We start from the raw sequence: 57,671 nt of genomic DNA on the forward strand, positions 1-57,671 counted from the left end.
CTCAGAACATGATTCCGAAAAGCGCAAATCGGATTTTGGGACGAGATCATGTTCAACTACAGCTTCTGTTCAAGCAGCCTCATCATGGAATCCCATGCCTCCGCGGCCGGATCAAGGGCCGTCTGCAGCGGCTCGAATTTCTTGCGCGTTATGGCGCGGGCAAGCTGGAACTGCACCGATTTCGCCACTTCCGAAATTCGCCGGGCCTCACCGGCAGCCTCGGAAAAATCCGCCGACAGCCAGTCGAGATGACTGCCCGCCAGCTCGAAATTGGCGCCGAGCTGACGCAGCGTATTGAAGGCATACTTATGAAAGAAGCCGAAGGGCCGCTCGGCCACTGCTTCCACCTGCGCCGGAAAAACCGCTGCGAAGGCACGGATCGGATTGGCCGTAGGACGACGGCGGAAATGGAAGGCCAGAAGTTGCCTGGATGTCTGGCGGATGGCAGCTTCGCCTGGCACGCTCTCCGGAAACTTCGCGAATTCCGTATAGGGCAGGAAGGGCAGATCCTCGTCCGTCAGATGCAGTTGGAACAGCCCGTCGAAATCCTCGCCCGACAGCCGGAAGAAGCCGCCATTGTGGAAATAGTCGACCTCGCGGGCCGCCATGTCCAACCTGTTGATGGCGACGGTCGTCTTGCCGTGCTCGCGGCGATAGCCGACACCCTGCGTATCGGGCATGTAGAAGGAATCCATCTCGACCAGGCAGAGCCGGCCACGGCCGATCTGCTCGGCGACATGGTGCTGGACCTTGTCGTAGATCGCCAGCTCGGTGCAGCGGACGCCGTAGAGCGCTTCGAGATCCTCTAGCGGCGCTTTGAAGAAGGTGAACTGATCGCCCTCGAAATCCTGACCCAGCGTGAAGCCGAGCATGGCTTCCGGCGGCAGCTTCAGGCTTGCCAGCACTTCGATCCAGAGATCGATGTAGCAATTGGTTTCCGGCCACATGCGCTCGCTATTGTGCAGCGCATGTGGCTTGTATGCGGTGGGATCGAGTCCCGCGAAGACGGAGGCCATGGAAACGATCAGCCCCACAGCGCCTTGCGCACGCTCTCGGGCCATTCCTTGGTATCGAGACCGTGATGGTGGAACAGTGCCAGCGCGATGCGCTCCAGGCCGAAGCCGACGCAGGCGGTATGCGCGACGCTGCCATCCTCGAAGTTCAGGCCCCATTTCGCGCCGAAGGCGTCCTGATGATAGTTGAAGCTCATGCAGGCGGTCGGATTGGCGGACGAGGTGATCGGGATCAGCAGCTCGAACTTCAGGTTCTGGTCGCGCTGGTTATTGGCGAGCATCTTGCCGGCGCGGCCGAAGAACGGATCGTTGGCAACGTCGATGGTCACCTCGAGGCCGACGGCCTTCATCATCTCGACGCCGCGATCCATCCAGCTTTGGCGAAAGTCAGTGACGTGCTTGTCGGTGCCCATGCAGACATATTCGCGCATGCGGAACAGTTGCTGGCGAGCCGGGTCCTTGGAAGGCTCGTGGCGGAAGCAATAGGACTGCAGGTCGAAGAGCGCGCCGTTCTCCGGCAGATGGCCGCGCTTGGCGACCGTCGGATAGAGCGGATAGCAGGCCGCCGGCGTCAGCACGATGTCGGTCGCTTCCTGATCCTTCGTCCAGTCCTCGCCGACTTCCATGCACTTCAGGAGGCTCAGGTGGTCGAGCTCGCTGCCGCAGAAGCTATGCACGGTACCCGCAAGCTGCGGAAAGCTCTTCATGTAGCCGCTCTTTTCAAAGAAGGCGCGGTTCATGCCGGGCGGAAAACGGATGGCCTCGGCGCCGTCGGCGCCGCCGAACTTGTCGATCAGGCGTTCGAAGGCGGCGATGACGTCTTCGAACTGGCCACTACGGCCATAAAGACCATCAACGCCGGTGTCGATCAGAAGACCGGATTCAAAAAGGCGGTCGAGAAACGAGGTCTGCATATCCATGACGGTTATCCCAATAGGCTGGTATCTTGTTTGTGGACGAGCAGCATGGTCGACGTATTGCCGAGGATGCGGTCGTTCGAGATCATCAGTTGAGCGGAATGGGCGTCGCGCAGATGGCGACCGAGGCTATAAGGTGTTCCATTCTTGTAGCCCATGATGCCGCAGATCAGCATGGCGTGGTTGATAATCGGCAGGATCATCTCCGACGACGCGATTTTGACGTTGTTCATGGCGACGGCAAACGCCATCGAGGAGAGCCGGTCGGCATCGACCTTGGCCTCTTCATAGACTTTCAGGCCGGCAACGACGTTCGATTTGACCATCTGCAGCAGGCTGGAGACCTCCGCCAGCCGCAACGCACCGGGTGGCTGCGTACCGGGCGACTTGCGGGCCGCAGCGCGCACGAAAGCCTGGGCGCGGGCGACCGCATCCGCCGCGATCCCATACCAGACGCCGCTCCAGAGCAGATGCGAGCTTGCCAGCATCGATTGCGCAGCGATCTCGGCAAACGGTTTCGGCAGGATCTGCACCGCCGGTGCTTCGCCTTTAAAGAGGAAGCCGTCGGAGCAGGTGCCGCGCATGCCGAGCGTGTTCCACTCGACGGTGCGCCCAAGCGTGTATTGATCCTTCAAGAAGACGGTCAGCACCTGGTCGGACGAAGCCGCCTCGGCATGGCTGCGCGAGGTGATAAGGATCGCGTCGGCGTGGGCGCCGTAGGAGATGACAGTCGCGTCCTTCTCCAGGAAGCAACGATCGCCTTCCACCTTGATGGCGCAGATGCTGTTGCGGAGATTACCGCCGATGCCGCCTTCCGTCGTCGCCGAAGCCAGCAGAAGCTGTTCCTTGGCGATACGGCGCATGAACTCGCGGTGCCAGTCGCTGCCGGCGCCGTGCTCGACCAGGCTCGACAGCTTGATCTGATGCATGGCGAAAACCATGGCGCTGGCCGCACAGGCCTGACCGAGGATCGAGCAGAGTTCAGCTATTTCAGTGATCGATGCACCCTCGCCGCCAAGATCGGCGGGGATCTGGATCGACAGCAGCCTTTCGGCGCGCATCGCATCCACGGCCTCGCGCGGGAACCGGCTCTCGGCGTCGACTGCATCAGCATATTTGCCGGCGACTACCGCGACACGTGCGGCGCGCACCGCCGCCGTGTCTCCGGCTCCGGCTTCAACCAAAGCGACCGCGACGTTCATCAGGCAACCTTTCGGCTATCCAGGATCATGCCGACCGTCTTTTCGATAGCAACGATGCTGGCAAAGGATTTGCGGTTCAGCAGATTGTCGGGAAACTCGATGTCAAAGGCCTCTTCGATGCCAAGCATGAGTTGCACCGATGCAAAAGAAGACAGTCCCGCCGCATAGAGATCGGCATCATCGGCAATCTGATCCATCGTGACGGGGAGCGCACCAAACTTGGCCAGCAAATCGCGAATCGTCTCATTCATCCTGTAGTCCCTCCAGGCAACCGCAAACACGACGGCAGCAACGCCGTCTTATCCTGAGCCGAGAAGTAACAGGTAAAATAGAACATTCCGCTAAGCGACGTGGTAAATATAACCACGCTATACTTAGCAAGAAAATCTTGTATTTAAGTTTTATCTAAATGAAATTTACGATATTTAAGCCATATAAGGTGTCGTTTATAGGGAAATATTTTATAGTTCTAAAATTTGTACGGAATGATGTGCGGAAGAATGGTACTTGGCTGCAAGGTTAATGTGTCAAATTTTCTGGCAAAATTCATTTACAAACGCGGCGCTGCGGACATCCTGAAGTAGCAGAAGCGGGCAAAAAACAGACCCTATCCCTCCGGCGGATAGACATGTTCGCCGCCGCGGTAGTCCGAGATGGAATAGCAGCCTTCACCGAGCTCACGGACGGCGGTCATGCCGATGTCTGCCTTGCCGTGGCCTCCCGGGATATCGAGGATGTAGGTGGGCTGGCAGAGGCCGGAAACGCGGCCGCGCAATGCCGCGACGATCTTTTGTCCCTCCGCAATCGTCAGGCGGAAATGGCTGGTGCCGGGAGCAAGATCGGGGTGATGCAGGTAATAGGGCTTGATCCGCGTTTCGACGAAAGCCTTCATCAGCGCCGTCAGCACATCCGGATCGTCATTGACGCCCTTCAGCAACACGGATTGGCTGACCAAAACGATACCGGCATCGACAAGCCGGGCGCAGGCAGCGCGCGCCTCCGGGGTCAGCTCGCGCGGATGGTTGGCATGCAGCGCCACATAGGTGGTCTTGCCACTCGCCTTTAGCGCTGCAATCAGCGCCTCATCGATCTTCAGGGGATCGACAACGGGCACGCGGGTGTGGAACCGGACGATCTTCACATGTTCGATATCGGCGAGCGCTTTCAGCATCTCTTCCAGCCGGCGCGGAGAGAGCACCAGCGGATCACCGCCAGTCAGGATGACTTCCCAGATCTCCCGGTGATCGCGAATATAAGCAAAGGCGGTATCAAGTGCCGCCGCATCCAGCGTCCCAAGTCCCTGGGGCCCAACCATCTCACGGCGGAAACAGAAGCGGCAATAGACGGGGCAGATATGCACGGCCTTCAACAGCACGCGATCGGGATAGCGATGGACGATCCCTTCGACAGGACTATGGGCATTATCGCCGATCGGATCGGCCCGTTCTTCCGGCGTGACGACGAGTTCGGCCATGTCAGGCACGAATTGCCGGGCAATGGGATCGGCGGGATCGGTGCGGTCGATCAGCCTTGCCACGGCAGGCGTCAGGGCGATGGCATAACGCTCGGCCACCGCTCCCAGCGAAAGAGCCTCGCCGGCATCGATCAGACCGGCCTGCTCGAGGTCGTCGACATTCCTGATCGGTCGCATCACATTCATGAACCAAACTCCGAAACCGGCGCCCAGAGCACCTGTTCGATCCGCGAGGCGCCGGTCGCCAGCATCACCAGCCTGTCGAAACCGAGCGCTATACCGCTTGCCTCTGGCATGACGGCAAGAGCTTCAAGAAATTCCTCGTCCAGCGGATAGGTCTCGCCATAGATGCGCGCTTTTTCGGCCATCTCGATCTCGAACCGGCGTCGCTGCTCGTCGGCATTGGTGAGTTCGCCGAAAGCATTGGCGAGCTCGACGCCGCAGGCATAGAGCTCGAAGCGTTCGGCCACCCGATGATCCCTAGCCGAAGGCCGGGCAAGGGCCGCTTCAGAGACCGGATATTCGTCGAGGATCGTCGCCCGGCCGAAGCCGAGATAGGGCTCCACCTTTTCGACCAGCACGCGGCTGAAAAGATCGGGCCAGTGATCGTCGTTTGCAACACGCATGCCGACACGCCGCATCTCGGCCGCCAGGTGCTCGCGATCCGTCGATCCGTCGAGACCGACCGAACCAAGCAGATCGATCCCGGCGTAACGTTCGAAGGCTGCAGCGACGCTGATGCGCTCCGGCTGAAGGAACGGATCGGTTTCGGCGCCGCGATAGCTGAGTTTCTTCGCGCCCACCGTCTTCGCCGCCAGCGCCAGCAGCGCGGCACAATCGGCCATCAGCGCCTCATAGTTCTCCCCCGCCCGATACCATTCCAGCATGGTGAATTCCGGATGGTGCAGCGGCCCCCGCTCGCGGTTGCGATAGACATGGGCGAAACAGGCGATGCGCTCTTCGCCGGCGGCCAGCAACTTCTTGCAGGCGAACTCCGGCGAGGTGTGGAGATAGAAAGGCGCCTTCTGACCGTCGGTCGTCAGCGCCTCGGTGGCGAAGGCATGAAGATGCGCCTCGTTGCCCGGCGACACCTGTAGCGTCGGCGTATCGACTTCGATGAAATCGTTGCGGATGAAGAATTCTCGCAGCGCCGCCTGGATGGCATTGCGGCCAATGAGGAACGGCCGCCGGTCCGCGTGGACACTGCGGGTCCACCAGGGGGACGCTTTGCTGCTCGTTGGCTCCATTGCACGCTTTCTTCTCGGGATCGCCAGGGATGGGGGTGGCTATTTCCGCTGATTTAGGGTAGTTGCGCCCCCAAGCAAACAATAGCTGCGTCTCGAGGTGTATTTCGACAGTCCTCTACGACGCGACAGGCAGAGTTACAAGGAAGTCTTATGGTCAAGGTCATCGCCTCTTCCGTCCGCAAGGGCAACGTTCTCGACGTGGACGGCAAGCTCTACGTCGTTCTCACGGCTCAGAACTTTCATCCGGGCAAGGGCACGCCAGTCACTCAGGTTGACATGCGCCGCATCGTCGACGGCGTGAAGGTATCCGAACGTTGGCGCACCACTGAACAGGTCGAGCGCGCTTTCGTTGAAGACGTAAACTTCCAATACCTCTACGAAGACGGCGAAGGCTTCCACTTCATGAACCCGTCCAACTACGATCAGGTCGTTGTCGATGTCGAAACCATGGGCGACCAGAAGGCTTACCTTCAGGAAGGCATGACCTGCGTCCTGTCGATCCACGAAGGCATTCCGCTGGCGCTCGAGCTGCCGCGCCACGTCACGCTGGAAATCACCGAAACGGAACCGGTCGTGAAGGGCCAGACGGCATCGTCCTCCTACAAGCCCGCTATGCTGTCGAACGGCGTGCGCACCATGGTGCCGCCGCATATCAATGCCGGCACCCGCGTCGTCATCGCCACTGAAGACAACTCCTACGTCGAACGCGCCAAGGACTGAGCGATCGGCCCATCGTTTCACGAAAAACGCCCTATCCTCGCGGATAGGGCGTTTTTGTTTTGGGTATGATCTTGCGTGCCAGGGCGAATTCGGAGCCCAAACTACCGCGATGGAGCATTTGCCTTCTTGGGGCTCGCGTCCGGTGCCGCTGCCGCCGGCGGCACGACTGCGGCGGCGACCTCCTCGTGCGGCACCAACGCCTGAAGATGCAGGACGCGCGGCGACATCGCCTGGAGATAGGCTTCCGAGCGGCCGATATAGATCACGGTGGCGTCGGTAAATTCCGTCAGCAGCGCCGAGAACTTGGCCTGCATGTCCGGTTCCAGCCCTTCCATCACTTCGTCGAGGATGATCCATTTCGGCTTCGACAGCAGCAGATGCGCAAAGGCGACGGCCTTTTGATCTTCATTGTCCAGAAGCCGGTCCCAGCGGGCCTGTGTATCGAGCCGGCTCTTCAATCGGCCGAGGCCGACCTTGTCCATCGCGGCTTCTACGGCAGCATCGTCGTAGGCATCGCGATCCTCGGGGAAGCTGATCGCTTCGCGCAGCGTACCGCCCGGCACATAGGGCGTATGCGGCATGAACAACATGTCTTCCATCGGCGGCAGGCTGATCGTCCCGGAGCCGCAATTCCATTGATGCGCCAACGACTGGAACAGCAATCTGCGGTTCACACCGTGATCGCCGTTGACCATGATGTGCTCGCCGGCGGCAATCGTCACGGTGCCCTCACGAATGCTGAAGCCGTTTTCGATGGCATCCTCGCTGGTCTTGGTGGAAATCTCCATATCAGTCCAGACCATCCTACCGGGCGCAGCCTGATCGAAAGCAATGGTGTGCGGCATGACGGTGCCATCATCCATCTCCGTCAGCGCCTGGCGGAAATCGGTGACGCGCATCAGTGTGGCGCGCCATTCGGCGATCGGGCCGAAATTGGCGACATACCAGCGCAATGCAGAATTGACCTGATTGAAGGCACCGACCGCCACCATCAACTGGCCGAAGGTCAGTCCGCCGGAGAAATAGGCAGGCGCGGCCACCAGGATCGGAATGATCAGCACCAGCCAGCCGTAACTGGCCGAAACCCAGGTAAGGTTGGTATTGGCGATGGCAAGCTGGCGGATGACGGCAAGCACAGCTGAGATATCGACGTTGATCCGCCGGCGCTCGTTCTCCTCGCCGCCGGCAATGGTGATCGCCGGCATATGTTCGTTGGCATGCATCAGCGCAAAGCGCAACTCGGCTTCCTTGGAATAGCGGTCGGCATTCAGCCGCACCAGCCGGCGGCCGACGAACTGGCTCAGGAACGAGGCCGAACCGGCATAGAGGATCGCCGCCCAGACCATATAGCCGGGAATGGCAAAGCTCATGCCTTTGAAATGGAAGACCATGCCGTTGGACAGCTCCCAGAGCACCCCTATGAAGCTCAGGAGCAGGATCGTCGCTTGCACCAGACCGATAGCCAGCCCTGTCGTGCTTTCAGCAAGATTGCGCGCATCCTCATGCAGCCTCTGGTCTGGATTAACACCGATCAGGCCGGCGGAGGCAAGACGAAGCGCACGCTTGGCCTGCAGCCACTGGTTCACCAGATCCCTCGCCAGACCCTCGCGCATGTAGAGCGCGGTCATTTGGTTCAGCCAGGCCTGCACGACATTGAGGATCAGAAGCAGGCCGGCGATGATGCCGAAGACGCCGAGCTGATGGAAGAAGGCGCCGGTATCGCGCCGCGCCAGTGAATCATAAAAAGGCGCATTCCAACTGTTGAGCAGAACCTGGACATAGGCCGTAACCAAGATAATCGCGAACAACGCAATCGTAAGCGAAATAATCTTGATGCGGACCGCTGAATTCCAAAAGGCGGAAAACATCATCCGCAGCCGATAGAGAACGCTAAAGTCGTATCCGACCCGATCAGCTCCCTGGATATTCGGCTTGGCTTGCGTTTCAACTGCCATCAACACTTCCCTGCAACGCACGTAATCCTCAGTTAATCATGACCTGCTCACATGTCCATCCATGCAATACCTCAGCGTGATCACGTTCGGTATATACACCGTTTCACGCCTTGAACCGAATAAGGCCAAGGACTAGCTTGCGCCCCAAAGATTGATGAAAGCCTTCCAATGCAATTTCAGGGAACCGCAGACTATATCGCCGACAAGGATTTGATGGTCGCTGTCAATGCCGCCATTCGGTTGGAACGCCCACTTTTGGTGAAGGGCGAGCCGGGTACCGGCAAGACGGAACTGGCCCGTCAGGTCGCCTCGGCCCTCGGTCTCGATCTCATCGAATGGAATATCAAATCGACCACCAAGGCGCAGCAGGGCCTCTACGAATATGATGCCGTCTCGCGCCTGCGCGACAGCCAGCTAGGCGACGCGCGCGTCAATGACGTCAGGAACTACATCCGCCAAGGCAAGCTCTGGCAGGCCTTTACGGCGCTGGAGAAATGCGTGCTGCTCATCGACGAGATCGACAAGGCCGACATCGAGTTTCCGAACGATCTGCTGCAGGAACTCGACCGCATGGAGTTCCACGTCTACGAGACCGGCGAAACGATCCGCGCCGCCGTCAGGCCGATCGTCATCATCACCTCCAACAATGAAAAGGAACTGCCGGACGCCTTTCTGCGCCGCTGCTTCTTCCATTACATCCGCTTCCCCGATGCCGAAACGCTGACGCGCATCGTCGCGGTGCACTATCCCGGCATCAAGCAGACGCTGGTGCGGGCCGCACTCACCCAGTTCTTCGAGATCCGCGATGTGCCTGGCCTGAAGAAGAAACCCTCGACCTCCGAAGCGCTCGACTGGATTCGTCTCCTCGTCGCCGACGACGTCGATCCGGCGACCTTGCGCGGAGACGCAAAGAGCGCTCTGCCGAAGCTGCATGGGGCTTTGCTGAAGAACGAGCAGGATGTTCACCTCTTCGAACGCCTCGCCTTCATGGCCCGCGCTCAAGGGAAATGATAAAGCCGGGTGCCGTAAAGGTCCTGATCTACGCGCTGCGCGACCAGCATCTGCTGGTATTCGACGAGCCGGATTTTCCATTCGTCGAATTCCAGGTTCCCGGTGGCACCGTCGAGCCCGGCGAAGATATCGCGGCCGCGGCAATGCGTGAATTCGAGGAAGAGACCGGTTTTTTGCCGGACGAACTGCATGCGGTCGGCGTTGACGACTACCGTTTCGAAAAGAACGGGCGCGAGCAGTATCACCAACGGCACTATTTCCGCTGCCGCATCTCCGAGATGGCGCCCGCCACCTGGCTCCACTACGAAACGACGCCGTTCGGCGGCGGCGGTCCGATTGGCTTCCGTTTCTTCTGGCTGCCGATCGAGGAAGCTAAGCAGCGCCTCGGCTATGGCATGCAGGCGCTCCTTGAACATCTGTAGGCGACAACCAACATGAGGCCGGTCGCCGGCGTCCCCAAATGCTTTTCCATTGACCCGCTGAGATAGCAGGTCTATTGAATTTTTCCCGTGGTGATTTGGCCGGCCGGCTTGCAGCCACGTTAAAAAAGTCGCTAAAGGGCCGCGTGCGGACCGGTAGCGATTCTTATCGCGGCCGGTTTTTTGTTTTTAGTCGAGTGATAACGATGCCCATCAAGATTCCCGATACGCTGCCCGCGTTCGAAGCCCTCCAGAGCGAGGGCGTGCGGGTGATGACCGAAACGGTGGCGATCCGACAGGATATCCGCCCCCTTCAGATCGGGCTTCTCAACCTCATGCCGAACAAGATCAAGACCGAGGTGCAGATGGCGCGCCTCGTCGGCGCCTCGCCGCTGCAGGTGGAATTCTCGCTGATCCGTGTCGGTGGCCACAAGGCCAAGAACACGTCGGAGGAGCACCTGCTCGCCTTTTACGAGACATGGGAAGAGGTGAAGCACCGCAAGTTCGACGGCTTTATAATCACCGGAGCGCCGATCGAGCTTCTGGACTATGAGGACGTCACCTATTGGAATGAGATGCAGCAGATTTTCGACTGGACGGCAACCAACGTCCATTCGACAATGAACGTCTGCTGGGGAGCGATGGCGGCGGTCTATCACTTCCACAAGGTGCCTAAACATACGCTGAAGGAAAAGGCCTTCGGCGTCTATCGCCACCAGAATCTGAAGCCATCTTCGGTCTATCTCAACGGCTTCTCGGACGATTTCGCCATTCCGGTCTCGCGCTGGACGGAAGTGCGCCGAACCGACATCGAAAAGGTGCCGGGACTGCAGATCCTGATGGAATCGAGCGAGATGGGCGTCTGTCTGGTCCACGAGCAGGCCTGCAATCGGCTCTACATGTTCAATCACGTAGAGTATGATTCCACCTCGCTGGCGGACGAATATTTCCGAGACGTGAATGCGGGCGTGCCGATCAAGATGCCGCACAATTATTTCCCGCATAACGACCCGGAGATCGCGCCGCAGAACCGCTGGCGCAGCCATGCGCATCTGTTCTTCGGCAACTGGATCAACGAAATCTACCAGACCACGCCCTACGATCTCGAGGAGATCGGCCAAGAAAGGTTCTGACCTTGTTCATCCCCTTCTTCCTGAAGCTGAAGGAAGCGAAGGTTCCGGTGACGCTCCGGGAATTCCTGTCGCTTCTGGAGGGGATGGAAGAAGGGATCGCCGATTACGACGTCGAGGCCTTCTACTACCTGGCGCGCGCGGCGCTGATCAAGGACGAGCGCTTCATCGACCGTTTCGACCAGGTCTTTGCCGATTACTTCCGCGGCGTGGAGGCGGTGGGCGGTGATACAGAGCCCGATGAAGCGGTTGCTATCCCCGAAGAATGGCTGCGCAAGCTCATCGAAAAACATCTGACGGACGAGGAAAAGAAGCTGGTCGAGGCGCTCGGCGGCTTCGAAAAACTCATGGAGACACTGCGTCAGCGCCTTGCCGAGCAGAAGGGCCGGCACCAGGGCGGCTCAAAATGGATCGGTACTGCCGGCACATCGCCCTTCGGCGCGCATGGCTACAATCCCGAAGGCGTGCGCATCGGCCAGGAAGCGTCCCATCACCGCAAGGCGGTGAAAGTGTGGGACCGCCGCGAATTTCAAAATCTCGACGACAGCGTCGAGCTCGGCACCCGCAACATCAAGGTGGCGCTGAAACGGCTCCGTCGTTGGGTGCGCGAAGGAGCGGCCGAAGAGCTCGACCTGTCCGGCACGATCCGCTCCACCGCCGAACACGGCTATCTCGACGTCCAGACCCGGCCGGAGCGACGCAATGCCGTCAAACTGCTGATGTTCTTCGACGTCGGCGGCTCGATGGACGATCATATCCGGGTTGTCGAAGAGCTATTCTCCGCAGCGCGCGCCGAATTCCGACACATGGAATATTTCTACTTCCACAACTGCCTCTACGAAGGCGTGTGGAAGGACAATCGCCGCCGGCGCGCCGATGTCACCGCAACGACCGATCTGATCCGCACCTTCGGCCCCGATTATCGCATCGTCTTCGTCGGCGACGCCTCGATGAGCCCCTATGAGGTCACGCATCCCGGTGGCTCGGTGGAACACTGGAACAGGGAGGCCGGCGAGGTCTGGCTCAGCCGCATCACCGGTCATTTCCGCAAATGCGTCTGGCTCAATCCGGTGCAGGAGGGCTATTGGAGCCACACCACCTCGATCTCGATCATCCGCCGCCTGCTTGCCGACCGCATGTATCCGCTGACCCTCGGCGGTCTGGAGAAGGCGACGCGGGAATTGTCGCGCTAACCAGCCAGGCTTTTCGGCCGAAAGTAAACCCTCAGCGGCTCCCGCCACAACTACAAAGGCGCCTGTCGGTGCGCCTTCGCTGTGGCGAAGTGCGCCTCGATTGCTTGTTGGCCAGGCACATCTAGCCAATGCCGCGCCTCTTTGCTCAGCCCTCTCCCCGCATTGCGGGGCGAGGGAGCTCTACGGCTCCTCAAAACCTCGCTCCGCAAACTGGAAGGCAACCGTCTACCGCTGTCGTCCCCTCTCCCCGCGAGCGGGGAGAGGGCTAGGGTGAGGGGCTAGCATGGAAACCAATCCACCTGTCGTAAGCATTGCACACTTCCGGCGCAGTGTGGCAACTCCGGAGCCGGATCGAGGCTTGATCGGCAATCCGCCGCGCCTAGATTTCGCAATAGAACTGGTTGCGGACCGGCGCAAATGGGGGCAGGGTCTGGCCTCGAATTTTTGTTAGGAATGGATGAGTTGATATGACGAAAGATAGTTTGGAGCGTGAAGTTTTCGGAACGACGGCTGATGGAGAAACGGTCTATCGCGTCAAGATAACGGGCGGCGGCCTGACGGCCCACATCATGACCTGGGGCGCCGTCATTCAGGACCTGCGCCTCGAGGGCCATGGCCCGGCCCTTCTGCTCGGCTTCGACAACTTCGCCGACTATCCCGCGCATTCCTCCTATTTCGGCGCCACGCCCGGCCGCTGCGCCAACCGCATCGGCGCTGGCCATTTCACGCTGGACGGCAAGGAATACCAACTCGAGCTCAACGAAAAAGGCGTCACCCATCTGCATGGCGGTAAGGACAATACCGCCAAGCGCAACTGGACGATCGTCGAACACGCCACCGACCGCGTCGTGCTGAAGATTGTCGATCCCGACGGACGCGCCGGTTATCCTGGCAATTGCACGATCCAGGCGACCTATTGGGTGCATGGCAACGGCGAATTCTCGATCACCTACGAATCGACCACCGATAAGCCGACGCTGGCCAATGTCTGCCAGCACGCCTATTTCAATCTCGATGGCCGCGACGACGCCCTCGGTCATGACATCATGATCGCCGCCGATCACTATACGCCGACGGACGAGAAGCAGGTACCGACAGGCGAAGTTCGCCCGGTCGCTGGCACCGTCTTCGATTTCCGCGAAATGGCGCCGATGAAGCGCTTCGATGGGGCCGAACAGGCGCTCTACGACCATAATTTCTGCCTGTCCTCTGAACGCACCGCGAAGCGATCGGTAGTGCTGGCGCGCAGCGTCAATTCCGGCGTCTCGCTCGAAGTGCGCACGACCGAGCCCGGCGTGCAGTTCTATGCCGGATTCAAGCTCAATGTTCCCGTTCCCGGCCATGACGGCCGCAAAATCGGCCCCTTCGCCGGTTTCTGCCTGGAAACCCAGGTTTGGCCGGACGCCATAAACCATGAAGGCTTCCCGAACGCCGTCCTTCGCCCCGGCGAAGTGCTGCGACAGGAAACGGATTACATCTTCACCAAGAACTGAGCTGAAGGCACCAATCCAGAAAATGTCGGCCGGGCGCACTGCGCCCAGTCGACTGATTTTTGGCCTGCAGATCAGATTCATCTTGCGGATTGGTTCTAAATAGGTTCTACAAAGAACCCATGGATAGAACCAGTTTAATTGCTGAACTGAACAGCCGCGGCCTGCGCGACGAGGCCATGACCGGGCCGTTGTACAAACGCCTGGCGCAGGCGCTGACCGGCCTTATCCAGGAAGGCCTGCTAAAGGCGGGAGCGGCGCTGCCGGGCGAGCGCGATCTGGCCGAGGCCCTGCAGGTCGGCCGCGTCACGGTCCGCACAGCCTATCGCGACCTGCTAGCCTCCGGCGCGATCGAGTCGCGCCACGGCAGCGGCACGTTCGTTTCGCAACGCGTCGAGCGTATCGAACAATCGCTCTGGCGCCTTTCCTCCTTCTCCGCCGATATGCGTTCGCGCGGCCGCGAACCGGCGGCAAAGATCCTGTCACGCACCGTCAGCGCGCCCGCCCCGGAAGAATCCTTCCTGCTCGGTCTCGGCCTGGATGAACCCGTACTGCGGCTCGACCGCCTGCGCCTTGCGGACGGCCAGCCGCTCGCCATCGAGCGCGCCGTCGTTCCGATCAAATTTCTGGGCGAGGATGCGGTTTCCGAGGGTTCGCTCTATGATGCGCTGGCTGGGAATGGATTCAAGCCGGTCCGGGCTCTGCAGCGGCTGACAGCGGTGACACTCGATCCGACCTCCGCGTCGATCCTCAATGTCAAGGCCGGTGCGCCGGCGCTTTTGATCGAACGTATTTCACGCCTGGAAGACCAGCGCGTCGTTGAATACACCCGCTCGCATTATCGCGGCGATGCTTATGATTTCGTTGCTGAATTGAGAATTGGAGATGACCTATGAGCGAGACCCAATCCCTGATGCTGACGGAGGCCGGCCAGTCGCCGGACGTGGTCGCGACCCTGCTTGAGAAGGAAAAGCCCGCCTTTGCCGAAATCGCAAAGCTCTTCGCCTCCACTCGTCCCTCTGTGATCACCACGGCCGCGCGCGGTTCTTCCGACCACGCCGCCACCTTCTTCAAATATCTCTTCGAAATCTCCTGTGGCGTGCCCGTCGCCTCGGTCGGCCCCTCGATCGCCTCGGTCTATGGCGCTCCTCTGCAACTGAAGGGTGGGATCCACTTTACCGTATCGCAATCCGGCGGCAGCCCTGACATCATCGCGCTGCAGGCAGCTGCCAAGCGAGGCGGCGCCACGACGATTGCCGTCGTCAATGTCACCGATAGTCCGCTCGCCAAGGAGGCCGATATCGTACTCGGTCTCAATGCCGGCCCGGAAAAGAGCGTCGCCGCCACGAAATCCTTCATTGCCTCCGTCGCCGCGCTCGCCGGCGTCACCGCGGCAATATCGGCAGACCCGACGCTCGCGGCCAGCCTCGCCAAACTGCCGGAAGCGCTCGCGGCAACATCGGGGATCGACGGCGGGGCCGCCGAGGACGTGCTCTTCAACGCCACATCGCTTTACACTGGCGGCCGCGGTCCGGCCTTCGCCATTGCGCTGGAGGCAGCGCTGAAGGCCAAGGAAACTTCCGGACTGCATGCCGAAGCCTTTTCGCTTGCCGAGCTGATGCACGGACCGATGCGACTGGTACAGCCGGGTTTCCCGATCGTCGCTTTCGCGCCGGATGATGCAGCATTCGCCAACAATGCCCAGGCGCTTGAGCGCCTGCAAAAGCTCGGCGCCACGGCCGTTTCCTTCTCCACCGCCCCCCTCCCCGGCATCAACCTGCGCATGCCCACCACCGGCAACGGCCTGCTCGACCCGCTGGTGTCGCTGCTCTGCTACTATCGCCTCGTCGAGTCCGTGACGCGGCGCAAAGGCTTCGACCCCGATAAGCCGGCTAATCTTCTCAAGGTAACGGAGACCATGTGATGGAATACAAGGTCTTTACCGGTGCCCGCATCTTCGACGGCGAGCGGTTTCACGAGGATAGCGCGCTGGTGACGGGCAATGGCAGGGTGCAGACGATCACCGCCGCCAACAATGTGCCCGACAATGCCGAAGTGGTCCGCCTTCAAGGCGGCGTGCTGTCACCCGGCTTCGTCGACGCGCAGGTGAACGGCGGCGGCGGCCGTATGCTGAACGATGGGCCTTCGCCCGAATCCATGTACATGATCGCTGAGGGGCATCGCCCCTATGGCACCACGTCGCTGCTGCCGACGCTGATCACCGATGTCGCCGCGGCAACGACGGCCGCAATCGAAGCGGCGACCGAGGCGGTCAAGGCCAACCGTGGCGTCGTGGGTCTGCATCTCGAAGGCCCGCATCTGGCGCCGGCCCGCAAGGGCGCGCATCTGGCCGAGCTGATGCGCCCGGTCGAAGACAGCGACGTCAAGACCTTCATCCGTGCCCGCGAGGCAATCGGTACTCTGCTGATCACCATGGCGGCGGAGCAGGTAACCGAACGCCAAGTACAGGCGCTGAACGAAGGCGGCGTCATCGTCAGCATCGGCCACAGCGACAGCACAGCGGAAGCTGCTGATGCCCGCTTCGACGCCGGCGCCCGCGGTGTCACCCATCTCTTCAACGCCATGAGCCAGATGAGCCATCGCGCGCCGGGCCTCGTGGGTGCTGCGATCGACCATCCCGCGCCCTGGTGCGGCATCATCGCCGATGGCCACCATGTCGATCCGCGTGCCCTGCGCATCGCGCTTCGCGCCAAGCGCGGCGAAGGCCGGCTGTTCTTCGTCACCGACGCCATGTCGCTGGTCGGCACCGATCTTCCAAGCTTCACCTTGAACGGCCGCACCGTCTATCGCACCAAAGGTGGCTATTGCTCGAAGCTGACGCTGGACGACGGCACGCTCGCCGGCTCCGACGTCGATATGGCCTCGACGATCCGTTATGGCGTCAACGTCCTGGAGCTTTCCTTGGCGGAAGCCCTGCGCATGGCGACCTCCTATCCGGCCCGCTTCCTACGTCTTGGTGATCGGGGTCACCTGACGCCCGGCGCCCGCGCCGATCTCGTCCATATCAACGACGGCATCGAAGTCACCGGGACATGGATCTCGGGCCAGCCATCGGCTTGAAGCCGCAAACGAGAGAGGCACGGAATGACCGCAGTCACGGACAGCTATTTCTCCGCCCTCATCGGTCGGCTGGAAACCTTGCGCGAGACGCTCGCCGAGCCGATAGCGAAGGCGGCCGGCGCCATCTGTGCGGCGGCGCGCGCCGACCGCCGGGTCTATGTCTTTGGCACCGGCCATTCGCATATGCTGGCGGAAGAGGTGCACTATCGCGCCGGCGGCCTGGCCTTCACCATCCCCGTGCTGGTCGGCTCCGCCATGCTGCATGAAGGCGCCGTCATCAGCTCGGTCTATGAGCGCACCGAAGGTCTGATACGGCCAATCTTCGAACGCTACGGCATGCAGCCGGGCGATGTCCTGATCATCGCCTCCAATTCCGGCGTCAACGCGGCCCCGATCGAGGCCGCCGACTACGGCCGCGAGATCGGTGCGACTGTCATCGCCATCACCTCGCTCGCTTACTCTACGGCCATCGCCAATGGCCGACGCCGGCTGGCCGATATCGCCGATATCGTCTTCGACAACGGCCTGCCGCCGGGCGACGCCATCATCGACCTGCCGGGGAGCAATTTGAAAGTCGGGCCGGCATCGACCGCAATCGGCACCACGGTGCTGAACGCCATCTTCGCCGAGGTCGCCGCCGAGCTTTGCAAGGACGGTGACCCACCGGTCTATCTCAGCGCCAACATGCCGGGCGCCAAGGAGATCAATCAGCGGCTGGTGAAAAAATACCGGCCGCGCAATCCTCATCTTTGATCGGATGCCTATTTCGCCCTCCTGTTGTCGAAGGAACGGGCGAGAAACAAAAATCTGGGTTCAGGCGAGGCTCATCCCTCGTCTGGAGCTGTTCAGTTTTTTTGCGGAACCGCCCCGACGATAGAGAGCGCCGGGTGATATTCCGAGGCGCTCCCTTGACCCGCACTCCGCCCGTCAGCATAGTGATCAAATGGCAATCTGATATCCGATCTTATTTTATGCTGAAACCTGAGGAGGTTAGCAAGATCGAACCTTTCAACTTGTCTTTGGCTGCCGGTTGCACCCGATCCCCGCACAAAGTCTGAATGCGAAAATGGAACACAGGGAGATCTCGCGACAGGCGGCCGACGAATTCAAACGTATCTGGGAGGAAAACAGGATGAGCGTTACACGCAGGGAGTTTCTCGTTCAAACCGGATTGGTGACAGCCGTAGCCGCCCTAGGCTCGAGTGTCGCCAGCGCGCCGAGCTTCGCAGCGGATGGCGACACTATCACAATCGCGCTTGCTGCCCGTGGCCCGGTCGGCCTCAATCCACAGCAGACCGGTCTCAACGGCGGCGACAACTGGGCGATTGACCAGATGTACGACACCTTGGTGAAAGCACCCGATGGTCGCTGGGCGGTGAAGCCGGAAGAGTTTCTGCCTGGTATCGCCGAGAGCTGGGAATCGTCTGCTGATGCCAAGATCTGGACCTACAAAATCCGCAGGGGCGTGAAGTTCCACAAAGGCTACGGCGAAGTTACCGCCGATGACGTGGTCTTCACATTCGGCCGCCAACTCGATCCGAAGCTGCCGACGGCCAACAAGGTCTTCTATTCCAACATTGTCGCCTGCGAGGCCGTGGATCCGATGACCGTGCGCTTCACACTGAAAAGCCCGGATCCGCTGTTCAACGGCAGTTGTGCGTCAACGCTCAGCGTCTCAATTCTTTGCAAGAAGGCGTTCGAAGAGAGAGGCGACGGCTACAATACGGACCCGATCGGCACAGGTCCCTATCAGGTCAAATCCTTCAGCCAGACGGACGGCATTCAGTTCGTGGCCTTTCCGGATCATTTCGAAGGTCCCCCGGTCACGCCCAACCTGCAGGTCACATATATCGCCGATACCACTGCGCGCACTCTCGCCTTTGCCTCCGGTCAGGTCGATATGATCGAGGGCGTGCGTGCGCCGGGCTGGATCGACTCGATGAAGCAGCGCTTGCCGCAGACGATCTTCGATGCGACGGCGCCAGGCAGTCATAATACGCTCAACATCAATCTGACGCGCAAGCCACTGGACAATCTCAAGGTGCGGCAAGCCATACGCTACGGCATCGACAATACGGCGATCGCCACAGCATTCAACGGCATTGCGGCGCCCATGGTCGGGGTAATTGCTTCACAGTTTGCCGGCTCCGTGAAGGTCGACGATCTGCCGCCGGAACTGCAGTATAAGCCCGATCCGGAAAAGGCGAAGGCATTGCTCGCCGAAGCAGGCTATCCCGATGGCGTGACGATCCCCTGCTATGTCAGCCAGCGCGAGGACTACGCCTCGATCATGTTGATGATTCAGGAACAGCTACGTGGGGCCAACATCAAGCTCGATCTCAGCATGATCGACCACAACGCCTTCCATGCGGATAACCGCCTCGACAAGAATTCGCTGGCCCTCTACTCGTCAAGTTTCCCCCCGGTACCCACGCTGACGCTCTCCTCACAGCTCGCTGCCGCCGCCGAAGTCAAGGCCGACGGCAAGGGACAGGGCAACTACAGCCACTATGGCGTCGCCATTCCCGGCATCGATGATCTTCTTGCCCAGGCCCAGAACGAACCTGATTTCGACAAGCGCATTGCAATCATCCAAGCGGCTGAAAAGAAGGTGCTGGCTGATCTGCCCCTACTCGGCATTATCACGCTGTCCTACGTGATTGCCCGAAATCCGCGCATCGATATCGGCTACAAGGTCGCGTCGGGACCAGCCTATTGGTCGCTTGCGAAGGCCAAACGCATCGCCTAGAGCGCCGTGCGTTCATTTGAACGCACAAAGGTCGTTCGAGTCTTTTGAATCTAGAGCATCCTATCCGTTTGCAGGTGATTCCACCTGAAAGCGGAATGCTCCAGAGCAATTCCAGGAAAAGTGCGAAGCGGTTTTCCGTCCGGGATTGCGAAAAAACAAAAAGATAGAGCGGTTCTGCGTTTCCGTGAAAGCTGACCGCTCTAGTGCGTTTCTGTCTTGGTTGCCGTCCTCATGGGCGCTACCGATTCGTCCTTGACGGCCTCCGACTGCTTCCGCCGCCTGCGCAGCACGACGTAGAAGACCGGGGTCAGGAACAGGCCGAACAGCGTCACGCCGAGCATGCCCGAAAAGACGGCGGTGCCGAGCGACTGGCGCATTTCCGCACCGGGACCGGTAGCGATCATCAGCGGCACGACGCCGAAGATGAAGGCGAAGGCAGTCATCAGGATCGGCCGCAAACGCAGATGGCTGGCCTCGATCGCCGCTTCGACGGCGCTCTTGCCCTCCAACTGCGCCTGTCGGGCGAATTCCACGATCAGGATCGCGTTCTTCGCCGCGAGGCCAATCAACACGATGAGGCCGATCTGCGTCAGGATATTGTTATCCATGCCCCTTAGATGCACGCCGATGAGAGCAGCCAGCACCGCCAGCGGCACGATCAGGATGATGGCAAGCGGCAGGATCCAGCTTTCATATTGAGCCGAAAGCGCCAGGAAGACGAAGATGACCGACAGCGCAAAGATATAGACCGCCGTGTTGCCGGTATTTCTTTCCTGATATGCAAGCTCCGTCCATTCGAAGGTCGTACCCGGCGGCAGCAGATTGTTCGCCAGTCCTTCCATCGTATCGAGCGCGGTGCCGGTCGAAACACCCGGCCCCGGATTGCCCTGGAGGGGGACCGAGACATACATGTTGTAGCGTTGAACAAGTGTCGGCCCGGTCGTATCCCTGATATCGACCAACGTACCGAGCGGCACGAGCGCACCGGTCGCCGAGCGAACCTTCAGCGCCAGAATATTCTCGCGGTCCATGCGATACTGCTGGTCCGCTTGCGCCCGCACCTGGTATACGCGGCCAAAGGCGTTGAAGTCGTTGACATAGGACGTGCCGAGATTGATCGACAATGTCTCGAAGATATTCGGGATCGGCACATTCAGCGCCCGCGCCTTGTCGCGATCGATCGCCAGGAAATATTGTGGGCTATTGGCCGAGAAGGTGGTGAAGACGCCGCTGACGTCCTTGTTTTGCGCCGCCACGCCCATGAGCTGATAAGCAAGCGGCAGAATGCGGCGCATATCGGGATTTTCCCGGTCCATGATCTGCATTTTGAAGCCGCCGGAATTGCCGACGCCGCGGATGGAAGGCGGCGGGATGGCGATGATGAAGGCTTCCTGGATGCCTTGCAGACTGCCATAGAGCTGGCCGATGATCTTGCTGGCCGACTCCCCGCTCTTCAGCCTCTCCTCGAACGGTTTGAAGGGCGTGAAGATGACGCCGGAATTCGAGGCATTCGTGAAGGTCGCGCCGTTAAAACCGGCGAAGGCGACAGCATTTTCGACGCCCGGTGTTTTCCTGATGATCTCAGTCGCGTTCTGAATGACCGCGTTGGTGCGCGCGAGCGACGCACCATCCGGCAATTGCACGACGACGATCGCATAGCCTTGGTCCATGGTCGGGACGAAGCCTTGCGGCACGATCTTGCCCATGTACCAGGTTGCGCCAAGCAGCCCGACGAAAACAAGGAGCGCGCAGCCGAGCGCGAACCAGGTGGTGACGAGATGGCGGATGATCCAGGAATAGCCGCTGCTCATCCGGTCGAAGCCCCGATTGAACCCGTTACCCAGAGCGCGGCCAAAACGCGAGAAGATGTTGTTGGATTTCTTATGGTCGTGCGGGCGCAGCACGATCGATGCAAGCGCCGGCGACAACGTCAGCGAATTCAGGCACGAGATCGCCGTTGCGACGGAAATCGTCACCGCGAACTGCCGGTAGAACTGCCCCGTAATGCCGGGAATGAAAGCCGTCGGCAGGAAGACGGCGATGAGGACCAGCGAGATCGCCAGTACGGCGGTACCGACCTCGTTCATGGTCACATGCGCGGCCTCCTTCGGCGTCATCCCGAGTGCGAGATTGCGCTCGACATTTTCGACAACGACGATCGCATCGTCGACGACGATACCGATGGCCAGCACCAGGCCGAACAGCGTCAGCATGTTCAACGAAAAACCGAAGGCAAGCAGAAAGGCAAAGGTGCCGATCAGCGATACCGGAATTGCGACGATCGGAATAATCGCCGTTCGCCAGGATTGCAGGAAGACCAGCACGACGATGGCGACGAGGATCGCCGCCTCGAAGATCGTCTTGTAGACCTCGTTGATCGATTCCGAGATGAAATCGGTCGGATTATAGACGATGCGATACTCGAGGCCCTGGGGGAAATCCTGGGCCAGGCCCTTCATCGTCTTCTGGATGTCTGCGGCGGCGGCAAGCGCATTGGTGCCGGGCCGCGCAAAGATACCGAGCGCAACGGCGGGGGCGCCGTTCAGATAACTGTTGGTGACGTAGTCCTGAGCGCCGAGCTCGATGCGCGCCACGTCCTGCAACTGCACGAGCCGGCCGCTATCCGTCGCCTTGACGATGACATAGCGGAATTGCCGTGCATCGGAAAAACGTCCCTGAGTCGTTACCGTATATTGAAAGGCGTTCGTGCCCGAAACAGGCGGCCCGCCGATCGCGCCGCCCGATACCTGCACATTCTGATCCCTCAACGCCTGGACGATATCGCCGGCCGTCATGCCGTAGGCTGAAAGCTTTTCCGGGTCCAGCCAGATGCGCAGCGAATATTGCCGCTCGCCGAAGAGCTGCACGTCGCCGACACCGTCGAGGCGGACGAGAAGGTCGCGGATACGCGTTCGGGCGTAGTTAGAGATATAAAGCTGATCATAGCGATTGCTGGGCGAAAGCAGATGCACGACCATCATCAGGTCGGGCGAGCTTTTGACCGTGGTGATGCCGATGCGGCGGACATCATCCGGCAGGCGGGGTTCGGCGATAGCGACGCGGTTCTGGACCAGAACCTGCGCCTTGTCGAGATCCGTACCGAGCTTGAAGGTGATGGTCAGCGACATCGAACCATCGGCGCTGGAATAGGAGGACATATAAAGCATGTCCTCGACACCGTTGACCTCCTGCTCGATCGGCGTTGCCACCGTATCGGCGATCGTCTGCGAATCCGCGCCCGGATAGGAGGTTCGCACCACGATCGTCGGCGGCGCGACCTCCGGATATTGCGCGACCGGAAGCTGGAAATAGGCGATGCCGCCAACAATCAGCAAAACGATGGAAAGGACCGACGCGAAAATCGGCCGGTCGACGAAGAAATGGGAAAATCTCATTGGTCCGACCCCTGAGCCGCTGCCTGGGCCGGTGCCTCTTGGTTCGACGCTTCCTGCGGAAGCTGGATCAATTGGGGCGCGACCTTGACGCCGGGCCGGATGCGCATCAACCCATTGACGATGATGGTCTCGTCACCGGTCATACCGCTGCGGATGACGCGATAGCCGTAAAGCTTCGGGCCAAGCCGCACGGACTTCGGCGTGACGTTGCCATCTCCGTCGACAGTGTAGACGACACGCTGATCCTGATCGGCGCCGATGGCTTCGTCAGGAACGAGGATGGCTCTGTAGCTGTTGGAACCTGCGACCTGAATGCGCCCGAACAGGCCGGGCTGTAGGATAAAATTCGGATTGGGGAAACGGGCGCGCACGCGGATCGTACCGCTTTCATTGTCGACGCGATTTTCTGCGAAATCGAGCTTGCCCTTGAACGGCTGTTGGCGTGGGTCGGCGATCGTCACGGTGACGTCGAGGCCACCGCCGCCCTGCTGCAGGGCACTGCCGTTCTTGCGCGCCTCATCGGCATAGGAAAGCAGCCGGCGCTCATCGACGTCGAAATAGAAATCGATCGGATCGAGCGCGACGATCGTCGTCAAAACGGTCTGATCCGCCTGGACGAGATTGCCGACCGAAATCAGTCGCCGGTCGATACGACCGCCGAGCGGCGCGGTGATCCTGGTATATTCCATGTCGAGCGAGGCGCGATCGACAGCCGCCTGCGCTCCGCGGACATTTGCCTGCGCCGAGATGAGGTCGCGGCGGCGATCATCGAGATTGGATGCAGACAAACTGCCGGTACCCGCCAACGCCTGCGTGCGCGCAAATTGCGCATCGGCATTCGTGAGCGTCGACTTCGCCACTTCCAGCGAAGCTGTCGCTTCATTCAACGCGTTGACATAAGGCCGCTGGTCGATGACGAAGAGCAGGTCTCCCTGCTTCACCATCGTGCCGTCCTGAAAATGCACTTCCTGCAGATAGCCGCCGATGCGCGAACGAACGGAGACCTCGTCGACCGCCTGGAAGCGTCCGATGAATTCATCGCTATCGATGACATCCCGGACGACAGGCTTGGCAACCGTCACCGGCGCTGCGGGCGGCGCATTCTGCGCCAGCACCTGAAACCCTGTGAGAACAGCAATTGCACAGCTCAATAAAGCGACACGCGCCAGCGTCATCGGCATGAAGGACCCCCTGAACAATAGATCACCCACGGCAAAACTGCCGCGTCAAGCGTTCGTCATGTCTGCCTGCAGCCTTCTGCGAAGGACCTGTGACCGCCATCGGCGGAATCCCGTCAGGTCTCTTCGGACTTCCCAATGCGTTGCAGATCACCGATGATCCGCATGTCGTCCAGCTGGAGGGCTGGCACTTTCAACACAATGTATAAACAGTTTATCGAATTCGACAACAGAGAATAGCTGGCGCGCATCGGCTGCAACCATTTGTTTTTTTTAATATACCGATAGCGATGAAGGGTTGATGACACGGCATAGGCCGGTCTTTAGCCTTCCAGCTCTTCCCGCAGCATCTCGAGCTCCAGCCATTCCTCTTCCATCTTGGTCAGGCTGTCGCGCAGCTTTTCCATTTCGGCGGCGAGGCGATTAAAGCTGGCCGGATCCTTAGTGAAAAGGGTGGGATCGGCCATTTTCTTTTCGCGAGCGACGATGTCAGCCTCGGCCTTCGCCATCTCCTTCGGCAGGTTTTCCAGGGCAAATTTCTGCTTGTAGGAGAGCTTGCCCTTACCCTTCGAAGGCTCGGCAGCCGCAGCCGAGGTCTCCGCGGTCCTCGGCTTCTCGGCCGTTTTTTCAGCTCGCTTGCGCTCTTCGATCGCGCCTTTGCGCTGGGCGAGCATGTCGGAATAGCCACCGGCATATTCGATCCAACGGCCGTCGGGCTCCTCGGGATTAGCGGGTGCGATGGTCGAGGTCACGGTGCGGTCGAGGAAATCGCGATCGTGGCTGACGAGGATGACGGTGCCGTTGAAGCCGGCGACGATCTCCTGCAGCAAGTCCAGCGTCTCGATATCGAGATCGTTGGTCGGTTCGTCGAGGATCAGGAGATTGGTCGGCCGCGACAGGATGCGCGCCAACATCAGCCTCGCGCGCTCGCCGCCGGAAAGATTCTTGATCGGCGTGCGCGCCTGTTCCGGCTGGAAGAGGAATTCCTTCATATAGCCGGTGACATGCCGTTGCTCGCCGTTCACCAGCAGGTTTTCGCCGCGGCCATCGGTCAGATAATTGGCGAGCGTATCCTCCAGATTAAGGTCTTCGCGCTTCTGGTCGAGTGTGGCGATCTCCAGATTGGTGCCGAGCTTGACCGTCCCGCTGTCCGGCGCGAGCTGGCCGGTCAGCATCTTCAAGAGCGTCGTCTTGCCGGCGCCGTTCGGCCCGACGAGACCGATGCAGTCGCCACGATGCACGCGGATCGAAAACGGCGCGACGATCAGGCGCTCGTCATAGGCCTTGGTGATCTTGTCCGCCTCGATCACCAGCTTGCCGCTCTCCTGCGCGTCGGCGGCAGCCGCCTGCACGGAGCCCTGCGGCCCCCTATGGCCACGATGACGCGATCGCATGTCCTGCAATTCGCCTAGGCGGCGCATATTGCGCTTGCGCCGTGCGGTCACGCCATAGCGCAGCCAATGTTCCTCGCGTTCGATCGCCTTGCCGAGCTTGTGTTGCTCCAGCTCCTCAGCCTCCAGCACTTGGTCCCGCCAGGCTTCGAAAAACGCGAAGCCGCGATCGAGCCGCCGCGACGTGCCGCGGTCGAGCCAGACGGTCGCCGTCGATACCTTTTCCAGGAAGCGACGGTCGTGCGAGATCAGCACCAGGGCGCTGCGCGTTTTCTGCAGTTCGCCTTCCAGCCATTCGATGGTCGGCAGGTCCAGATGGTTGGTCGGCTCGTCGAGCAGAAGGATATCCGGCTCCGGCGCAAGTACCCGGGCCAAAGCTGCGCGGCGTGCTTCGCCGCCCGAGAGATTTTTTGGATCTTCCTCGCCGGTGAGGCCAAGATGCGACAGCAGATAGGTAACGCGATAGGGATCGTCGCCCGGTCCAAGCCCGGCTTCGGCATAGGCGGCGACGGTCTTGTAATCGGCGAAATCCGGTGCCTGTTCGAGATAGCGCACCGTCGACGACGGATGGCGGAAGACTTCGCCGGACTGTGCCTCGACGAGGCCGGCGGCGATTTTCAAGAGGGTCGACTTGCCCGAGCCGTTACGGCCGACAAGGCAGATCTTGTCGCCGGGCTCCACCTGCAGCCCGGCGCCGGCCAGGAGCGGCGCGCCGCCGAAGCTCAGGAAGATGTCGTCGAGTTTTAGAATGGGAGGGGCCAAGATCAGACTCCGCTGAGATCATAGGGGCGGGCAAGGACAACAGCCCTGCCGCTGCCGAGCGAAAAGCGCACGGGGCCTTCCGCAACATTGGAAATGGTGCGCGATGCGCCGAAGGGCAGGTGAAAATCGCGCAGGGGATAGCGGGCGTTGTGAATGAAGAGACCCGTCAGATCGCTGAAGCCGAGAATGGAAAACAGCGAGCCGGCCGGCAAAGCCAGCTCCAAGTCACCCGGCAGCAGCGGCACGGCCTCTTCGTCGCCGGAAGTCAGCAGCACGTCAAAACCTTTTTCGGCGAGCTGAACGCCATAGAGCAGATGCTGGATCGCATGATCAGAACGCTCTCCACCCATAGCGCCGGCAAGGATCAGCCGTTTCGCACCACGATCGATCGCTTCCGATATGGCAATCTCGCCATCCGTCGCCGCCTTTGCCGCCGGATAGGGCTGTTTGGGCACATTCGGGAATGCGTCGCGCAGATCCGCCGGCGTCGAGTCGAAATCGCCGACCCAGAGTTCAGGCGTCGCATTGAGCGCCACGGCATGGCGCATGCCGCCATCCGCCGCGATGAAACGACTGCCGTCTGTGGCAGCACGCAGCCGGTCCGTCAGACGAAGCTCGCCGCCGAGAAGGATGGTGAAGGTGGTGGATTGGCTCATGTGCCAAGCCCATAGCGCAAAGACGTGTCTCTAGGGAAGAGCGCTGTTCGGCGCCAAGCCGGCATTCAGCCGGCGGTGTCCTTGAGACGCGTCTGAAAAGCATCTTCATAGCCGCCGATAAAACGGTCGAACAAGCGCGAAAAGGCTTCTATATCCTCGGCCGGCCAATCGGCAACGATGCTCTCGATCAGGGCGAATTTCTGCGCCTGGATCTCGGCGAGCAACCTCTGGCCGAGCGCTGTCAGCACGACGACGATGCGGCGCGCATCCGCTTGCGACGCCTTGCGGCGCAGCACGCCGCGGCTCACCATCTCGGCGACGATGCGGCTTGCCCGCGATGGATCGATGCGCAGGATTTCGGCGATCGTCCCAACGGTGACTTCGCCGGACCCTTCCGCGCGCCTTACGGCATCGATGACGTCGAGATGCGAAAGCTCCAGGCCCGGCGCGACATTCTGAATGGCAAGCCGGCCGATCATGCGGCGGCCCGTCATCAGGCGCATGCGCGTCATCACCTGCCCGATGCGCAACAGGTTTTCGTCTTCGGGCAGCGGCGAGGCTTCAACTTCTCGTGTGTTTGTTGCTGTTGTCATCATTCCAACATATCAGAGACGGACCAGAATTAAAATATGCAAACAGCATTCACTTGTCATTGACAATTATATGCTGATAGCACATATGTTGTTCCGGAACACTCGCTTTCGAATACCTGCCCGAAAACGCGATGTTCCGCATTCAGGAACCGGAGCGTTCCCATGCGTTCGGTCGAACGCGTAGCGTTCCGGGCAAGCTCGGATTTCTCGTTCCATGGATATGCAAACCACGCCCGCGCCACTCGTGGCGGACCACCGCCGCCGGCTGATTCTCTTCTTTTTCCTGATGACCGCCATGTTCATGGCAACACTCGACAACCAGATCGTATCGACGGCGCTGCCAACCATCGTCGGGGAATTTGGGCACCTGGAACGCTTCGGCTGGATCGGCTCAGCCTATCTGCTCGCCCTTTCCGCCTCCATGCCGGTCTACGGCAAGTTCGGCGACCTTTTCGGCCGCAAATACGTGATGATGGCTGCAATCGCGATCTTCACGATTGGCTCGGCGGTCTGCGGCCTCGCAGTATCGATGAACACGCTGATCGCCGCGCGCGTGTTGCAGGGCCTCGGCGGCGGCGGCATCCTGGTGTCGATCTTCGCCGTCAACGCCGATCTTTTCGAGCCGCGCGAACGCGCCCGTTATCAGAGCTATTCCAGCCTGGTGCTGATGGCCTCCGGCGCCATTGGCCCCGTTCTCGGTGGCACGATGAGCGATCTCTTCGGCTGGCGCTCGATCTTCCTCGTCAACGTACCGATCGGCTTCGTCGTTTTGGCCGGCCTCGCATTCATGCTGCCTTACCGCAAGCCGGCCCGCCGGCCGAAGATCGACTATGCAGGCGCGATCCTCCTTGCACTCACGACAACCAGCATCGTTCTCGCCGCCGACGGCACCGAGCTCTTCGGTTCGCTGCTTTCGCCCGAATGCCTCGGCATCATCGCTTTCGGCGTGCTCTGTGCATTCGCTTGGGTCTTCGTCGAACGCCGCGCGCCAGAGCCGATCGTGCCGATGACGCTGTTCCGCAACCCGACCTTCGGCCTGCTGCTGATCATCTCGGTCACCAGCGGCGCGGTCGCCATCGGCATGGTCAACTATTTCGCGCTCTTCCTGCAGACGACGACGGGCCTGTCGCCGTCGATGGCCGGCCTGCTGTTCATCCTATTGACCGGCGGCATCGTCTGCGGCTCGCTCTCGGCGGGCCGGCTGATCTCGGCCAAAGGCCGCTATAAGCCCTTCGCCATCGCCAGCGCCGCCTGCAGCACCATCGCTTTCGCCACGCTGGCGCAAGTTCATGCCGGCACGCCGATCGTCTTCATCGGTGCCCTGATGCTGCTGCATGGCATTGGCATCGGTCTGGCGCAGCAGGTCCCGGTCATCGGCGTGCAGAATGCCGCCGCCAGCCGTGACGTCGGTGCAGCCACCGGCGCCGTGACGCTCTCGCGCATGGGCGGCGCCTCGATCGCCATTTCCATCTACGGCGCCATCATCGCCGCCAAGCTCAGCAATGTCGGCCTCTCCATTCCCGGCGTCACCAACATCGAGGAACTGACCCCGAAAATGATGGCTGCCCTGCCGGACGCCACGCGCGAAAGCGTGGCCAATGCCTATGCGAGCGCCTTCAGCCCACTGTTCATGACGGCGGCCGCCATCTGCTTCCTCGGCCTCTTGACGGCGATCACATTGAAGAATGTCCAACTGCCCAGCGCCGCCAAGAAGCTCGATAGCTCGGCCGCCGCCCACGCCGCCGAGTAAGACACGGAGCCTGCAATCGACAAGGGAAGCATCCCCCTTGTCATCCCTTCGTCACAGGACTAAACCTGCCAACGCTCTAACGGGGTGCCTCATGTCTTTGCAGACATTTGGCTGAGAGGCTTTGACCGGCCAACCCGCGGAACCTGATCCGGCTAACACCGGCGGAGGGATTAGACGCGTGACGAAATCATAGCGCCCTTTTCCCGTTCAAGACGAAACCAACGAGGAGGCGCTGTCATGCCCAACCGAAAGCTGTTATCACTGTTTGCCGGCTTGGCTCTTGCCGCCGACGCAACGCTTTTTGCCGCCCAGAGCGCCGAAGCCGCCGACAAGACGCTCACCATCTACACCTATGAAAGCTTCACCGCCGACTGGGGTCCGGGCGCCAAGGTCAAGGCCGCCTTCGAGAAGACCTGCGGCTGCACGGTCAACTACGTCAGCGTCACCGACGGCGTGGCCCTCCTCTCCCGCCTGAAGCTGGAGGGCGCGGGCACCAAGGCCGACGTCGTTCTCGGTCTCGACACCAATCTCGTCGACGAGGCCAAGGACACCGGCCTGTTCGATACCAGCGGCATCGATACGTCTGGCCTGAAGGTTCCCGGCGACTTCAAGGACGATGTCTTCGTCCCCTATGACTACGGCCATTTCGCCGTCGTCTACGACACCCAGGCGATCAAGAACCCGCCGAAGAGCATGAAAGATCTGGTCGAAGGCGATCCGACGCAGAAGATCGTTATCGAGGACCCGCGCACCTCAACCCCGGGCCTCGGCCTCCTGCTCTGGGTGAAGTCGGTCTATGGCGACAAGGCGACGGATGCCTGGACGAAGCTCAAGGGTCGAATCCTGACCGTGACGCCCGGTTGGTCGGAAGCCTATGACCTCTTCACCAAGGGCGAAGCGCCGATGGTGCTGTCCTATACGACGTCGCCGGCCTACCACATGATCGAGGATAAGACCGATCGTTATCAGGCGGCCGCCTTCTCCGAAGGCCACTACATCCAGATCGAAGTGGCCGGCCTGATCAAGTTGTCGGCAAACAAGGAGCTTGCCCGCGACTTCTTGAAGTTCATGGTCTCGCCCGGTTTCCAGGACACGATCCCGACCAATAATTGGATGATGCCGGTCTCGGCCACCACCGAACCGCTACCGGATGCCTTCAGCAAGCTAGTCGTACCGTCCAAGACCTTCCTGATGAGCCCAGACGTGGTCGAGAAGAACCGCAAGGCCTGGATCGACGAATGGCTGGCGGCCACCAGCACGAATTGACATCGGGATGATACTGACAACGCCCGAGAGAAGACATGCCATTGCCGGCGGAGCGCTCAGCCTCGCCGGAATTGCACTTTTCATCGGCCTTGCCATCGTCACCTTGCTTGCGGCCGGTATCGAATCTGCCGGCGGCAATCTGCTCACGGATCCCTATCTTCTGCGTGTGCTGCGCTTCACCCTGCTACAGGCGACGCTCTCCACACTTCTTTCCGTTATCCTCGCAATTCCGGTCGCCCGCGCGCTGGCGCGACAACAGCGCTTTCCCGGTCGGCTCTGGCTGATCCGGCTGATGGCCGTTCCGATGGGCCTACCGGTGCTGATCGGCGCGCTCGGCCTGCTCGGCATCTGGGGACGCCACGGCATCCTCAACCAGGCGCTGACCGGCCTCGGCCTGTCGCAGCCGGTCAGCATCTACGGGCTGACGGGCATCCTGCTGGCGCACGTCTTCTTCAATCTGCCGCTCGCCGCCCGTCTGATGCTTGCCGGGCTGGAGCGTGTGCCGGCGGAATATTGGCTGATGGCCGGCGGGCTCGGCATGCGCCCTGCCTCCGTCTTCCGCTTCATTGAATGGCCGGTGCTGCGCGGCCTCATCCCAGGCATATCGGGCCTGATCTTCATGCTCTGCGCCACCAGTTTCACGCTGGTGCTGATCCTCGGGGGCGGCCCGGCCGCGACCACGCTCGAGGTGGCGATCTACCAGGCACTGCGCTTCGATTTCGACCCCGGCCGCGCTGTGGCCCTGTCCCTCCTGCAAATCGCTGTGACCGCCGCCATTCTCGGCGCGATGGCTTTGCTTCCGGCGCCGGACGATCATGGGCTGACGGCGGGCCGCGCCGTGCGGCGCATCGACGGAATGTTGCCCGCCGCCAAATTGGCCGATAGCGCATTGCTCCTGCTCGCCACTTTGTTCATCGGCTTGCCGCTCGCCTCGGTGGTCGTCGCCGGCCTCAAGGCTGATCTTCCCAGGCTAGTCGGCCAAACGATCTTCCTGGAGGCGACCTTGACCAGCCTCTTGATCGCCCTTGCCGCCGGCGTTTTGGCGATCTTGGCCTCCTTCGCCATTGTTCGCGCCCGCTCCGTCATATCGGCCGAACGCCGAAAAATTCCAGGCCTGCGCGGCCTGGCGATCGCCTTGAGCGGCACGTCCTCTCTGGTCCTGCTGGTACCGCCGGTCGTACTGGCGACCGGATGGTTCCTGGCGCTCAGGCTGTTCGGCGACCCCACCCGCTTCGCCGCCCTTCTGATCGTCGCCATCAATGCCCTGATGGCACTGCCCTTCGTCATCCGCGTCATCGAGCCGGCCTATGCCGTCCATCGCCGCCGCACCGAACGTCTGGCGGCGAGTCTCGGCCTTCAAGGGTTGTCGCGACTGCAGTTGATTGACTGGCCCGGTCTGCGTAAGCCATTCTTCACCGCTCTGTCCTTCGCCATGGCACTCTCGCTCGGCGATCTCGGCGCCGTCGCCCTCTTCGGCTCCGACAGCCTGATGACGCTGCCCTGGCTGCTCTACGGCAAGCTCGGCAGCTACCGCACCAATGACGCGGACGGGCTTGCATTCATCCTGGGGCTGGTATGTCTTCTGCTGACCATCGCCGGTACAGCCGGTCAAGGCGGACATGAGGACGAAGGCAGGCGCAATGACTGATCATCAGGCCATGGCCGAACCTGGCATCGCGATGACCGGTGTCGAATTGCGGCTCGGCACGCATGATTTCAGCTTCGACTGCGACCTGCCGCAGGGCAAAATCATCGCCATCACCGGCCCGTCCGGATCGGGAAAATCCACCTACCTCAATCTGCTCGCCGGCTTCGAGACGCCGGACCGTGGCCGCATCATGCTTGCAGGACAGGACGTCACCGGGCTGCATCCCTCCGAGCGGCCGGTATCGCTGGTTTTCCAGGATAACAACCTGTTTGCCCATCTCGATCTCTTCACCAATGTCGGATTGGGCATCAGCCCGTCGCTTAAGCTCTCGGCGGACGACCGACAAAGGATTTCGGAGGCCTTGGCGCGCGTCGGGCTTACCGGTTTCGACAGACGCAAACCGGGCACCCTCTCCGGCGGCGAGCGGCAACGTGCCGCCTTCGCCCGGGCGCTGGTGCGCGACAAGCCGATCCTCTTGCTCGACGAGCCCTTCGCCGCACTTGATCCCGGCTTGCGCTCCGGCATGGCGGAGCTGTTGATCACGCTTCACCGCGAGACCGGCAATACAGTGCTGATCGTCTCGCACGATCCGGCCGAAGTCCGACGCCTTGCCGACCATGCCGTCTTCATCGACGGCGGAACAATCCGGCTTTCGGCCCCTATTGAACGCTTCCTGAAGCAGGACGGCATTCCGGCGCTGGCCACATTTCTACAACATTGAGTGCGCCGCAGCATCTTGCTGCCGTTTTTGCCTTAATTTCGTCGCGGCGGGCGGCTGAAAGTCCTGGCATATGCTTGCTAAAATACAACGCCGCGACAATTAAACGGAGTCTCGCTATGCAACGGCTGCCGAAATCGGCTACAGCAGGGGGCGGAGACCATCCGGGTGAGCTCAGGCTTGATCGGGTGGATGCAACCTTTGACGAAGCGCGGCAATGATCGGCCTTGTCATGATCAACCGGGTTCGGCGTCCGGCCGGCATGGCAGCGAAATGAACGGGACACAAGCACTGAAGCAGAACAAGCACGCAGCACGAAGGATCAGCGCGACTGTCGCGACGCACACGCGCCGCTTCGCCCCCGTCCTCATTGCCGCGATGGTGCTTAACGGCTGTCAGTCGGTGCTGGATCAATCCTATCATGCGAATGTTTCGCCCTCCGCCAATCCGCAGATCGTTTCCGAAGTGCAAAAGAACGATCCGCGCGCGCAGATGGGCGCCCGCGAGCATCCACGCATCCTTGCGAGCTATGGCGGCGAATATAAGGACGCCAGGACCGAGCGGCTGGTGGCCCGCATCGCCGGCGCGCTGACCAGCGTCTCGGAAAATCCACAGCAATCCTATCGCATTACCATTCTGAATTCGCCGTCGATCAACGCCTTCGCGCTGCCCGGCGGCTATCTCTACGTTACCCGCGGTCTGTTGGCGCTTGCCAACGATGCCTCGGAGGTTGCCGCCGTGCTGTCGCACGAGATGGCCCACGTCACAGCCAATCACGGTATCGAGCGCCAGAAGCGCGAAGAGGCGGAGGTCATCGCCAGCCGCGTTGTGGCCGAAGTCTTGTCGAGCGATCTTGCCGGCAAGCAGGCGCTCGCCCGCGGCAAACTGCGCCTTGCCGCCTTCTCCCGCCAGCAGGAACTGCAGGCCGACGAGATCGGCATCCGCACGCTCGGTCAGGCCGGCTACGACCCCTATGCCGCCGCCCGCTTCCTCAACGCGATGGAAGACTACAGTCACTTCATGACGGCCAATTCCGACGCCGACCAGAGCCTCGACTTCCTATCGAGCCATCCGAGCACGCCACAGCGCATCGATCTTGCCAAGGCGCATGCCCGCGAATTCGGCGAGGAGGGCAAGGTCGGCGATACCGGCCGCGACTATTACCTCAACGGCATCGACGGCCTGCTTTATGGCGACAGCCCGGAGGAAGGCTATGTTCGTGGCCAGACCTTCCTGCACGGTGGCCTCGGCATCCGCTTCGATGTGCCGCCCGATTTCCACATCGACAACAAGGTTGAGGCGGTCATGGCGACCGGCCCCGGCGACATCGCCGTCCGCTTCGACGGCGTTGCCGACACCCAGAACCAGAACTTGACGAATTATATTTCCAGCGGCTGGGTCACGGGCCTCGATCCATCGACTATCAAGTCGATCACCGTCAATGGCATGGATGCGGCAACTGCGCGTGCCTCGGCCGATCGTTGGGATTTCGACGTCACCGTCATCCGCGACCGCTCCCAAATCTTCCGCTTCCTGACGGCCGTACCGAAAGGCAATATCACCGCGCTGGAGCAGACCGCCGATGTGCTGCGCTCAAGCTTCCGGCACATGACGCCGGAGGAAGCCTCATCGCTGAAGCCGCTGCGCGTACGCGTCGTCACCGTCAAGGCGGGCGATAACATCACCACGCTCGCTGCGCGCATGATGGGTACCGACCGCAAGCTCGATCTGTTCAAACTGATCAACGCCCTGCCAACGGGTGCAACGGTTGCGCCCGGCGACAAGGTCAAGATTATTTCGGAATAGACGATTTGTTGCCTTCTCCCCATGGGGAGAAGGGATTGTCCACTTCAGGCATAACTTGCCATGCGCGGATCAGCGTCGACCAGGGCGCTGCGGAGCTTCTCCATGGCGCGGCTTTCGATCTGGCGTACGCGTTCCTTTGAAATGCCGAGGTCGGCACCCAGCTCCTCGAGCGTCGCACCGTCCTCCACCAGGCGGCGCGCGCGGATGATTTTCATTTCACGCTCGTTCAGGTGCTTCAATGCGGAGGCCAGCCAGATGCGGCGGCGCTCGCCGTCGATCATGTTGGAGACCTGTTCGTCCGGCAGAGGCTCGTCGCTGATCAAGAAATCCATGCGCTCGGCGCTTTCGGCATCACCGGAGATCGACGGCGCCTGCAAGGACGCGTCGTTGCTGGAAAGGCGCGCATCCATGGTTTGCACATCGGCAAGACTGACACCGAGGGCGACGGCGATTTCCTCATGGATGGACTGCACGGTTACGCCGGTGTTACCCCTTGCGAGTTTGGCGCGCAGGCGGCGGAGATTGAAGAACAGCGCCTTCTGCGCCGAACTGGTGCCACCGCGCACGATCGACCAGTTGCGCAGGATATAATCTTGGATCGAGGCGCGGATCCACCAGCTCGCATAAGTCGAGAATCGCACCTCCCGTTCCGGTTCGAACCTTGCCGCCGCCTCCAGGAGCCCTACATAACCTTCCTGTACCAGATCACTCATCGGCAAGCCGAAATTGCGGAACTTGCCCGCCATCGAAATAACGAGGCGCATGTGGGCTGTAGCGATCTTGTTGCGAGCGCCGCGGTCGTCGTGATCCTTCCAGCGGATGGCGAGATCGTGCTCTTCGTCGCGGCCGAGATAGGGGGCGGCCATCGCAATCTTAATCATACGCCGATCTGCAGACATATTCTTCATATGCATATCCCCTAAATCCTACCCCAAAATCGTCTCTGTGCGCGGTCAACGGAAAAGGCAGCAAACATCGTTCCCGGACATTGCTGCGCGGATGAAAATCTATGATTGGAATGCAATTGGAGACCTGTCCGGATGTCCGGACGGTCGGTTACGGGTCTAATTCGGCTTCACCGAAATGACCTAGCGAACGAAATGGCTTCAGATCGCCGGGAAATTTCCAATCAAAACGCATGGGGTCCGGTCCTCTTGAACGTTATGGGAAACGGCTGGTCGAGAAACTCACATCAGGAGAAAACTCACACCGGCCGCGAATACGAGGCATAAACGCAGCAGACGGGAAAAGGTTCCAAAGAAAAAACCCGGCGCAATGGCCGGGTTTTTTTGACCTGATATTTGCCTTTTGGCCTTATGCGGCTTCGTCCTGGGAATCGTCTTCTTCGACGACCTTGCCGCGCTTGGGGCCCTTGTTCAGATTGATCTCGACGACGCGAACAGCCTCGGTCTCGGACATCTTGTTGACGGCCGCGATTTCGCGCGCCATGCGATCGAGCGCAGCTTCATAGAGCTGACGTTCGGAATAGGACTGCTCCGGCTGGTTTTCGGCGCGATAGAGATCGCGAACCACCTCGGCAATGGAGATCAGATCGCCGGAATTGATCTTGGCATCATATTCCTGCGCACGGCGCGACCACATGGTACGCTTGACGCGGGCCTTGCCCTGAACGACCTTAAGCGCCCGATCGACGAAATCCGTTTCGGAAAGCTTACGCATTCCAATGCTCATGGCCTTGGCCACGGGCACCTTCAGACGCATCTTGTCTTTTTCGAAGTCGATTACAAAAAGCTCAAGCTTCATGCCTGCGACTTCTTGCTCTTCAATCGCGGTGATCGTACCCACACCGTGAGCGGGGTATACGATCGATTCACCAGTCTTGAAGCCATGGCGTGCTGCTGAAGGTTTTTTCTGCTGGATCGTCATTCTTTTCAAAAACTCCCTGTTACGCACCCGGAGTGAGCCGGGGCCGGGTCAGTCAGGCCCGGATGAGACGGAAGCACCGTCGGGGTGACTTCATCCTGTTCCAGCCAGACGCATGCAAAAAGAAACCCGTTCATCGCGATCCCAGACCCGACAACTCAAAACGTTGATATGTCAAGGAAACCGCGTACGGATTGCTTATTTACTTTCGTGATGGTTTGGGGCATGCGAAATGCCGCAGTGGATCAGTGTGAGGAAGCTATCACAAAAATCTGAGGAAATCAATAATTTGCTTTACGCACACCAAAGCCGGCACATTGACCGCTAGTGCAGCCAACGGCATTGATTCGTCTTCGCGCGTTATCGAGTACACCTTTATCGGCGGCCTGTCACGACCTTCGATCAGTCGCCGGAACCGGGATTTGCCGAGAAATACTTCTCGAACTTCCCCTGTTCGCCGTCCATTTCCTTGGCCTCCGGCAACGGCTCGCGCTTGACCGTGATGTTCGGCCAGATCGATGCATAATCTGCGTTGATTTTCAGCCACTTGTCGAGACCTGGCTCCGTATCGGGCTTGATCGCCTCGGCAGGACATTCCGGCTCGCAAACCCCGCAATCGATGCATTCATCGGGATGGATGACGAGAAAGTTCTCGCCCTCGTAGAAGCAGTCGACGGGGCAGACTTCCACGCAATCTGTGTATTTGCAGCGAACGCAATTGTCGGTCACGACATATGTCATGAAGCACTCCAGGGATGTCTCTCGTTTTCCGTGGATGCGCAACCTGGAACGTCGCGCTTTTCCCTCGGAAGCCGGCGGACAAGCTGATGCGCTATGCGCATGCATGCCGACCGGCTGGTTACCAGCGGGTTGACCGTGAGGTATCGACTTTGTCGGCCAATTTCAAGGATAAACAATCCCGAAAGTCATGGAGACCCGACAGAGTTTTCTAATCGTCCTCGGACGTCAGCCGATCGATCGCACGCCGTTCGCGTTTTGTCGGTCGCCCGCTGCCCGGCGCACGGATAGCCTGCTCGAACGGCGTGAGACGTTTTGTCTCACCCGCCGGCGGCGTCAGGTCTTCGTAAAGCAGCTTCGCTTCTTCGAAAGGACCTCTCCGATCGCCCGGCAACCGCACGATCAGGATGACGTCCCGCCGCTCCAGCGAAAACTCGATCCGGTCACCCGCCTTGACACCAAAACTCGGCTGAACGACCCGCTCGCCATTCACCCGCACGCTGCCCTTCTGGATATAGACTTGCGCCAGCGAACGGGATTTTACCATACGGGCAAAGAACAGCCACTTGTCGATGCGCTGGCGCGAACCGGAAGATGGCTGCTTTTCGTCCGTCATGGCCTATTTCTTCATTTGCTCCTTGAGCGCTGCGAGCTTTGCGAAAGGAGAATCCGGATCGATCGGCTTTTCCTTGCGCGGCGGCTTGGCTTCGAAGCGCAGCGGCTGCGATGCCCCGCGATTGTTGCGGTCGTTCCGGTCATTGCGATCGTTGCGCTCTTTCCGATCGCCGCGATCCTGACGGTCGTTGCGTTCCGATCGGTTGCCCTGATGTTGCGGACGGCCACCGTCGCGGTTACCGCGCGGCCCTCTGTTGTCACCGCGGGCTTCGCGCCCATCGCGATTATCGCGGCCTTCGCGATTGCCGTCGCCGCTTGCCTGCTGCTCACCGCCGCTGTTGCGGCGATTGCCCTGATGACCACGTCCCTCGCCCTGACCCTGCTGGCCGCGACGATGATCGCCATGACCGCGTCCGCCCTGGCGCTGCTGGTTGTCGCCGCGTCCGCCAAGACGCCAAAGCAGAACCGGCTTCGGCTCGACCGGCTCGGCGACGACGATATCGGCACCCTGTAGTTCAGTTGCCGCGGCAGCGGTCTCCGCAGGCTCTGCGGCAGTGACGACAGCAACCGGCTCAGCCGGAGCGTCCGCCGCGGGAACTGCGTCCTGTGCGACGGTTTCACTTTCCGTAGCCGGCTCATCGCTGTGGCCATCGGCATCATCGTGATCGGCCCTATCGGCGGCAGCTTCCGCAGCCTGCGGTGCCGGAGTGGGCACCGAGGTGGTGTCCTGCTGCGCGAGGAAGGTCGATGCGTCTTCCGCTTTGACGGCGTCAGCGCGGTAGCCGAGACCCTTCAGGATCTCTTCCATATCTTCCAGCGTTGCGCCGAGGATGGAGAGCATCGCCGTCGTCGTCGTAAAGCGGCGGCCGTCATAGGCGCCTTCCGGACGCGACGCCTGACCGGGCTTCCACTGCAGCAGCGGACGGATGATATCCGCCAACCGCTCGAGAATGTCGATGCGCACCGCACGCTTGCCCAGGAAACGGAAGCCCGCGAGCTTGTAGAACATGCGCTCGTAGCTCGGATCGGTGACGACGGAGGTGCGGCCGGCGGCCAGAACCGGGATCAGGTCGCCATAGCCCGGCTTGTCGAGGCCGTCGTTCTTCAGCGCCCAAAGCAAGGTGATGAGCTCAGCCGGAGCCGGCTTCAACAGGGCAGGCACGAAAATATGGTAGGCGCCGAAGCGAACGCCATAGCGGCGCATCGAGGCGCGCGCGTCCTGATCCAGCGACTTCACCTCTTCGGTGACGTCGCGGCGGAAGAGCACGCCGAGATTTTCGACGAGCTGGAAGGCCAGCCCCTTGGCGAGGCCCTGCAGGTCTTCGGCGCGCGACAGGTCGTCGAGCGGCTTCAGGACCGTACTGATATGATGGTTGACGAAGCGCTCTATGCGCGCGGCGACATGGTCGCGCGCGTTGCCCGTCAGCTGCTCGTCGGCAAGCAAGATGACGCGCGGACGCATGACGTGATCGCTGCCCGACAGCCGCGCCACGGGATCGCCGAGCCAACGGACGAGGCCGTCCGCACTGATCGCCAGATCGCTGTTGCCGGCCGCGTGGATACGGGCGGCACGCGCCTCGAACTCCAGCGCGAGCGCCTTCTGCGAGGCCGTCTGGACAGCCTTGGCGTCCGGCCCCTCGGTTCCCGCGATAGGCGTGAACCGGAACCCGGTTAACTGTCCCACATGATGTCCTTCAACGAAGACATCCCCATTCACACTGATTTCAGCTTCCAGCATCGCATTCTCTCTCAGGCGCTTCATGAGCACAGATGTCCTGCGATCAACAAAGCGTTTCGTCAACCTTTCATGTAACGCATCGGACAATCGATCTTCGATTTCCCGCGTCTTTTCTTGCCAGTGTGTCGGATCGGCAAGCCAACCGGGCCGGTTCGACACATAGGTCCAAGTCCTTATCTGCGCGATTCGCGCCGAAAGCGTGTCGATCTCGCCATCTGTCCGATCGGCACGATGCACCTGTTCGGCAAGGAAGTCTTCTTTTACCGTGCCATAGCGCACGAGGTCGGAAAAGAGGGTGGCGATAAGATCGGCATGCTGGGCGGGTGTAATCCGCCGATAATCCGGAAGCGCGCAGGCTTCCCATAATTTTTCGACCCGCGCCGGGTTGCTTGCGAGATCGGAAATCTCCAGATCGCGCGACAGATATTCCAGCGCCTGCTGATCGACCGCCGGTAACGCGCGCGTCAAGCCTTGTACACGCGGCGCACTCTCAAGGCTCGCGCGAAGCGAAGCGATCGAAGAGAAATCGAATTCCTTGGTGCGCCATTGTAGCACTTTGACCGTATCGAACTCATGACCTTCGATGCGCCGTACCAACTCATCGTCGAAGGGATCGACCTGGCCGGTCACACCAAAAGTGCCGTCCTTCAGATGACGGCCGGCGCGGCCAGCGATCTGGCCGAGTTCGCCCGGATTGAGATTGCGGAACTGATAGCCGTCGAACTTGCGATCCTGCGCGAAGGCCACATGGTCGACATCGAGATTGAGCCCCATACCGATCGCGTCGGTCGCGACCAGATATTCGACATCGCCAGCCTGATAGAGAGCGACCTGGGCATTGCGGGTGCGCGGGCTGAGCGCACCGAGGACAACGGCCGCTCCGCCGCGTTGGCGACGGATGAGTTCGGCGATGGCATAGACTTCGTCGGCAGAGAAGGCGACGATCGCCGTGCGCTGCGGCAGGCGGGTTATCTTCTTCTGTCCCGCATAGAAGAGATGTGACAGGCGGGGCCGCTCGACGACGGTGATCCCCGGCAACAACTGCTCAAGAATCGGCCGCATCGTGCCAGCGCCAAGCAGCAGCGTCTCGTCGCGCCCGCGTAAATGCAGAATACGGTCGGTGAAGATATGGCCGCGCTCCAGATCGCCGGCGAGCTGTACTTCATCGATGGCAACAAACGAGGCGCGCGTTTCGCGCGGCATGGCTTCGACGGTGCAGACGGAATAACGCGCATTCGGCGGTGAAATCTTCTCTTCGCCGGTGACCAGCGCGACATTCTGCGCCCCGACCTTTTCGACGACACGGGTATAAACCTCGCGCGCCAGCAGCCGCAGCGGCAGGCCGATGACGCCGTTGCCGTGCGCCACCATGCGCTCGATAGCATAATGGGTTTTGCCGGTATTGGTCGGTCCGAGCACCGCGGTCACTCCGCGTCCGCTCAGGATCATTGGCTGCGAGGTCTGAGTCATAGGTCCATGCATGGGCAAGAAACCGCCGTCTTACGATCGGCAAGCTCCCCAGGGAAGAGAAGAAGAGATGACGACCATATGTGACAAAGGCAAGACCTGAATGAAAAAACAACGGCCGCAATATGCGATTTCATAATTGGCGAGCTCAACCAAAGGCTACATTATCCCCACATCCCAAGCGAGTCCCGGCGAGTCCGGAACAGCTTGAGAACGAATCGGCGACGAATCGCTGACTCCTTGCGGTTCTCTTTCTGTTCACTACTACATATGGATTTTGATTCGCAAAATCCCACCAGATGCTGAATCGCCTTTGGACCCTCATTTCACGTGAATCAGGAGTGAAGGGACGAATCCGGCTGAATGAGATTCCCGTTCGATAATATAGTTAACCATTTGTAAATCAGCCAAATTTCCCAGGAAGCAAGCCGTGAAAAGCTCCGAATTAAGATTTGGGCCAAAGCCGGAACGAATCGGCGACGAATCGCTGACTTCCGCCAATTCTGCATTTGTTCTCCACAACATCTAGCGTGTTTCCGAAGGAAACGCACAGGACTCTGGATGGTTGAAGCACAGAATCCCTCCGAATCGTGGATTGTGATTAACTTTTAAGTGGAACGAAATATGACAATTCCGCAAATTCGCGCAGTAATTGCATCTGTTAACATATCGACCAAAGCCGGAACGAATCGGCGACGAATCGCTGATTCTGCCGTGTACTCCATTTGTTCATGGCTATATATAGCGTTCGGATAGGGATCCTCATCCAGATGGAGAATGACGAGATAGTTTGAATGCCGCCGGAAATCCTCGGTATTAACCATTTCCATTGGCGACATACCACTTTCCGGCGAAAGGGTCTAAACCTACCTCTCCAAAAGAGGTAGTTCTCTCATTGAGCCAATCACCCTGACGTTAACCAAAGCCCAAATGCAGAACGAATCGCTGACGAATCACGGACAAATCCATTTTCTCGTTTCGTTCACCGCAACATATTGTATTTAAAGCAATTTTTAACCATACGCGAGAGTGATTACCGGATGTTCTTTCGTAGCGTATGGTACGTGTCCGTTAACATTCTTGCCCCGGCATCCGGCTCATATCCATGCCATGTTATTTCTGAGCCGGAACAATTTCCCGCGAAACAAGTTTCTATCGACAGCGACACTGGTGCGCCGCTCATTCGGTGAAGGGCGCACCAGCACTTGAATCTAGCGCATCTTATCCGCTTGCGTGAGCTCACTCCGGCGGGATGCTCTAGGCGCTGGACGCGGAGGAGAGACGCCATGCTTGGTACGATATTGCTCGTAATTTTAATTCTGCTACTAATTGGTGCACTTCCGAACTGGGGTTACAGTCGGGGTTGGGGTTACGGTCCATCGGGTGGTCTTGGACTCGTTCTTGTCATCGTTCTCATTCTGCTGCTAATGGGCCGGATCTGATCCGGTTGATATTGTTGAAGATCTCGCACACCAGGGAGCAATACCATGAAGAAAACCATCGTCGCGATCGCTCTTGTCGGCGCGCTTGCCTCATGCACGGCAACTGAAAGGGGAACGGCCATCGGTGCCGGCACCGGCGCGATCATAGGCGGCGTCGCCAGCAATAGCTGGGGCGGTGCCGCAATCGGCGCCGTCGCCGGCGGTGCCGTCGGATATCTCATCGGCCGGTCTCATGAGCGCCCGGGCTATTGCATCTACCGCGACCGCAACGGCCGCCGCTATGAGGCTCGCTGCCGCTAAGGTGGTTACGCGCAAAGACCGGTCTCCTTCGCCCGATCGTCAACACTCCGTTGACGATCGGTCTTAAAAGACAAATCTTTCGCTTCAAAACATCGGGCCGATATTTTTCTTGAGACGAATGCCCTCGCCGGTCTCGCGGGGATCGGGTCAACGTTTTTGGAAAGGAACGGAATCATGGCCGAGATCATCGCAAGCACCGCAGCGCTGGCTCTTGTCGGCACCACGTTTATCGCGCTGGGCTATGCCGCAGGGATGCGGGAAAAGGAAATGCGACGCATGGCCTTCAAGGCTGTCGTTTTGGAATTCAAACCGCGGCAACGGCGACCGGTGAAATCAAGCTGGCGATGATTGCCGGCGTCCCGGCAATCATCGGGCGCACATCCTGCCATCTCAAACGACGAATTGACCGCCATTAGCACTGATCGTCGATCCCGTGATGAATCCGGCGTCATCGTCGACGAGGAAGACGACGATACGGGCGATCTCTTCGGGGTCGCCGAGACGGCCGACGGGAATCTGCGGGATGATACGCTCCTTCAAGACCTTCTCCGGCACCGCCAGCACCATTTCCGTGCCGATGTAACCGGGGCAGATGGCATTGACGGTGATATTCTTGGCAGCACCTTCCTGGGCAAGCGCCTTGGTGAAGCCGAGGTCACCGGCTTTGGCCGCGGAATAATTCGCCTGACCCATCTGGCCCTTCTGGCCGTTGATCGAAGAGATATTGATGACGCGGCCGAAGCTACGGTCACGCATGCCCTGCCAGACATGATGTGTCATGTTGAACAGACCGGTGAGGTTGGTGCTGAGCACCTCGTGCCACTGCTGCGGCGTCATTTTGTGGAACATGGCATCTCGGGTGATCCCGGCATTGTTGACGAGGATCTCGACCGGACCAAGCTCGTCCTGAACCTTGGCGATTCCCTTGCCACAGGCTTCATAGTCGGACACGTCCCACTTATGGACGGAAATACCCGTCACTTCATGGAACGCCCGCGCCTTCTCCTCGTTGCCGGCATAGGTTGCCGCAACCCGGTGCCCCGCATTGCGCAAAGCCATCGAAATGGCCGCCCCGATGCCGCGCGTACCCCCTGTCACCAACGCCACTCTGCTCATGTTCTATTCCCCTCTGTTGCCGCCAAAGCGGGATAAGGCGATCTCGAATCGCTTAATCCTTCTCTCGCTATTTATTTTAGCACGACCTTATTTACAACCATCTCGCACCGTTTGGGGACCGACGAAGTGGCTTAGAGCGCTTCGAAGCACATGGCGACACCCATGCCGCCACCAATGCAGAGTGTGGCAAGACCTTTCTTGGCACCGCGACGCTTCATTTCGAACAGCAGCGTGTTGAGGATGCGGGCGCCGGAGGCACCGATCGGATGGCCGATGGCGATGGCGCCCCCATTGACGTTGACAACAGACGTATCCCAGCCGAGATCCTTGTTGACGGCACAAGCTTGCGCAGCAAACGCCTCATTGGCCTCGACCAGGTCAAGATCGCCGACGGACCAGCCGGCCTTTTCCAGCGCCTTGCGCGAGGCCGGGATCGGCCCTGTGCCCATGATCTGCGGATCGACGCCGGCGGTTGCCCAGGAAACGATGCGGGCGAGCGGTTGGATGCCGCGGCGCGATGCCTCCGCCTCGGTCATCAGCACGGCAGCAGCCGCGCCGTCATTGAGGCCCGAAGCATTTCCGGCTGTTACCGTGCCTTCCTTGTCGAAGGCGGGGCGCAGCTTGGTCATGCCGTCGAGCGTCGCGCCATGACGGATGTATTCATCGGCATCGACGCTGACGTCTCCTTTGCGGCCCTTGACGATGAACGGCACGATCTCGTCCTTGAAGCGGCCGGCGAGCTGGGCGGCTTCGGCCTTGTTTTGCGAGGAAACGGCGAACTGATCCTGGTCGTCGCGCGAAAGCTGCCACTGACGCGCGATATTTTCCGCCGTTATGCCCATGTGATAACCGTAGAAGGCGTCCGTCAGGCCGTCCTTGATCATCGTGTCGATCATCTTCATATCGCCCATCTTGGTGCCGCCGCGAAGATGGGCAGCATGCGGGGCCATCGACATGGATTCCTGGCCGCCGGCGACGATGATCTTAGCGTCACCCGCAGCGATCTGCTGCATGCCAAGCGCAACGGCGCGCAGGCCGGAGCCGCAGAGCTGGTTAACGCCCCAGGCGGTCGCTTCCTGCGCAACGCCGGCCTTCATTGCGGCCTGGCGGGCGGGGTTCTGGCCTTCGCCGGCCTGCAGCACCTGACCGAGGATCACCTCGTCGACTTCCTTGGCGTCGACACCGGCGCGCTCCAATGCACCCTTGATGGCGGTCGCACCGAGCTCATGAGCCGGAATGGTTGCAAAGGCGCCGTTGAAGGAACCGACGGCGGTGCGAGCGGCACTGGCGACGACGATGGATGGATTGCTCATGGAAGCCTCCTGACAGGATGAACATATATAAGGCGAAACTGTCAAAGCTTTGCGCCCGAGTCAAACGACAAGAATTTTAGTCTTCCAGATTTCATGAAGCCGTCATCGCCGGCAAAAAATGCAATCAATGGAAAGGGCTTGCCGCATCGCACAAACCGATTGTCACCAAGCTTCTTTTGCGTCTACACTTGGCGGTGGAGGAGTTTCCATACAATCAGACGGGGCCAGGAGACTGATAATGGCAAAGAATGAGGGCCAGATCGTAATCAAGAAATACGCCAACCGCCGTTTATACAATACCGGTACCAGCACATACGTTACGTTGGATGACCTGGCGGAGATGGTGAAAAAGGGAGAGGAATTTATCGTCCAGGATGCGAAAAGCGGCGAAGAGATCACGCATTCTGTTCTGACGCAGATCATTTTCGAACAGGAATCGAAGACCGGAAATACACTGTTGCCGATTTCATTCCTCAGGCAACTGATCACCTATTACGGCGATCAGATGCAGATGGTCGTGCCGAGCTTTCTCGAACATTCCATGCGCGCCTTTACCGAACAGCAGGTGCAGATGCGCGAGCAGATTGACCGCGCCTTCGGCGAAACGCCACTCGGCAAGAACCTGCAACTGCCGATACAAATGGTCGAGGAGCAGGTCCGCCGCAACACCGAAATGTTCCAGCAGGCCATGCAGATGTTTTCGCCCTTCATGAAACCGCCGGCGAAAGAAAGCCGCAAGGCGGAGGCGAAGGACATCGACGAGCTGAAGGAACAGCTACGCGCGATGCAGAACAAGCTGGATAGTTTGTGAGAAAACCCTTTCTCCCTTCGGGGAGAAGGGGCCCGATAGGGCGAATGTGCGGGCCGAGGAGCGTAAGCGGCAAAGGCCTCGAGTGGTGAGCGGAAAGGCAACTTCCCGGTCACGCCCCCTCACCTGGCGCTTACGTGCCACCCTTCCCCGACGGCGGGGTAAGTCGCAACTACAGCCCGATCGAAACATCCCGCCCTGCCGAGCGGATCGAAATGGTGAATCCGCCGATGACGTCGATGAAGGCGACGGTCATCAGGATGAAGAAAGTTTGCGTCGCCGCATTCTTGACCAGCAGGAATTCGACGAGATAGGCGATGAACACCAGCATCGACAGCATGTGATTGAGCAGCGAGCCGGAACCGTTGCGCGTAGCCTTCAGGATTTCGAAGAATAGCATGACCAGAGCGATGGCGATGAAGAGATCGCCAAGCTGCAGCGTCCACGTCGCGCCCGAGAGCATAGCAAGAGCAAGCATCACATCGTTGAGGGAATCGATGCCGCCGGCGCCCATCAATCCCATCATGGCCAGATTATAAAGCACGAGGGGAACTATCGTCAGCGGGAAGGCAACAATCATGACGAGGCGCATCTCTCCGGAATTGAAGTCGCCGCAAGTCTTAGCGCATAACCCCTGAAGGGGCGAAGCAGTTTTCTGGCGGGATCCTGCTGGACCAAATCGACAAATAGAAAAGGCCGGCAAAACGCCAGCCTTTGAATCTCAACCCTAAGGGAGCGCTTGAATTATGCGCTTTCCTTCGGCGTCAGAACCTGACGGCCGCGATACATACCGGTCTTCAGATCGATATGATGCGGGCGACGCAGTTCGCCGGAGTTCTTGTCTTCGACATAGGTCGGAGCCTTCAGCGCATCAGCCGAGCGGCGCATACCGCGCTTGGACGGGCTCGTTTTTCTCTTCGGTACAGCCATTCTCGTTACTCCACTTTGCGGACGAAACATATCAGCGGCCAGCCAGGCGGCCGAAACAGACATGGATCAATTTCGGAATTTGGGCGGGCTTATACATGGCTAAAGGGGCTTTGACCAGTCCCTTCCCGCATTTTTTGCCCGCGCCATCGGATTCGGATGGATGAAAGCCGAATCGATGATCAGGCTTCGTCCTCCGGCACGATCCACGGCTCCTCACGCGCCGCTTTTTCCCATTTCTGCCAGGCGGGCAGTGCTTTCATTGCAGCCATATAGTCCAGCGTATCGGGGGCGCTGACGAGATCATAAACCTCGAGGCGATTGACGACCGGCGCAAACATCGCATCGGCACCGGAGAAAGCACCGAACAGGAATGGGCCGCCGGAGCGGGCGCGCATGTCGCGCCAGATCGTCTCGATACGCGCCACGTCGTCCATGACGCCCTCCGGCAGATCGAGCCGGCTGACCGGACGCCGGATGTTCATAGGGCAGGCATTGCGCAGCGCCCGGAAGCCCGCCAGCATCTCCATGGAGATCGAGCGCGCCGTGGCGCGCGCCTGCCGATCCCTGGGCCAGAGGCCGGCGTCTGGGAAAAGCTCGGCCACATATTCGATGATGGCGAGCGATTCCCAAACCTTGAAGCCGTCATGAACCAGCATCGGCACCTTTCCCGTCGGCGAAACCTCGCGGATGCGCGGATTGCCGGCCGGAAAATCGAAGGGGATCAGCACCTCTTCGAAAGCGATGCCGCAGCCCTCCAAGGCGATCCATGGTCGAAACGACCAGGAGGAATAGTTCTTGTTTCCGATATAGAGGGTCAGCTTGTCCATGGTTTGTCCTTCTTATTTTTGGAACTCGAGTACCAGAAGTTCCTCGAAATGATTCATGTCGTCGAACGAACAAAAGGCCGGCGGGCGCAACTCGAGAATAGGCGCCGCAGCGCGAACATCGGCGGCAACCTCGTCCAGCATCGCCTGCCAACGCGGCAGCGCCACATCACTGAGCCGCTCGATGACATAGGCGAAGGTGATGTGGAACGGATAGACGTCGTGGTCGGGATGGCGATAGCCGAGAAGATCGGCAAGGGCATTGCGCCACTCCCGCATCACCTTCCGATCCGTCTCCGTCGCGCCGTCCACCAGCAGGCCGCTCGGCCGCGCATGCGTCACCGCCACCTTGAAGGGATCGCGCATGGAAAAGGCTTTCAAGCGCTCCCCCATGATCTCGGTCATCTCATCGATCGGCGCATCGAGCGCGATATCCGCCGGCCAATAAGGCCGCGTCCGGCGATATTCGATAATACCCTGAAACAGCGTCATATGCAGGCTGGAAATCGGAGTGAACGTGAATTGCGAGGCTTCCGGCATCGCCAGAAATTTTTCCCGTGCAGCAACGACGGCGCGCTGCGTTTCGGAGCCTTCCACCACATGGCAGACGATCGTATTGCCCGGCTCGTACTGGAAATTGCCCGAGAGATCATAGCGCGTACCGAGATGGATCGGCGGTTCGGGATGGCGGCTCTTGGAATATTTCAGCAGTTCGGGCGAGAAGGCATCGATGCTCATGGGGGCAGATCCGGTTTTGGTTGGCAGATCACCCGCCCTTACGTCACAAGCAAGAATGCCAGATGACGGTTACCCGATCGAACGACAAGTTCTGATATCAGTTATAAAGGCATTTGATGTACTCGCCGGAATTCTTCGCCCGCCGCTGGATCAGCGAAGCGAGCTGGCGCAGTCCGCGCCCCGGCTTGCTCGCCACCCGGTCGATCGGATTGGGCAGGGAGACGGCGAGAAGGGCAGCCTGGCGGGCAGTCAATTTCGAGGCGGGCACCTTGAAATGATAGCGTGCCGCCGCCTCTATGCCGTAGATGCCCGGCCCCCATTCGGCGATATTTAGATAGATTTCCATCATCCGCCGTTTCGACCAGACGAACGAGGAGGAAACGGCAAGCGGCAGTTCCAGCGCCTTGCGCACGAAGGAGCGGCTGTTCCAAAGGAACAGATTCTTCGAGGTCTGCATCGGGATCGTGCTGCCACCCCGCGTGGACTCGCCCCGCAGCGTCTCCTGCACGAGCATGCGCATCTCGCCCCAGTCTACCCCACCGTGAAAACAGAATTGCCCGTCCTCAGACACCATGACCGATTGCACCAGCACCGGCGCAATGTCATCGAAGGAAACCCATCGGCGATCATATCCCTGAAAGGTGACGGCATCGCGCAGCATCAAGGTTGAAATAGGGTGAATGAACGGCAGTAGGTAGAGGAGGATGAACAGGTAGGGCAGCAGCATCAAACCGATGAGGACAAGAACGATACGCTGCCAGAGCGGACGGCCCTTGAAGCGCGCAAGCCGGCCGGCCCGTCGCGGCATCTCGGCTTCCTCTTCGCTGTCCGTCGATATGTCCAATTGTTGAAGGTCCACCGTTGCTCCACCCCGGAGCATTCCTCACGCGTCCGAGGAACGCCAGGAATGCTCCAATTGTCATACCGTCTACACACAGCGATGACCAGAGTGCGACGAGATTCCCACCCCGGCTGTTGACAATTCTCGTTGCCAGCGACCGGCACTCATGCCAAACAGCGGCCATGGACAGCACCAATTCCTCCTTCGAACATCGCCTCAGGGACAATGCCGGCAAGGTTGAGGCTGTCCTGAGCCAGCTTCTTGCAGACGCCCGTCAGAACGGCGAAATCATTCGCCCCACGCGTCTGCTCGAAGCGATGCGTCACGGTGTGCTGAACGGCGGCAAGCGGCTGAGGCCGTTTCTCGTGATGGAGACTGCAGCACTTCTCGGTGGCGACGGTGACGCGGCACTCCGGATCGGCGCGGCGCTCGAATGCGTGCATTGCTATTCGCTGGTACACGACGACCTGCCGGCCATGGATGACGACGACCTGCGCCGCGGGCAACCGACCGTGCACGTCGCCTTCGACTATGCGACAGCGATCCTCGCCGGCGACAGCCTGCTGACTTACGCCTTCGACATCATCGCCGCACCGGAAACCGACCTGCCGGCGGGCCGAAAGATCGAACTCGTGCTGACGCTGTCGCGCGCGGCTGGCATAGGCGGCATGGCCGGCGGCCAGGCCCTCGATCTTGCCGCAGAAAAAGAGACCCCGGACGAGCGGGGCATCACCATGCTGCAGGCCATGAAGACCGGTGCGCTGATCCGCTTTGCCTGCGAAGCAGGCGCCATCATCGCCGGCGCGCCGGCTGAGGACCGTCAGCGGCTGCGTATCTTCGGCGAAAAGATTGGTCTTGCCTTCCAGCTCGCCGACGATCTCCTTGACCTGACTGCCGACGCCGCAACCATGGGCAAGGCCACCGGCAAGGACGCCGCCCGCGGCAAAGGCACGCTAGTCGCGCTGCACGGCCAGGCCTGGGCTGAAACGACGCTTGCACGCCTGGTGGCGGAAGCTGCGGAGTTGCTGTCTCCTTATGGAGAGAAGGCGGCCGTCCTGATCGAGACGGCGCGGTTCATTGCCAGCCGCAAGAGCTGAATTCTTTTGTAGCGGAATGACGTTTGGGATCGTCTGTCGGGCTGTGAGACGGCGCGGCCGATCGTGGTGAAGTCCATGGCGGAATGAAGCGTCGTAGCCGCAGCATCCGACTGAAAGTCTCGTCCTCTTCAAACGCGCGTAATTCCAACAACCTGCATCATCCTCGAGGGCCGGTCCCGGGATTATTCCCGTCGGCGAAATGCGCTGACCAAGCAAAGCTGCAGGTCTGGCGATATCGGATTTTCATGCTAATTTAGAAATATCTGTATTAATAGATTGCCCACGCGCTACGTCCTCCCATCATGCGTGAATCGGGGTGAGCATGATTTTCGAAGAAGCCACACAACCGGCTTGCGATAACTATGACGTTTGCATCATTGGATCCGGCCCGGTCGGCCTGGCACTCGCATCAGAATTACGAAAAACAAACCTAAGAATTTTGATTGTGGAATCAGGCGGGCGACGGCCTTCGCAAGCAACTCAACAGCTCGCCGATGCGCATATCGTAGATCCGAACCTACATGATGACATAAGGATTTGCGTCTCGCGCCAACTTGGCGGCACATCAAACCTATGGACCGGACGATGCGTACCATACGATCCGGTCGACTTCGTTGATCGATTCGACGATGGAAAATGGCCGATAGAATACGCCGACATCGTGCCTTACTACGATGCCGCCGTGCAGTATGCGGATTGCGGCGCTTCCATCTTTCAAGATTCGAATCCCCGTCTCGACTGCGAGGGCGGCCAGTTCGACTTGAGCAGGCGCGAACGCTACAGTCGCAATGCGAAACTCGTCCAATCGGTCTTCGCGGACACGCTCCACGACAAGCAACTCGACATTCATCTCAACCTGACGGTTTCCGACCTGGTGATTTCCGAGGACGGAAAGGTCGAAAAAGTCATCGCCAGCCGGCTCGACGGTACCAAGGTCATGATCTCCTCGAAGGTCATCGTTCTTGCGATGGGCGGTCTGGAGACAACACGGTTGCTCCTGGCGCTCCAACGATGCAAACCTGCCCTGTTCGGCGGAGCCCATGGCGCTCTGGGCCGCTATTACATGAGTCACCTCTTCGGCCAGGCCAGCCAGATCTGTTTCCGCAACCCTGAAATCGAAGCCGCGTTCAATTTCGAGCTGGATGAACATCGATCATACATTCGCCGAAGGATAATACCCACCGACGACCAGATTCTGCGCCACAAGCTCCCAAATGTGGCCTTCTGGCCAGTCGTCTCCCAAGTGGCGGACCCCAGTCATGGAAGTGCGCTGTTGTCGATGGCTTATCTCGCGGTAAAGTTCCCTCCGCTCGGCAGGAAGCTAACACCGGAAGTCATCCGAAGACATCACGTAATGCACCGGGTCAACAATGCAGATCACGTCAAGAATATAGTTAAAAATCCTTTTGAGATATTCTCATTTCTTCCGCAGTTTATTTATCGTCGGTACCTTGCAGCAGTTCGACGGCCGGGCTTTTACGCTACAAATCGCCGCCACCTTTACGGCCTATATTTTCATTCAGAGCATTTTCCGGAACGCAACAGCCATGTTCGACTCGGACATCAGTATGATGCACTCGGCTTGCCACGCCTCGAGATCGATATCAAATTCTCCAAAGAGAACGCCGACGCGTTAGGGCGCGCTCACCACCTTCTGAATGAGTGGCTTCGAAGTTCTGGTTGCGCTGAACTGCGGTTTCGGGAACCCGCCGGCGAGCTGTCGGGAGCGATACTGGCCACGGCTCGCCACGGCACCCATCAGATAGGCACGACCCGGATGGGTGCAAACCGGCACGAGGCCGTCGTCGATCGGAACCTTAAGGTTTTTGATTTGAAGAATCTTTACGTCGCCAGCAGCTCGGTTTTCCCGACATCGGGGCAAGCAAATCCGACCCTCACCGCCATGGCGTTCAGCGTAAGATTGGCCCAGCATTTGATTGAAAGCGTATTCTAGCCGGCAATGCGGCATTCTTGCCATGGATCGGGAGAGTTCAAGCCGATGCTCGATACAGCCCTTAGAGAAGTGAAGGCTGCCGGGTTCACAACCAAGCATTCGAGGAACAAGCCTTAACAAACGGTAGTGCGAGCCACACCATCCGATCGGCGGCTTGTTCTTTGGCCGTTTTCAGATCGCTTTCTTCTCAGCCAGGATGCCGCGCTTTTTGCAGAAACTTACGATGCCGGTGAGCATGCCGACTGCCGTGACGGAGACGACCAAAAAAGTGAGATAATCGATGTATTGCATCGGATTCGGCAGCTCCAGGCGTTCGTAGACTTCCACCAACGACAAGGTGATCAAGGTCGCGGCAATCGTTGAATAGTCCTTGATAAGCACACGTTTAAAATTGAATTCCATGCCTTCGGTGGCGTCGGCAAACTTGCTGAATTGGGGAATCCAGCGCGGCACGTCAGCGCAATAGGCCCTGTAGCCTTCGCCAAACTTCTCTTCGAGGTAGGCCTCTTCTGCAAGGACGATGCATTGATACATGAAGGCGAAAAGCGTGATCCCGGCGACCACTACGAGCGGATGGCCGTGCAGCAGGAAAATCCCGACATAGATGAGCATGTTACCGACATAGAGGGGATTGCGGCAGACGCCGAACATGCCCTCCGTCACGAGGTTTTTCGCATAGACTTTCTTGTTCAGGCCGCCGCGCTTGATATAGGCATAGCCGATAACCATGGCGCGCAGTACCAGGCCCGAAATCGCAATCATCACAGCGATGATGTCCTTTGCCTGGTCGAGGCCTTCGCTTTGGAATATTTCCGAGGATGGCGCAGCCAGCACGAACAGTGCGATAATGATGAGCGGAAAAGCCTGGTTTCGGTACCGGAAGAAAAATTCTCCGATCGATATCATCATTGTTTTCATCTGTCTTTCCAGCACGTTATTTGACGGCGACAATCCCGCAGAAATTATACCATCGGAAGAAGACCTCGGCGCTCCGGAATCCGGTTTCCTTGAGCAACTGGAGATTTTCTTCCAGCCGGTAGGGGATCAGGACGTTTTCCAACGCTTCGCGTTTCTTGGCAATCTCGATTTCCGAATAGCCATTCCGTCGCTTAAAGTCGTAGTAGTGCTGGATGAACAGACGATTGAACATCGTGTCCTCGCTCGTGAGCTTTTCGATCAGAAGCACACAGCCTTGGTCGTTCAGCGCCGAATAGATCATTTTCATCACGCGCTCACGATAGAGAGGGCGAATGAATTGCAATGTCAGCAGCATTGTGACGACGCTGGCGTTCTCCATGTAAAGCCCTTGATGGAGATCGGCAACTTGAAGGTCTATCGGCCTGTTCGTTCCCGTCTGCCTGATTTTCTGCCGGGCTTTTTCCAGCATATCGGGTGCGTTATCGACACCGATGAAATGTATGCTGGAATCCAAAAGAGGGTCCAGCGTCAGAAGAGTCGTCGCGGTCGAACAGCCGATATCGTAGAGATTGGTATTCGGCTTTGAAAAATCCTGCGCCAATTCGCAGACCATGCGCTGCATTTCCTCATAATACGGCACAGACCGGCTGACCATGTCGTCGAATACTTTGGCGACATTGGCTGTGAAGGCAAAATCCCCAAATGCTTCGTCCTCCCGGCGAAAGTACTCATCCCTTTGTTCGATATCCAGCACTATGTTCGTCGCCTTTTTTGTCATCTTTTTTCGTTTGCTCCCCGGCTGACCAACGGAATATCGCGCGCTTCCGTCTTTTCGAATGCGGTGCGACTGGCTTGGAAGCCGATCGCCATTGGCAATGCAAACTGTATCGATCAGGATAGCGGATCTGCTAATACACGCAAGATTTCATGCCAATAGGATCGAGGCTCCAGGAATTTTGCTTTCCGTCCAATGGCTTGGCAAAGAAACAGGAAAATCTAAACTTATAGCCGGCTTATCGGCAGCAGTCCTGGACGACAATTTGGGCTGAGTGAGTCGCGGATGCCGGAGGTCCTGTCATGGGAAACGGCGATGGCGCTGATGACCTATCCGGGCCTTGCGCGAAGAGCCTCTTAACGCCCCCTGACGGCGGGTGAACCATCGGACGCCGACCGCTACGGCCAGGGGCCGGACAATGTAACCGTGACAAGAAATCACACGGAAACTGAGTGACCTTTTGGCTTTTCCATGACAGATTTCAGCGCCCGCCTAAAATCCCTCCGGAGCTATTCCATGCATGAGGCGCTTGCCTATCTGCCGCAGATCCTGCCGGCCTATGTTGCCTATATCATCGCCGTCGTCAGTCCGGGACCGGCGATCATGGCCATCATCGCGACGTCGATGACCCACGGTCGCAAGGCGGGCATGACGATTTCGCTCGGCATCTTCGGCGGCTCGCTGACGTGGGCGATCGCTGCCGCAGCCGGGCTGGCCACATTGTTGCAGACCTATGCGATGGCGCTGGAGATCCTGAAGGTCTTTGGCGGACTCTACCTGCTCTACCTCGCCTACAAGGCATTTCGTGCGGTGCGGGCTAGCGGCGACTTGCCGGCTGTCAAGGAAGAAACAAGAAGCCCAAGCTTCAAGTCGCTGATCCTGCGCGGCTACGGCATCCACGTCACCAATCCGAAAGCGATCTTCGCCTGGCTCGCCATCATCGCGCTCGGCATGCCGCAGGGCGCACCGGCCTCTGTCGCCGTGTTGATCATCACAATCTGCTGCACAACCGGCTTTGTCGTGTTCATGGGATACGCGATGCTGTTTTCGACACCGCATGCCTTGAAGATCTACAGGAGTGCGCGCCGATGGATCGAGGGCGCCATGGCCGGCTTCTATTGTTTCGCCGGCATCAAGCTGCTGGCCAGCAACATCTGAGGCCAGGTCAAGAGCGCTTCAGCTATCCGCGGAAAAGCAGAAGCGCTCTATTTTTTGTTTTTCCGAAATTCCGGACGGAAAACCGCTTCACACTTTTCCTGGAATTGCTCCGGCGGCGGATCACTCCGCCGCGACGCTCTTCTGGCCGAAACGCTTCTCGATATAATCCGCAACCAGCGCTTCGAAATCCGAAGCGATATTGGGACCGCGCAGCGTCATCGCCTTCTTGCCGTCGATGAAGACGGGGGCGGCAGGCATTTCGCCGGTGCCAGGCAGCGAGATGCCGATATCGGCATGCTTGCTCTCGCCGGGGCCGTTGACGATGCAGCCCATGACGGCAACATTCAGCGCCTCGACCCCAGGGTATTTCTCGCGCCAGACCGGCATATTCTTGCGGATGTCGTTCTGGATGTTCTGCGCCAGTTCCTGGAACACGGTCGACGTCGTGCGGCCGCAGCCGGGACAAGCGGCGACGACCGGCACGAATTGGCGGAAACCCATGACCTGCAGCAGCTCCTGCGCCACCTGCACCTCGCGGGTGCGGTCGCCGTTCGGCTCCGGCGTCAGCGACACCCGGATGGTATCGCCGATACCGTGCTGCAGCACATAGCCCATGGCGGCGGATGAGGCGACGATGCCCTTGCTGCCCATGCCCGCCTCGGTAAGCCCAAGATGCAGCGCATGGTCGGAGCGCTCCGATAGCATGGAATAGACGGCGATCAGGTCCTGCACCTGGCTGACCTTGGCCGATAGAATGATGCGATTGCGCGGCAGGCCGATTTCCTCGGCAAGATCGGCCGAGATCAGCGCCGACTGCACGATCGTCTCGCGCGTCACCTCGCGGGCCGAGAGCGGCGAGCCCTCGGCGGCGTTCTTGTCCATCAGCGCCGTCAGCAGATCCTGGTCGAGCGAGCCCCAGTTGACGCCGATGCGCACCGGCTTGTCGTAGCGGATCGCCATTTCGATGATCTCGGCGAACTGCTTGTCCTTCTTGTCCTTGAAGCCGACATTGCCAGGATTGATGCGGTATTTCGCCAGCGCCTCGGCGCAAGCGGGGTGGTCCGCTAGCAGCTTATGGCCGATATAGTGGAAATCGCCGATCAGCGGCACGTCCATGCCGAGGCGCAGCAGCCGTTCGCGGATCTTCGGCACGGCAGCGGCACTTTCGTCGCGATCGACGGTGATGCGCACCAGCTCCGAACCGGCCCTGTAGAGGGCCGCGACCTGCGCAACCGTCGAATCGACATCGGCGGTATCGGTATTGGTCATGGACTGCACGACCACAGGCGCGCCGCCGCCGACGATAACGCCGCCGACATCGACGGCGACGGAGGAACGGCGCGGCTTCGGATCGAAATCACTGGCGGACGACATGGAGAACTCTCGTTAGCCTCGGGAAATGGGTGCCTTTCAGGTGGATCACGGAACGGTCGTTGTCAACCGCTCCGGGCATCACTTTTGCTCAGGCAGGAGCACGGCGATAGCAGCTGAAAGCGACCAAATTAATGCGAGCTGCGGCCGATGCCGTCGGCGTAACGCGCCAGAGACGAAAGTGCCAGCACGACGAGCAACAGAACCGGCAGCGCCATCAAAACCGGCGAAAAACCGACATGTTCGGCAGCGAAACCGATCGCGGAAGGAGCGACCAGCATGCCGGAATAGCCCATGGTGGTAACGACGGAGATGCCGATGCCCGGCTGCAGCCCCGGAATATTGCCGGCAGCCGAAAAGGCGATCGGCACCATGTTGGAAATGCCGATGCCGCACAGTGCGAAGCCGATAATGGCGAGTATCGCATTCGGCGCCAGCGCCGCAAGCAGCATGCCGACGATCGCAAAGACCGTGCAGACACGCAGCGTCTTGACGGCGCCCAGCCGATCGCGGACGAAATCGCCGGCAAAGCGCATTGTCGCCATGGTGAGCGAGAAGGCGGCGAAACCGAAACCCGACAGTGTCACCGATGCTGCCTTTTCCTGGCTGAGATAGAGCGCGCTCCAGTCGAGCACGGCACCTTCCGGGATCATGCAGAACAGCGCCATCATGCCGAGCAGCCAAGGCAACGGGATCAAAGGCAAGCGCGCCTTTGGCTTCGCCTCGTCCGGATGCGGCTGGTCGCTGAGGATCATCGGCCAGGCGACGGCCAGGAAGAGGACGGAAAGCGCGGTTGCGGCTTCGGCATGACCGAGGACGCCCCAATGCGAGATCAGAAAGCCGCCGATCGCCGAGCCTATCAAGCCACCGAGGCTCCAGA

The 57,671-nt window shown here is 59.8% G+C and carries 51 protein-coding genes and 2 riboswitches (1 of these 53 cut by a window edge); of the genes, 23 read left to right on the plus strand and 28 right to left on the minus strand.

Features of this window, described 5'->3' with window-relative positions; genetic code table 11:
• Window positions 1-56: 56 nt before the first annotated feature.
• From FHT86_RS25630 to epmA, 6 genes are all read right to left on the minus strand, one after another.
• Window positions 57-1,016, minus strand: coding sequence for a DUF1839 family protein (locus tag FHT86_RS25630; protein WP_133709268.1), 960 nt, complete (start codon window positions 1,014-1,016; stop codon window positions 57-59).
• Between the two features lie 8 nt (window positions 1,017-1,024).
• Window positions 1,025-1,933, minus strand: coding sequence for an amino acid--[acyl-carrier-protein] ligase (locus FHT86_RS25635; RefSeq protein WP_133708848.1), 909 nt, complete (start codon window positions 1,931-1,933; stop codon window positions 1,025-1,027).
• Window positions 1,934-1,938: 5 nt separating this feature from the next.
• Window positions 1,939-3,132 carry an acyl-CoA dehydrogenase family protein gene (locus tag FHT86_RS25640; protein WP_133708847.1) on the minus strand — a complete coding sequence of 398 codons (1,194 nt, stop codon included), beginning with the start codon at window positions 3,130-3,132 and terminating at the stop codon, window positions 1,939-1,941.
• Complete coding sequence (locus FHT86_RS25645; RefSeq protein ID WP_028751512.1) at window positions 3,132-3,383, minus strand: acyl carrier protein; 252 nt, start codon at window positions 3,381-3,383, stop codon at window positions 3,132-3,134. Before FHT86_RS25645 ends, FHT86_RS25640 begins: the two co-directional genes overlap by 1 nt.
• A 356-nt stretch (window positions 3,384-3,739) precedes the next feature.
• Complete coding sequence (locus FHT86_RS25650; RefSeq protein WP_133708846.1) at window positions 3,740-4,792, minus strand: lysine-2,3-aminomutase-like protein; 1,053 nt, start codon at window positions 4,790-4,792, stop codon at window positions 3,740-3,742.
• Window positions 4,789-5,853, minus strand: a complete 1,065-nt coding sequence (epmA, locus tag FHT86_RS25655; RefSeq protein WP_133708845.1) for an EF-P lysine aminoacylase EpmA — start codon at window positions 5,851-5,853, stop codon at window positions 4,789-4,791. The genes FHT86_RS25650 and epmA overlap by 4 nt, the downstream gene beginning before the upstream one ends.
• A 150-nt stretch (window positions 5,854-6,003) precedes the next feature.
• Here epmA and efp point away from each other — a divergent pair, with 150 nt between their 5' ends.
• A complete protein-coding gene (gene efp / locus FHT86_RS25660) occupies window positions 6,004-6,573 on the plus strand; it encodes an elongation factor P (protein ID WP_133708844.1) in 570 nt (189 codons plus the stop codon).
• A 101-nt stretch (window positions 6,574-6,674) separates the two neighbouring features.
• Here efp and FHT86_RS25665 read toward each other — a convergent pair whose 3' ends face one another.
• Entirely contained in the window at window positions 6,675-8,528 is a 1,854-nt protein-coding gene (locus FHT86_RS25665) for an ABC transporter ATP-binding protein/permease (RefSeq protein WP_133708843.1), read from the minus strand.
• A 168-nt stretch (window positions 8,529-8,696) separates the two neighbouring features.
• Between FHT86_RS25665 and FHT86_RS25670 the strand changes: the two genes are divergently transcribed.
• The 10 genes from FHT86_RS25670 (at window position 8,697) to FHT86_RS25715 (ending at window position 19,601) form a co-directional block, all read left to right on the plus strand.
• Window positions 8,697-9,539 (plus strand): MoxR family ATPase, encoded by an 843-nt coding sequence (locus FHT86_RS25670; RefSeq protein WP_133708842.1) that lies wholly within the window; start codon window positions 8,697-8,699, stop codon window positions 9,537-9,539.
• On the plus strand, window positions 9,539-9,961 hold the full coding sequence (locus FHT86_RS25675; RefSeq protein WP_133709267.1) for an NUDIX domain-containing protein: 423 nt from the start codon (window positions 9,539-9,541) through the stop codon (window positions 9,959-9,961). The genes FHT86_RS25670 and FHT86_RS25675 overlap by 1 nt, the downstream gene beginning before the upstream one ends.
• 77 nt (window positions 9,962-10,038) lie before the next feature.
• Window positions 10,039-10,116, plus strand: a riboswitch (SAM riboswitch).
• A gap of 48 nt (window positions 10,117-10,164) precedes the next feature.
• Entirely contained in the window at window positions 10,165-11,091 is a 927-nt protein-coding gene (gene metA / locus FHT86_RS25680; RefSeq protein ID WP_133708841.1) for a homoserine O-succinyltransferase, read from the plus strand.
• Window positions 11,092-11,093: 2 nt separating this feature from the next.
• Window positions 11,094-12,281, plus strand: coding sequence for a VWA domain-containing protein (locus FHT86_RS25685; protein ID WP_133708840.1), 1,188 nt, complete (start codon window positions 11,094-11,096; stop codon window positions 12,279-12,281).
• Window positions 12,282-12,748: 467 nt separating this feature from the next.
• Entirely contained in the window at window positions 12,749-13,774 is a 1,026-nt protein-coding gene (locus tag FHT86_RS25690; protein WP_133708839.1) for an aldose epimerase family protein, read from the plus strand.
• Window positions 13,775-13,893: 119 nt separating this feature from the next.
• Window positions 13,894-14,667 (plus strand): GntR family transcriptional regulator, encoded by a 774-nt coding sequence (locus tag FHT86_RS25695; RefSeq protein WP_133708838.1) that lies wholly within the window; start codon window positions 13,894-13,896, stop codon window positions 14,665-14,667.
• Entirely contained in the window at window positions 14,664-15,695 is a 1,032-nt protein-coding gene (locus FHT86_RS25700; RefSeq protein WP_133708837.1) for an SIS domain-containing protein, read from the plus strand. Before FHT86_RS25695 ends, FHT86_RS25700 begins: the two co-directional genes overlap by 4 nt.
• A complete protein-coding gene (gene nagA, locus FHT86_RS25705) occupies window positions 15,695-16,852 on the plus strand; it encodes an N-acetylglucosamine-6-phosphate deacetylase (protein ID WP_133708836.1) in 1,158 nt (385 codons plus the stop codon). The genes FHT86_RS25700 and nagA overlap by 1 nt, the downstream gene beginning before the upstream one ends.
• 24 nt (window positions 16,853-16,876) lie before the next feature.
• Window positions 16,877-17,605: an SIS domain-containing protein gene (locus FHT86_RS25710; RefSeq protein WP_133708835.1), complete on the plus strand. Its 729-nt coding sequence runs from the start codon at window positions 16,877-16,879 to the stop codon at window positions 17,603-17,605.
• Window positions 17,606-17,984: 379 nt separating this feature from the next.
• Window positions 17,985-19,601 (plus strand): ABC transporter substrate-binding protein, encoded by a 1,617-nt coding sequence (locus tag FHT86_RS25715; protein ID WP_166656869.1) that lies wholly within the window; start codon window positions 17,985-17,987, stop codon window positions 19,599-19,601.
• 200 nt (window positions 19,602-19,801) lie between these two features.
• On the opposite strand, the gene FHT86_RS25720 is transcribed toward FHT86_RS25715, so the two are convergent.
• From FHT86_RS25720 to FHT86_RS25740, 5 genes are all read right to left on the minus strand, one after another.
• Window positions 19,802-22,996 carry an efflux RND transporter permease subunit gene (locus FHT86_RS25720; protein ID WP_133708833.1) on the minus strand — a complete coding sequence of 1,065 codons (3,195 nt, stop codon included), beginning with the start codon at window positions 22,994-22,996 and terminating at the stop codon, window positions 19,802-19,804.
• Window positions 22,993-24,177, minus strand: a complete 1,185-nt coding sequence (locus FHT86_RS25725; protein WP_133708832.1) for an efflux RND transporter periplasmic adaptor subunit — start codon at window positions 24,175-24,177, stop codon at window positions 22,993-22,995. The genes FHT86_RS25720 and FHT86_RS25725 overlap by 4 nt, the downstream gene beginning before the upstream one ends.
• A 320-nt stretch (window positions 24,178-24,497) precedes the next feature.
• Window positions 24,498-26,327: an ABC-F family ATP-binding cassette domain-containing protein gene (locus FHT86_RS25730; RefSeq protein WP_133708831.1), complete on the minus strand. Its 1,830-nt coding sequence runs from the start codon at window positions 26,325-26,327 to the stop codon at window positions 24,498-24,500.
• Between the two features lie 2 nt (window positions 26,328-26,329).
• Window positions 26,330-26,983 (minus strand): thiamine diphosphokinase, encoded by a 654-nt coding sequence (locus FHT86_RS25735; protein WP_133708830.1) that lies wholly within the window; start codon window positions 26,981-26,983, stop codon window positions 26,330-26,332.
• Between the two features lie 65 nt (window positions 26,984-27,048).
• The gene (locus FHT86_RS25740) at window positions 27,049-27,576 is read right to left on the minus strand and encodes a MarR family winged helix-turn-helix transcriptional regulator (protein WP_133708829.1); all 528 of its coding nucleotides are present in this window, start codon (window positions 27,574-27,576) and stop codon (window positions 27,049-27,051) included.
• Between the two features lie 214 nt (window positions 27,577-27,790).
• On the opposite strand from FHT86_RS25740, the gene FHT86_RS25745 reads away from it, so the two are divergent.
• The 5 genes from FHT86_RS25745 to FHT86_RS25765 all read left to right on the plus strand — a co-directional run bounded on the left by FHT86_RS25745 (window position 27,791) and on the right by FHT86_RS25765 (window position 34,764).
• The gene (locus FHT86_RS25745; protein WP_133708828.1) at window positions 27,791-29,326 is read left to right on the plus strand and encodes an MDR family MFS transporter; all 1,536 of its coding nucleotides are present in this window, start codon (window positions 27,791-27,793) and stop codon (window positions 29,324-29,326) included.
• A 70-nt stretch (window positions 29,327-29,396) separates the two neighbouring features.
• A riboswitch (TPP riboswitch) is annotated at window positions 29,397-29,513 on the plus strand.
• A gap of 50 nt (window positions 29,514-29,563) precedes the next feature.
• On the plus strand, window positions 29,564-30,592 hold the full coding sequence (gene thiB, locus FHT86_RS25750; RefSeq protein ID WP_133708827.1) for a thiamine ABC transporter substrate binding subunit: 1,029 nt from the start codon (window positions 29,564-29,566) through the stop codon (window positions 30,590-30,592).
• 7 nt (window positions 30,593-30,599) lie between these two features.
• A complete protein-coding gene (gene thiP / locus FHT86_RS25755; protein ID WP_133708826.1) occupies window positions 30,600-32,240 on the plus strand; it encodes a thiamine/thiamine pyrophosphate ABC transporter permease ThiP in 1,641 nt (546 codons plus the stop codon).
• A complete protein-coding gene (locus FHT86_RS25760) occupies window positions 32,233-32,961 on the plus strand; it encodes an ATP-binding cassette domain-containing protein (RefSeq protein ID WP_133708825.1) in 729 nt (242 codons plus the stop codon). Before thiP ends, FHT86_RS25760 begins: the two co-directional genes overlap by 8 nt.
• A 375-nt stretch (window positions 32,962-33,336) precedes the next feature.
• On the plus strand, window positions 33,337-34,764 hold the full coding sequence (locus FHT86_RS25765) for a M48 family metalloprotease (protein ID WP_133709266.1): 1,428 nt from the start codon (window positions 33,337-33,339) through the stop codon (window positions 34,762-34,764).
• A 44-nt stretch (window positions 34,765-34,808) separates the two neighbouring features.
• On the opposite strand, the gene FHT86_RS25770 is transcribed toward FHT86_RS25765, so the two are convergent.
• The 5 genes from FHT86_RS25770 to FHT86_RS25790 all read right to left on the minus strand — a co-directional run bounded on the left by FHT86_RS25770 (window position 34,809) and on the right by FHT86_RS25790 (window position 41,209).
• A complete protein-coding gene (locus FHT86_RS25770; RefSeq protein ID WP_133708824.1) occupies window positions 34,809-35,672 on the minus strand; it encodes an RNA polymerase factor sigma-32 in 864 nt (287 codons plus the stop codon).
• Window positions 35,673-36,078: 406 nt separating this feature from the next.
• A complete protein-coding gene (locus tag FHT86_RS25775) occupies window positions 36,079-36,651 on the minus strand; it encodes a CarD family transcriptional regulator (protein WP_133708823.1) in 573 nt (190 codons plus the stop codon).
• Window positions 36,652-37,050: 399 nt separating this feature from the next.
• The gene (fdxA, locus tag FHT86_RS25780) at window positions 37,051-37,389 is read right to left on the minus strand and encodes a ferredoxin FdxA (RefSeq protein WP_133708822.1); all 339 of its coding nucleotides are present in this window, start codon (window positions 37,387-37,389) and stop codon (window positions 37,051-37,053) included.
• Between the two features lie 208 nt (window positions 37,390-37,597).
• The gene (locus tag FHT86_RS25785; protein WP_133708821.1) at window positions 37,598-38,002 is read right to left on the minus strand and encodes an RNA-binding S4 domain-containing protein; all 405 of its coding nucleotides are present in this window, start codon (window positions 38,000-38,002) and stop codon (window positions 37,598-37,600) included.
• Between the two features lie 3 nt (window positions 38,003-38,005).
• Window positions 38,006-41,209 (minus strand): helicase-related protein, encoded by a 3,204-nt coding sequence (locus FHT86_RS25790; RefSeq protein WP_133708820.1) that lies wholly within the window; start codon window positions 41,207-41,209, stop codon window positions 38,006-38,008.
• Window positions 41,210-42,492: 1,283 nt separating this feature from the next.
• Here FHT86_RS25790 and FHT86_RS25795 point away from each other — a divergent pair.
• The 3 genes from FHT86_RS25795 (at window position 42,493) to FHT86_RS25805 (ending at window position 43,296) form a co-directional block, all read left to right on the plus strand.
• Window positions 42,493-42,648, plus strand: coding sequence for a DUF3309 family protein (locus tag FHT86_RS25795; RefSeq protein WP_104824822.1), 156 nt, complete (start codon window positions 42,493-42,495; stop codon window positions 42,646-42,648).
• 45 nt (window positions 42,649-42,693) lie between these two features.
• Window positions 42,694-42,948, plus strand: a complete 255-nt coding sequence (locus tag FHT86_RS25800; RefSeq protein WP_133708819.1) for a YMGG-like glycine zipper-containing protein — start codon at window positions 42,694-42,696, stop codon at window positions 42,946-42,948.
• Between the two features lie 174 nt (window positions 42,949-43,122).
• Window positions 43,123-43,296 carry a hypothetical protein gene (locus tag FHT86_RS25805; protein WP_166656868.1) on the plus strand — a complete coding sequence of 58 codons (174 nt, stop codon included), beginning with the start codon at window positions 43,123-43,125 and terminating at the stop codon, window positions 43,294-43,296.
• A 42-nt stretch (window positions 43,297-43,338) separates the two neighbouring features.
• Here the strand turns inward: FHT86_RS25805 and phbB are convergent, their stop codons facing one another.
• Both phbB and FHT86_RS25815 read right to left on the minus strand, forming a co-directional pair.
• Entirely contained in the window at window positions 43,339-44,064 is a 726-nt protein-coding gene (gene phbB / locus FHT86_RS25810) for an acetoacetyl-CoA reductase (RefSeq protein WP_133708818.1), read from the minus strand.
• A 131-nt stretch (window positions 44,065-44,195) separates the two neighbouring features.
• On the minus strand, window positions 44,196-45,377 hold the full coding sequence (locus FHT86_RS25815; protein WP_133708817.1) for an acetyl-CoA C-acetyltransferase: 1,182 nt from the start codon (window positions 45,375-45,377) through the stop codon (window positions 44,196-44,198).
• A gap of 238 nt (window positions 45,378-45,615) precedes the next feature.
• Here FHT86_RS25815 and phaR point away from each other — a divergent pair, with 238 nt between their 5' ends.
• The gene (gene phaR, locus FHT86_RS25820; protein WP_133708816.1) at window positions 45,616-46,188 is read left to right on the plus strand and encodes a polyhydroxyalkanoate synthesis repressor PhaR; all 573 of its coding nucleotides are present in this window, start codon (window positions 45,616-45,618) and stop codon (window positions 46,186-46,188) included.
• A 169-nt stretch (window positions 46,189-46,357) separates the two neighbouring features.
• Here phaR and FHT86_RS25825 read toward each other — a convergent pair whose 3' ends face one another.
• From FHT86_RS25825 to mtgA, 5 genes are all read right to left on the minus strand, one after another.
• Window positions 46,358-46,765 carry a hypothetical protein gene (locus FHT86_RS25825; RefSeq protein ID WP_133708815.1) on the minus strand — a complete coding sequence of 136 codons (408 nt, stop codon included), beginning with the start codon at window positions 46,763-46,765 and terminating at the stop codon, window positions 46,358-46,360.
• A gap of 164 nt (window positions 46,766-46,929) precedes the next feature.
• On the minus strand, window positions 46,930-47,115 hold the full coding sequence (gene rpmF / locus FHT86_RS25830; protein WP_003543812.1) for a 50S ribosomal protein L32: 186 nt from the start codon (window positions 47,113-47,115) through the stop codon (window positions 46,930-46,932).
• A 179-nt stretch (window positions 47,116-47,294) separates the two neighbouring features.
• Window positions 47,295-47,942: a glutathione S-transferase family protein gene (locus FHT86_RS25835; RefSeq protein ID WP_133708814.1), complete on the minus strand. Its 648-nt coding sequence runs from the start codon at window positions 47,940-47,942 to the stop codon at window positions 47,295-47,297.
• Window positions 47,943-47,954: 12 nt separating this feature from the next.
• Window positions 47,955-48,677: a DUF1868 domain-containing protein gene (locus FHT86_RS25840; protein ID WP_133708813.1), complete on the minus strand. Its 723-nt coding sequence runs from the start codon at window positions 48,675-48,677 to the stop codon at window positions 47,955-47,957.
• A 97-nt stretch (window positions 48,678-48,774) separates the two neighbouring features.
• Complete coding sequence (gene mtgA / locus FHT86_RS25845) at window positions 48,775-49,521, minus strand: monofunctional biosynthetic peptidoglycan transglycosylase (RefSeq protein WP_183868922.1); 747 nt, start codon at window positions 49,519-49,521, stop codon at window positions 48,775-48,777.
• A 179-nt stretch (window positions 49,522-49,700) separates the two neighbouring features.
• Between mtgA and FHT86_RS25850 the strand changes: the two genes are divergently transcribed.
• The gene (locus FHT86_RS25850; protein ID WP_133708812.1) at window positions 49,701-50,615 is read left to right on the plus strand and encodes a polyprenyl synthetase family protein; all 915 of its coding nucleotides are present in this window, start codon (window positions 49,701-49,703) and stop codon (window positions 50,613-50,615) included.
• Window positions 50,616-50,937: 322 nt separating this feature from the next.
• Entirely contained in the window at window positions 50,938-52,569 is a 1,632-nt protein-coding gene (locus tag FHT86_RS25855; protein ID WP_133708811.1) for a GMC oxidoreductase, read from the plus strand.
• Window positions 52,570-52,740: 171 nt separating this feature from the next.
• Here FHT86_RS25855 and FHT86_RS25860 read toward each other — a convergent pair whose 3' ends face one another.
• Window positions 52,741-53,487 (minus strand): isoprenylcysteine carboxylmethyltransferase family protein, encoded by a 747-nt coding sequence (locus tag FHT86_RS25860; protein WP_133708810.1) that lies wholly within the window; start codon window positions 53,485-53,487, stop codon window positions 52,741-52,743.
• A 16-nt stretch (window positions 53,488-53,503) separates the two neighbouring features.
• On the minus strand, window positions 53,504-54,265 hold the full coding sequence (gene cmoA / locus FHT86_RS25865; protein WP_133708809.1) for a carboxy-S-adenosyl-L-methionine synthase CmoA: 762 nt from the start codon (window positions 54,263-54,265) through the stop codon (window positions 53,504-53,506).
• 513 nt (window positions 54,266-54,778) lie between these two features.
• Between cmoA and FHT86_RS25870 the strand changes: the two genes are divergently transcribed.
• A complete protein-coding gene (locus FHT86_RS25870) occupies window positions 54,779-55,420 on the plus strand; it encodes a LysE family translocator (RefSeq protein ID WP_133708808.1) in 642 nt (213 codons plus the stop codon).
• 120 nt (window positions 55,421-55,540) lie between these two features.
• Here FHT86_RS25870 and ispG read toward each other — a convergent pair whose 3' ends face one another.
• Both ispG and FHT86_RS25880 read right to left on the minus strand, forming a co-directional pair.
• The gene (ispG, locus tag FHT86_RS25875) at window positions 55,541-56,794 is read right to left on the minus strand and encodes a flavodoxin-dependent (E)-4-hydroxy-3-methylbut-2-enyl-diphosphate synthase (RefSeq protein ID WP_133708807.1); all 1,254 of its coding nucleotides are present in this window, start codon (window positions 56,792-56,794) and stop codon (window positions 55,541-55,543) included.
• A gap of 128 nt (window positions 56,795-56,922) precedes the next feature.
• Window positions 56,923-57,671, minus strand: partial view of an MFS transporter gene (locus tag FHT86_RS25880; RefSeq protein ID WP_133708806.1) — the 3' portion only. It continues 451 nt past the right edge of the window; the window shows 749 of its 1,200 coding nt (coding positions 452-1,200); the start codon falls outside the window, past its right edge — the gene reads right to left on this strand; its stop codon occupies window positions 56,923-56,925.

This window comes from Rhizobium sp. BK313, assembly GCF_014193655.1.
Taxonomy (GTDB): domain Bacteria; phylum Pseudomonadota; class Alphaproteobacteria; order Rhizobiales; family Rhizobiaceae; genus Rhizobium.

Coding starts and splice junctions, on each gene's coding strand:
- FHT86_RS25635 (WP_133708848.1), bottom strand. CDS start 1,933: ATGGATATGCAGACCTCGTTTCTCGACCGCCTTTTTGAATCCGGTCTT.
- FHT86_RS25870 (WP_133708808.1), top strand. CDS start 54,779: ATGCATGAGGCGCTTGCCTATCTGCCGCAGATCCTGCCGGCCTATGTT.
- FHT86_RS25745 (WP_133708828.1), top strand. CDS start 27,791: ATGGATATGCAAACCACGCCCGCGCCACTCGTGGCGGACCACCGCCGC.
- cmoA (WP_133708809.1), bottom strand. CDS start 54,265: ATGACAAAAAAGGCGACGAACATAGTGCTGGATATCGAACAAAGGGAT.
- fdxA (WP_133708822.1), bottom strand. CDS start 37,389: ATGACATATGTCGTGACCGACAATTGCGTTCGCTGCAAATACACAGAT.
- FHT86_RS25670 (WP_133708842.1), top strand. CDS start 8,697: ATGCAATTTCAGGGAACCGCAGACTATATCGCCGACAAGGATTTGATG.
- FHT86_RS25630 (WP_133709268.1), bottom strand. CDS start 1,016: ATGGCCTCCGTCTTCGCGGGACTCGATCCCACCGCATACAAGCCACAT.
- FHT86_RS25855 (WP_133708811.1), top strand. CDS start 50,938: ATGATTTTCGAAGAAGCCACACAACCGGCTTGCGATAACTATGACGTT.
- FHT86_RS25825 (WP_133708815.1), bottom strand. CDS start 46,765: ATGATTGTTGCCTTCCCGCTGACGATAGTTCCCCTCGTGCTTTATAAT.
- FHT86_RS25725 (WP_133708832.1), bottom strand. CDS start 24,177: ATGCCGATGACGCTGGCGCGTGTCGCTTTATTGAGCTGTGCAATTGCT.
- FHT86_RS25815 (WP_133708817.1), bottom strand. CDS start 45,377: ATGAGCAATCCATCCATCGTCGTCGCCAGTGCCGCTCGCACCGCCGTC.
- phbB (WP_133708818.1), bottom strand. CDS start 44,064: ATGAGCAGAGTGGCGTTGGTGACAGGGGGTACGCGCGGCATCGGGGCG.
- FHT86_RS25800 (WP_133708819.1), top strand. CDS start 42,694: ATGAAGAAAACCATCGTCGCGATCGCTCTTGTCGGCGCGCTTGCCTCA.
- nagA (WP_133708836.1), top strand. CDS start 15,695: ATGGAATACAAGGTCTTTACCGGTGCCCGCATCTTCGACGGCGAGCGG.
- FHT86_RS25715 (WP_166656869.1), top strand. CDS start 17,985: ATGAGCGTTACACGCAGGGAGTTTCTCGTTCAAACCGGATTGGTGACA.
- efp (WP_133708844.1), top strand. CDS start 6,004: ATGGTCAAGGTCATCGCCTCTTCCGTCCGCAAGGGCAACGTTCTCGAC.
- FHT86_RS25840 (WP_133708813.1), bottom strand. CDS start 48,677: ATGAGCATCGATGCCTTCTCGCCCGAACTGCTGAAATATTCCAAGAGC.
- ispG (WP_133708807.1), bottom strand. CDS start 56,794: ATGTCGTCCGCCAGTGATTTCGATCCGAAGCCGCGCCGTTCCTCCGTC.
- FHT86_RS25785 (WP_133708821.1), bottom strand. CDS start 38,002: ATGACGGACGAAAAGCAGCCATCTTCCGGTTCGCGCCAGCGCATCGAC.
- rpmF (WP_003543812.1), bottom strand. CDS start 47,115: ATGGCTGTACCGAAGAGAAAAACGAGCCCGTCCAAGCGCGGTATGCGC.
- FHT86_RS25805 (WP_166656868.1), top strand. CDS start 43,123: ATGGCCGAGATCATCGCAAGCACCGCAGCGCTGGCTCTTGTCGGCACC.
- FHT86_RS25640 (WP_133708847.1), bottom strand. CDS start 3,132: ATGAACGTCGCGGTCGCTTTGGTTGAAGCCGGAGCCGGAGACACGGCG.
- FHT86_RS25695 (WP_133708838.1), top strand. CDS start 13,894: ATGGATAGAACCAGTTTAATTGCTGAACTGAACAGCCGCGGCCTGCGC.
- FHT86_RS25790 (WP_133708820.1), bottom strand. CDS start 41,209: ATGACTCAGACCTCGCAGCCAATGATCCTGAGCGGACGCGGAGTGACC.
- epmA (WP_133708845.1), bottom strand. CDS start 5,853: ATGGAGCCAACGAGCAGCAAAGCGTCCCCCTGGTGGACCCGCAGTGTC.
- FHT86_RS25795 (WP_104824822.1), top strand. CDS start 42,493: ATGCTTGGTACGATATTGCTCGTAATTTTAATTCTGCTACTAATTGGT.
- phaR (WP_133708816.1), top strand. CDS start 45,616: ATGGCAAAGAATGAGGGCCAGATCGTAATCAAGAAATACGCCAACCGC.
- FHT86_RS25720 (WP_133708833.1), bottom strand. CDS start 22,996: ATGAGATTTTCCCATTTCTTCGTCGACCGGCCGATTTTCGCGTCGGTC.
- FHT86_RS25690 (WP_133708839.1), top strand. CDS start 12,749: ATGACGAAAGATAGTTTGGAGCGTGAAGTTTTCGGAACGACGGCTGAT.
- FHT86_RS25645 (WP_028751512.1), bottom strand. CDS start 3,383: ATGAATGAGACGATTCGCGATTTGCTGGCCAAGTTTGGTGCGCTCCCC.
- thiP (WP_133708826.1), top strand. CDS start 30,600: ATGATACTGACAACGCCCGAGAGAAGACATGCCATTGCCGGCGGAGCG.
- FHT86_RS25740 (WP_133708829.1), bottom strand. CDS start 27,576: ATGACAACAGCAACAAACACACGAGAAGTTGAAGCCTCGCCGCTGCCC.
- FHT86_RS25770 (WP_133708824.1), bottom strand. CDS start 35,672: ATGAAGAATATGTCTGCAGATCGGCGTATGATTAAGATTGCGATGGCC.
- FHT86_RS25665 (WP_133708843.1), bottom strand. CDS start 8,528: ATGGCAGTTGAAACGCAAGCCAAGCCGAATATCCAGGGAGCTGATCGG.
- metA (WP_133708841.1), top strand. CDS start 10,165: ATGCCCATCAAGATTCCCGATACGCTGCCCGCGTTCGAAGCCCTCCAG.
- thiB (WP_133708827.1), top strand. CDS start 29,564: ATGCCCAACCGAAAGCTGTTATCACTGTTTGCCGGCTTGGCTCTTGCC.
- FHT86_RS25735 (WP_133708830.1), bottom strand. CDS start 26,983: ATGAGCCAATCCACCACCTTCACCATCCTTCTCGGCGGCGAGCTTCGT.
- FHT86_RS25765 (WP_133709266.1), top strand. CDS start 33,337: ATGGTGCTTAACGGCTGTCAGTCGGTGCTGGATCAATCCTATCATGCG.
- FHT86_RS25775 (WP_133708823.1), bottom strand. CDS start 36,651: ATGACGATCCAGCAGAAAAAACCTTCAGCAGCACGCCATGGCTTCAAG.
- FHT86_RS25760 (WP_133708825.1), top strand. CDS start 32,233: ATGACTGATCATCAGGCCATGGCCGAACCTGGCATCGCGATGACCGGT.
- FHT86_RS25710 (WP_133708835.1), top strand. CDS start 16,877: ATGACCGCAGTCACGGACAGCTATTTCTCCGCCCTCATCGGTCGGCTG.
- FHT86_RS25835 (WP_133708814.1), bottom strand. CDS start 47,942: ATGGACAAGCTGACCCTCTATATCGGAAACAAGAACTATTCCTCCTGG.
- FHT86_RS25700 (WP_133708837.1), top strand. CDS start 14,664: ATGAGCGAGACCCAATCCCTGATGCTGACGGAGGCCGGCCAGTCGCCG.
- FHT86_RS25850 (WP_133708812.1), top strand. CDS start 49,701: ATGGACAGCACCAATTCCTCCTTCGAACATCGCCTCAGGGACAATGCC.
- FHT86_RS25650 (WP_133708846.1), bottom strand. CDS start 4,792: ATGAATGTGATGCGACCGATCAGGAATGTCGACGACCTCGAGCAGGCC.
- FHT86_RS25860 (WP_133708810.1), bottom strand. CDS start 53,487: ATGAAAACAATGATGATATCGATCGGAGAATTTTTCTTCCGGTACCGA.